Genomic DNA, 57,671 nt, shown 5'->3' with positions numbered 1-57,671 from the left:
CACCGGTGCAGTATCGACACTATCGACCACCTGCACTGCGTGCGGGTTCCCCATGGAAACCACACTGATGTCGCAGCTGTAACCGCCGGTATCCAGCGGGTAGGTGATGGCTTCGCCTTCTGCCACAAAAGGAATCTCCAGCGGACGGAAGCGCGGTACTCCCATGTCAACCACTGCCTGGTTCTGGCCCAGGTATTCCGGAATGATCACGCCTTTGGCCGTTTCAACCCGGATGGCTTTCTTGTTGGTCAGTTTCTGGTCGCAGACAAATTTGGCGAAACAGCGTGCGCCGTTACCGCATTGTTCCACTTCGCTGCCGTCATTATTGAAAATGCGATAGCGGAAATCGTTGTTTTCTTCCTGGGGGGATTCCACCAGCAGCAGCTGGTCAAAGCCAATGCCGAAGTGGCGATTGCCAAGCTGGCGGATTCTGTCGGTATCGAGGGAGACGGTTTGTCTGACACCGTCAATTACCATGAAGTCATTGCCCAGGCCATGCATCTTGCTGAATTTGAGTCGCATCGGAAAAGTCCGGTCTCAGGGTTGGCCAAATACCGTCCATCATAACCGATATGCCATGCCTGTCCAGCGCTGGAGCCATCCGATTGACACCTTACTAACCAGTAAGTAAAGTTTGCTGATGAAAACTGCTGCCGATGCCAAAACCGATACCAGCAAACGCATTCTCGACATTGCCGAGGAGCTGTTGCTGACGCGTGGCTATAACGCCTTCAGCTACCAGCACATCAGCTCGGCACTGGGTGTGCGCAACGCTGCCATTCATTATCACTATCCCAAAAAAACCGATCTTGGCGTAGCACTGATCCAGCGTTACCGTCGCCGCTTTCAGCGTTTTGTCGAAGCGCAACTGGCCCTGACTCCTGCCCAGCAGCTGGAGCAGTACTACACCCTGACCGATGCCTATTTCGAGCACGATCAGCAAATCTGCCCCAGCGGCATCCTGACGACCGAATACCAGACCCTGCCGGAAGAAATGCAACAGGAAGCCAATGCCTTTGTCGATGAAATGCGTGACTGGGCGGTCAGCATTGCCGCACGCGGTCGTGCCGATGGCAGCATGCGTTATGCCGGCACGCCGGAAGCCATGGGCCTGCTGATGCTGGCAGCCTTGCAGGGAGGCTTGCAACTGGCACGTACCGACCAGGCGGTGATCGATGTTTTGAAAATACAGATTCGGGCCTTGCTGGGCCTGGATGTTCCACTTCCATGACATAAAACAGAGGGCTAACACGCATGGATTATCAGAAAAACAGCATGAGTCGTATCGCCGACAAAGTGGGCAGACTGCCAGTCGGCCTGCGCAGCACGGTGCTTTCCTTGTTATTCGGTCGCTTTGTGCCATTCCTGGCCACATCCGGCATTCGTTTTGAGCAAGCAGGGCATACCAGCCTGACTGTTTCCATCCGCAACCGGCGCAAGGTGCAAAACCATATCAAGGGCGTGCATGCCGCCGCCATGGCGCTGCTGGCCGAAACAGCTAGCGGCTTTGTGGTGGGCATGAACGTGCCGGATGACAAGCTGATGCTGCTCAAGTCGATGAAGGTGAATTATGTCAAGCGCGCGCAGGGCGACATGCGGGCGGTGGCCACGCTGACGGACGAGCAGATTCGCAGCATGTACAACACCGACAAAGGTGATGTGCTGGTGGATGTCACGGTGACGGACGAGTCGGGCGAATCGCCGGTGGTCTGCGAAATGGTGTGGGCATGGGTCCCCAAGAAGCGCCCACAATAAAGGAGCCAAGGCATGCAATGGCAGACTTTTGACGTTGAGTTGCAGGGCAAGGTGGCGCTGGTGCGCTTTGATCGCGCGGACAAGGCCAATGCATTGAACCAGACCATGTGGCAAGAGCTGCAATCGGTCATGGAGTGGGCAGATGCTGAGCCTGCGGTACGCGCGGTAGTGCTGGCCGGGCAGGGCAGGCATTTCTGTTCCGGTATCGACCTGTCCATGCTGTTGGGCATTCAGGGTGCCATTGCCGATGAATGCGAAGGACGTCAGCGCGAGAAACTGCGTCGACTGATTTTGCAATTGCAGGACAATGTATCCAGCCTGGAGCGCTGTCGCAAACCGGTGGTGGCCGCCATTCATGGTGCCTGCCTTGGCGGCGGGCTGGATATTGCGCTGGCGGCTGACTTCCGCTTTGCTGCAGCAGATGCGGTATTTGCCGTGCGCGAAGTGGATATCGGCATGGTGGCCGACGTTGGTACCTTGCAGCGCTTGCCTGGCGTGGTCGGGCAGGGGATTGCCAGGGAAATGGCGCTTACCGGCCGGGATGTCACGGCAGAAGAGGCATTGCGCTTTGGCCTGGTCAATCGTGTATTGCCTGATGCCAATAGCGTGCTGACAGCTGCGCTGGAAACGGCGGCGCTGATGGCAAGCAAATCGCCGCTGGCTGTGCGTGGCAGCAAGGAAATGCTGAACTACTCGCGCGATCATAGCGTGGCGGACAGCCTGAATCATGTGGCCACCTGGAATGCGGCCATGCTGCTGTCGGAAGACATCCAGAAGGCAGCCATGGCGTCGATGACGCGGCAGACGGCAAGCTTCCGCGACTGAGCCAGTGGGCCATCAACAAAAACGGCAGCTTGTGGCTGCCGTTTTTGTTTGGATCAGGATCGCGCTTATTGTGCTGCGCTGGCTGCCGTTGCGGCAGGCTTGGCCACCGATTCCCACTTGCCGTTTTTCAGCTGATACAGGGAAACAGTGCCGTTGACGATATTGCCCTTGGGATCAAAAGCGATATCGCCGGTAACGCCTTGCAGCTTGGTCTTGGCAATTTCCGGCAGATACTTGGCCGGGTCGGCCGAGCCTGCGCGCTTCATCGCTTCGATCATCACGCGGGTAGCATCGTAGGTGTACGGTGCGTAGGCCTGGATGTCGGCATTGAAGCGTTTTTTGAACTTGTCGTTGAATGCCGCAAAACCGGGCATGCTTTCCTTGGGGGCGCCGGCGCTGGAGGCATAGCTGCCTTCGGCGTCCTTGCCACCCAGTTTGGCGAATTCGGCGGTATTCACACCGTCAGCACCCATATAGTCGGCGGTGATGCCCAGCTTGCGCATCTGCTTGACCATCGGGCCGGCTTGCGCGTCCATGCCGCCGTAGAACACCAGATCCGGCTTTTCACCCTTGATGGAGGTGAGGATGGACATGAAGTCGGTGGCACTGTTGGTAGTGAATTCGCGCTTGATCACCTTGCCGCCGGCAGCTTCTACCGATTTGGCAAAGTCATCCGCCAGGCCCTGGCCATAGGTGGTGCGGTCATCAATGATGGCAATGCGGCTGCGCTTCAGGTCGCTCACGGCAAATTTGGCCAGCGCCTGTCCCTGCTGCTGGTCATTGGCAATGATGCGGAAGGTGTTCTTGAAACCTTGCTCGGTGAACTTGGGGCTGGTCACCGAACCGGCAATCATCGGAATGCCGGCATCCGAATAGATTTTGGATGCCGGAATGGCTGCGCCGGAGGTCAGGTGGCCGATTACACCGGCAACCTTGCTATCGACAAAGCGTTGCGCTACCTGGGTGGCGGTTTTCGGGTCGGCCTGGTCATCTTCCGAAACCACTTCGAACTTGACCGGCTTGCCGTCCAGTTTCAGGTTCTCAGCAGTGGCTTCTTCGGCGGCCAGCTTGACGCCATTGTCGGCATCACGGCCCCAGTGTGCAAACGGGCCGGTCAGCGGATTGGCAGAACCAATCTTCACGACGACAGCATCGCTTGCGCCAGCAGCGGCAGATGCGTTTTGTTGCGGGGCGGCAGCGTCTTGCTTGTTACAGGCAGTCAGCACCAGTACGGCGGCGGTGATAAGGGTAATACGTGGGAGATACATGGAAATGCCCTGGTCTAATTAGAATTTGATAAGGGTCATTCGCCACGAAAGCTTTTGGCATTTCATGTCAGCACACCCCGGGGGTGGTGGGGTCTGTTGATGGCGCTGACTGGATACAATCGACGCCACTGACCCGCCCATTTTTGTTGTTCTGCAGCATTTCGTCAACCTCTGTGGCTGATCCATATCAGATTGGCTCCGGTTTGTCCGTGCCTGGCAGCAGCAGAAACAAAAAAAGCGCAGCCTGGGCTGCGCTTTTTCGGGGTGATACTGGAATTACTGAGCTGCGCTGGCTGCTGCCGGTGCGCTGCCACCAACGGTGGATACCACTTCCCACTTGCCGTTCTTGACCTGATACACGGTAACGGCACCGTTCTTGATGTCGCCCTTGTCGTCAAAGGCAATCTTGCCGGTCACGCCGGTGTAGTCAGTCTTGCCGACTTCAGGCAGGTATACCTTCGGATCGGTGGACTTGGCACGCTTCATGGCATCAACCAGTACGCGTACGGCATCGTACTCATACGGTGCGTAGATTTGTACTTCGGTGTTGAACTTGGCCTTGAACTTGTCGTTGAAGGCAGCAAAACCCGGCATCTTGTCGCGCGGAACGCCGCAGCTGGAGGAGTATTGACCTTCAGAAGCGGAGCCAGCCAGCTTGATGAATTCCGGAGTCTGCCAGCCATCACCACCCATCAGCTTGGCCTTGATGCCCAGACGGTCCATTTGCTTGGCCAGCGGGCCAGCTTGTGCGTCCATGCCGCCGTAGAAGATGACATCCGGCTTGGTAGCCTTGATGGAGGTCAGAATGGCGTTGAAGTCGGTAGCGGTGTTGGTGGTGAATTCACGCTTGACCACTTCCAGACCCTTGGCCTTGACGGCTTTTTCAAACTCGTCAGCCAGACCCTGACCATAGGCAGTACGGTCGTCAATAATGGCAACCTTCTTGGCTTTCAGGCCATCAGCAGCAAATTGACCCAGCGCAGTACCTTGTTGTACGTCGTTGGCAATCACGCGGAAGGTGGTCTTGAAACCTTGCTTGGTGTAGTCCGGGTTGGTAGCGGACGGGGAGATCTGCGGCAGGCCGGCGTCGGAGTAGATCTTGGAAGCCGGGATGGTGGTACCGGAATTCAGGTGACCTACCACGCCAACGACACCAGCATCTACCAGGCGCTGGGCAACCTGGGTACCGATTTTCGGATCGCCCTGGTCATCCTCGGAAACCAGTTCGAATTTGACTTTCTTGCCACCGATCTCAACGCCTTCGGCGTTCAGGTCTTCAATGGCCAGCTTGGCGCCAAATTCATTGTCTTTGCCCAGATGCGAAATCGGGCCGGACATGGGGGATACTTGACCGATCTTGACGGTAACGTCACCGCCGGTTGCGGCAGCAGCAGGAGCAGAAGCTGCACCGGCAGCCGGTTGCTCTTGTTTGCCACAAGCAGCCAGGGTCATGGCAGCGGCAGCGATGAGGCTCAGACGAGCATACTTATTCATATTTTATTTCCCCTGATCTTATCTATGTAGACTTGGCGATCTCTGCGGGCAGCCTGATTAAAATTCAGACTTTACCCTTTACTGATTCAGGCCATTCTTATGGAATGGCCACCAGCTGCGCTGATTATGAGGAGCAGTTTGCGCGGGTGTCAACGGGGTTTATTCATTGGCGGACAAATTATTTTTTATCCCTTCAACGGGCTGCACCAAGCGCTTGCGCACGCTGCTGGCGCATTGTGGCATCTTGTTCTATAACTTCCTGCCAGCCTTGGAGATTTTTCTCCACAATACCTGCCAACGCTGCAATCCACTGCGGGTCGTCATTGAGGCAATCGATGTAGCGGAAATCCCCTCCGCCGGCTTGCTGGAAGGTGTGTTTGCCTTCCATGGCTATTTCTTCCAGCGTTTCCAGACAGTCTGCGACAAATCCCGGACAAATCACGTCCAGCCGTTTACAGCCTTCCTTACCCAGTTTTTCCAGCGTTGCACTGGTATAAGGCTGGATCCATTCCGCCCGGCCAAAACGGCTTTGGAAACTCACCACATATTGTTCCCGACTCAATCCCAGCTTTTCGGCCAGTAGGCGTCCGGTTTTCAGGCATTCGCAGTGGTAGGGGTCCCCTTTGTCCAGGGTGAAGCGGGGCACGCCGTGAAAACTCATCAACAGCTTTTCCGGGCGACCATGCACTTGCCAGTGCGCTTGCACCTTGTGTGCCAGTGCGTCGATATACGCCGCGTCATCGTGGAAGTGACGTACGGTGCGCAATTCCGGCATGTTGCGCAGCTTCATCAGTACCCGGTAGACATCATCCAGCGCCGTTGCACTGGATGAACCGGCGTATTGCGGGTAGAGCGGAATCACCAGCAGCCGGTCCACACCCTGGGCACGCATTTTCATGATGGCGGACTCGACCGAAGGCTGGCCGTAACGCATGGCGAAATCCACCACCACATTGCGCAGCCCCCGCTCACCCAGCAGGCCTTTGAGCAGGCTGGTTTGTTTGCGGGTGTAGGTGAACAAGGGCGAACCATCCGGCCGCCAGATGCTGGCATATTTTTCTGCCGACTGCTTCGGACGGGTATTGAGGATGATGCCGTTCAGAATCAGCCACCAGATGGCCTTGGGGATTTCAATGACACGGGTGTCGGACAGGAACTGCTTCAGATAAGGGCGTACCGCCTGCTCGGTGGGCGCTTCGGGCGTGCCCAGATTGATCAGCAGAATGCCGATGCGAGCTTGTTGGTCGTGGCTGAATGGTGGTTCTGGAAGGTATCCGGACATGGGGTTCTCGCTACCTGTACAGGTTGTGACTGCCGGCACCGGGCCGGCAGTCTGAAAAGTTGATTACAGCTTAGTCGTCGCGTGCTGGTGCCAGCACCGTGCGGTTGCCATTGGTTTCCATTGCAGAAACCAGGCCTGCCATTTCCATTTGCTCGATCAGGCGGGCCGCGCGGTTGTAACCGATGCGCAAATGGCGTTGCACCGAAGAAATGGACGCCTTGCGGGTTTTGACCACGATGGCCACGGCTTCGTCATACAGTGGATCGGCTTCACCGCTGCCATCCACATCGCCGCCAGCGGGTACGCCTGCTTCATCGGCTTCGGCCTGACCGCTGAGTATGCCTTCGATGTAATCCGGCTCGCCGGTGGTTTTCAGGAATTCCACCACATGATGGACTTCTTCATCAGCCACAAATGCACCATGCACCCGGTTCGGGTAGCCGGAGCCTGGCGGCAGGTACAGCATGTCGCCCTGTCCCAGCAGGGTTTCTGCGCCCATCTGGTCCAGAATGGTACGGCTGTCGATCTTGCTGGAAACCTGAAACGCGATACGGGTGGGGATGTTGGCCTTGATCAGGCCGGTAATCACATCAACCGACGGGCGCTGGGTGGCCAGAATCAGGTGAATGCCTGCGGCGCGGGCTTTTTGTGCCAGCCGGGCAATCAGCTCTTCGATTTTCTTGCCCGCCACCATCATCAGGTCGGCCAGCTCGTCAATCACCACCACGATCAGGGGCAGGGTATCCAGCGGCTCAGGTGCTTCAGGCGTAAGACTGAAAGGATTGGGAATCTTTTCGCCGGTCTTTTCCGCGTCCTTGATCTTCTGGTTGTAACCAGCCAGATTGCGCACGCCCAGCTTGGACATCAGGCGATAGCGCCGTTCCATTTCACCCACGCACCAGTTAAGCGCATTGGCAGCCTGTTTCATGTCGGTCACCACCGGTGCCAGCAGATGCGGAATGCCTTCGTAGACCGACAGCTCCAGCATCTTGGGGTCGACCATGATCAGGCGGACTTCCCGTGCGGTGGATTTGTACAGCAAGGACAGGATCATCGCATTGATGGCGACCGATTTACCCGAGCCCGTGGTACCAGCCACCAGTACATGCGGCATCTTGGCCAGATCAACCGACACCGGCTGACCGGCAATATCCTTGCCGACAGCGATAGCCAGACGGGAACTCATGTTCTGGTAACCATCCGAGCCGATGATTTCCGACAGGCGGACGATCTGCCGTTTGGGGTTGGGTAGCTCCAGGCCCATGTATGTCTTGCCCGGAATGGTTTCCACCACCCGCACCGATACCAGTGACAGCGCGCGAGCCAGGTCTTTCATCAGGTTGACGATTTGCGCGCCCTTGACGCCCACGGCCGGTTCGATTTCGTAACGGGTAATCACCGGGCCGGGGTAGGCGGCAATCACTTTGACGTCCACGCCAAAGTCGGCCAGCTTGCGCTCGATCAGACGGGAGGTGTACTCGACGGTCTCGGCAGAAACCGGCTCGTGCTGGTCTTTGGGGGCTTCCAGCAGGCTCAGGCCGGGCAGCTCGCCGCTATTGGGGTCGGCAAACAGCGACTGCTGTACCGGTTTTTGTGCTTTGGGCGAAACAGGAATCTCCGCCGTAGTGGTTTCAATGCGGACTGGAGGTTTGTCTTCCTGCTTTTTCTTTTCGCTGCTGACTTTGACTTCACGCTGCTGCGCGGTTTCGCGGCCGATTTCCCGGTCCTTGCGGGCCTGCCAGGCATGCCGCACCTTGAGCACGCCATCTTCCAGCGTGCCGCCGATTTTTTCCATGATGTCCAGCCAGGACAGGCCGGTAAACAGTGAGAACCCGATGGCTGCCGTTACCGACAGCAACAGGTAAGCCCCGGATTGACCCAGGCCATGCGCCAGCGCCTTGCCCAGCCAGTGGCCCAGCATGCCGCCAGGGGACAAAGGCAACTTGAGCTGTTTGCCGGCCAGCACTATGCCTTCGACACTGGCACTGGACAGCAGCAACAGGAAAAAGCCACCCATGGCCGCCAGCGTCATCGGATTCAGGCGAAACCCCAGGGTTTCCATGCGACGGTAGCCCCAGGCAATGGCAACCAGGCAGAACACCACCAGCCACCAGGCTGACAAGCCGAAGATATAAAGCAGCATGTCTGACAGCCAGGCGCCAAAGGCACCGCCGTAATTGCGCACCGTGGGGTCGGATGAGCTGTGCGACCAGGAAGGGTCTTGTGGTGAATAGCTGGCCAATACCAGTACCAGGTAGACCGCAGCCACCGCCATCAGCAACCACCATGCTTCACGCAGCAGGCTGGCAAGCTTGGGGGGCAGTGGTGTCTGGCTGTTCTTGACGACGGCCTTTCTTTTGAAAAGTCGCATTTTTCTCGTTTAAGGCTAGGACAGGGGGTGATTATAGCCTGACAAGGCCGTTTGGCGCGCTTGCTGTTGTCAGGCTTTGCTGTTGAGACAAGGCTTTCAGGCTGGGTAGAGCGCACCGAGCACGCGCAAGCCGGCGGCACCGGTCACCTCGGGCAGGTTGGCGGGCAGGCGATGAGAAAAGCGCCAGGCCAGCCAGGCAAATGCAGCCGCTTCTACCTGATGCACCGGCAAACCGAGTTCGGCCGTACTGCAGATACGGAGATCCGGCAGTTGTTGTTGCAGTGCCTGCATCAATGCCGCATTGTGCGCACCGCCACCACAGACATGCATGCTCTGCGTTTGTGGGCAGTGGCGGCGAACTTCGCCGGCAATGCTGTGCGCAGTCAATTGCAGCAGTGTGTGCTGGACATCTGCTGCATCCAGGGCTGGCCAGGCGGCAAGCTGCTGCTCCAGCCAGTTGAGGTCAAACAGGTCACGGCCGGTGCTTTTGGGCGGCGGGAGTTTGAAATAGTCATCGGCCAGCATCTGTTGCAGCAAGGGCAGGTGCAAGCGACCACTGGCGGCCCAGTCGCCATTGGCGTCATAAGCCTTGCCGGTGTGGCGCTGGCACCAGGCATCCAGCAGCATATTGCCTGGCCCGCAGTCAAAGCCGATCACCGGCAGGCTGCGATGCAGCCTTGTCAGATTACTGATGCCGCCGATATTCAGGATGACCCGGTTTTCCGTGTCACTGGCAAACACATCCTGATGAAAGGCCGGAACCAGTGGGGCGCCATGGCCACCGGCAGCCACATCGCGGCTGCGGAAATCACCAATCACGTCAATGCCGGTCAGCTCTGCCAGCAAGGCATGGTTGCCAATCTGCAAGGTGTAAGCGGCATGCGGGGCATGGCGAATGGTCTGGCCGTGGCAGCCGATGGCGCGAATTGCTGCAGCGGGCAGGGCGGCCTTGCCCAGCAATTGCGCTACAACATCCGCATAAATTCGTGCCAGCGCATTCGCCAGGCGCGCGGCAAGGTCCAGTTCGTTGTGTCCGATGGCTTGCAACTGCAAGACCTGTTCACGCAGGCCAGCAGGGAAGGGCAGGAAACTGTCTTCCACTACATGCGGCTTGCCTTGGGCATCCATTTCCAGCAGGACGGCATCCACGCCATCCAGGCTGGTGCCGGACATCAGTCCGATATAGCGTTCAATCATGTCGTGTCGGCTTTTCATCAGGGCATCGTGTAGCGAGGCACAGGCGGTTTTGCGGTAATCCCGGCAGTTTGCGATAATCCCGCACTTTGCTGCCTGCCTTGCAGTTGCACTGCAATATACAGGGTTTGCCATGCATTGCAGACATTTCCAGTCGCAAACCGGAGTGCCTTGCCTGGTCAGCCTACTTGTCACTGCTAGCAGCCGGGCGATTGCCAGCTGCTTTGCCGATTTGAAATAACGGACTCATGAAGCTCACCCTGCTGATGCCAGGACTTGCCTGGCTGGACGTCCATGATGGCGCCGAAGTTTGCCGCGGGCTGTCGCTGCCCGCTTTGTCTTGCCTGCTGGGCCGTGGCCACAGGCATGGCCAGGCCTTGTCGCTGACCGAGCTGTATGGCCGGGTTGGCGGTTTCCCTTTACATGGACTGGCGCGCGAACTGGCAAAGCATGCCGGCCTGACAGGCGATGCCTGGCTGATGGCAGACCCGGTACACGTGCGCATTGATCGCGACCGTGCCTTGCTGGCCGATATCGGGGTGATGCGGCTGTCGCAGGATGAGGCCGATGCCATGGTACAAAGCCTGAACCGGCACTTTGCCGAAGACGGCCTGACCTTCCATGCCATCGAACCGGGGCGCTGGTTGCTGCAATTGCCAGGGCCCAGTCAGGCGCAATTCACTCCGCTGCAGGATGCAGTAGGTGAAAACGTGAATGAACACCTGCCCGCAGGCGAGCGTGGTTTGCACTGGAGCCGTTTGCTCAACGAGATGCAGATGCTGCTTTATACCCATCCGGTGAATGATGCCCGCGAAATGCAGGGCGAGCTGGCGGTCAACAGCGTCTGGCTGTGGGGGGATGGTGCAGCAGCAAGCCAGCTTGCCGATCAGCCGCGGGCAGATCTGTTGCTAAGCGATGACCCCATCTTGCAGCAGCAGGCCGACTGCCCCACGGATGCCATGCCCTATGACTTTTCCGGCCTGATGGCGCGCTGCACAACACTGCCAGCCAATAATCATGTTGTGGTAGTGCAGGATGCTTTGCTGTCGGCAGCGCAATACCGTGATGCCTGGGGCTGGCGCGAGCAATTGCAGCGCGTGGAAACCGACTGGTTCCAGCCGCTGCTGCAAGCACTGAAGCAAGGCAGAATCAGCGAACTGCAGCTGCAATGCCATGGGGCTGCCGGCTTCAAGCTGCGCATTTGCCGCCGTGATTTGTGGAAATTCTGGCAACGCCCGCAATCGCCCGCCACCCTGTATTGAGAGCTTCATGTCACGCATAGTCACCCGCAATATTCCAGACCAACATCATGCCACCCTGGTTGCCCAGGGCCTGAGTCCCTTGATGGCCAGGCTGTATGCCGCCCGCGGCATTGCCGGGTCGGATGAGCTGGACTACAGCCTCAAGGCCCTGCTGCCTTATCACAGCATGAAGAACATCACCGCCATGGCCAGCCGTCTGGCCGACGCCATTGCCGCCGGGCAGCGCATGCTGGTGGTGGCCGACTATGACGCTGATGGCGCAACTGCCTGCTCGGTGGCGGTGAAAGGCCTGTCCATGCTGGGCGGCAAGGTGGATTTCATCGTGCCCAACCGCTTTGAATACGGTTACGGCCTGACGCCGGAAATTGTCGACCTGGCCGCGCAAAGCAAACCCGACATCATCGTCACCGTCGATAACGGCATCGCCAGCGTGGCTGGGGTGGAGCGCGCACGTGCGCTGGGCATCGAAGTGCTGATTACCGACCATCACCTGCCTGGCGACACCTTGCCGCAGGCCTTGATCGTCAACCCCAACCAGCCGGGCTGCGAATTCCCCTCCAAGCACCTGGCCGGGGTAGGAGTGATGTTTTATGTGTTGCTGGCCTTGCGCGCCGAGCAACGCCAGCGCGGCATCTATGCCGGGCGGACAGAACCCAATCTGGGCGAATTGCTGGACTACGTGGCACTGGGTACGGTGGCGGACGTGGTACGACTGGATCAGAACAATCGCATCCTGGTGGAAAACGGCCTGCGCCGCATGCGTAGCGGCCGCATGGTGCCTGGCATTGCCGCACTGTTCCGCATTGCCGGACGTGCACATTACAAGGCCAACACCTTTGATTTGGGATTTACTCTTGGTCCCCGGCTGAATGCGGCCGGGCGGCTGGATGATATGAGCCTGGGCATCGCCTGCCTGCTATCCGGCACGGAAAGCCAGGCCATGACACTGGCGCAAGAGCTGGACCGGCTGAACCGCGAGCGCCGGGTCATCGAGCATGGCATGCAGGACGAAGCGCTGGCGGTACTCTCCAGCATCGACCCGGCAGACCGCTACACCCTTACCCTGTACCGGGATGACTGGCATCAGGGCGTGGTCGGCATTGTTGCCTCGCGCCTGAAAGAGCGTTTTCATCGTCCGGCCATCGTGTTTGCGCCGGGCGATGAAGGCGAGATCAAGGGTTCGGGCCGCTCCATTCCCGGCTTTCATCTGCGCGATGCGCTGGACTTGGTGTACAAGCGCCACCCGGGTTTGATCCTCAAGTTTGGCGGCCATGCCATGGCAGCCGGCATGACGCTGGCAGAAGCACGGTTTGCCGAATTCCAGCAGGCATTCGAACAAGTGGCACGCGAGTTGCTGGACGAAAACCAGCTCACCCGCACCATCGAAACCGACGGCAGCCTGGATGCGCGCGAGCTGCATCTGCCGTTTGCCGAAGAACTGGCCGCAGAAGTGTGGGGGCAGGGCTTTCCGGTGCCGTATTTCCACGACCGCTTTGCCGTGATGAGCCAGCGCGTGGTGGGAGACAAACATCTTAAATTACGGATTGCCAAGCAAGGGCAGGAGTTCGACGCCATGCTGTTCAATCAGGTGGACTGGCTGCCTGACAATATCAATGCGGTGTATCAGCTGGTGGCCAATGAATGGCAAGGACGCAAGGAATTGCAGATTTACCTGCAGCACTGGACGACAGCGGAGTGATGCTGTCCGGATGTGACGATTACTGCGGATAAAGCGGTTGACCGATGGCCAGCTGGTCGTCGTCACGAAACTTGCTGGCCGGGCCAGCAGACCAGGCCCAGCCAGCCAGACTGCCGTCTTCGCGGGTGTAAATGCGTACCAAACCGCGCCCGATACCGGTTTGCTTGCTGCCATCTTCCCTGTAGCGAGTATCGCCCTTCCAGTGCGCACCTGCCGAATCGATGACCTCCACCAACCACTGAGTGGTTCCCGGCTGCAAAGGTGGTTGTGGAGGGTTCAGCACTTGCGGTTTGCTGTTGACGATCATCACGTGGCCGGTGTCCTTGGCATGCAGATAACGCGCTGCAAAAACATCGCCGGCTTCAACATCCTGCATGTGCTCGCGCCGGACAAAGCCCTGACCAGCGGCAATTGCCGTGTAGTAATTCTCGGCCTTGGGGTATTCCTTCCAGTAAGTCCTGCGTACCCCATCCAGCACCAGGCTGTCGGTACGCTGGAAAATGGCATCAAGCAAACCACTGCAATCCGTTTGTACCGCGCTGTATTCGGCGCGGCCCAGCAAGCCCGCATCGCCTTGCCAACGTACCCAGCCATGATGCTGATAACTGTTGTGCTCGGGGCTGACCTCTGCAAGCAGTTGCCGGGCCAGCTGCAAATGGGCAGGCAGAGGAGGGGCATCAGCCCAGGCAGGACTGGTCAGCAGCATGATTATCAAGAAAGGGCGCATCAAGGTGCCTGCCTGAGGGAAAACCGGATTATCGCGCCGGATTCCGGTTTTTGTCAGCCAGCAAGCCAGGGTTATATCAGATCAGCCCTTGCGCCAGCATGGCATCCGCCACTTTGGCGAACCCGGCAATATTCGCGCCGCGGACATAGCTGACACGGCCATCCTCTCCCCGCCCGTGGTTGACACAGGCCTGATGAATACCTTGCATGATGGCATGCAGGCGTGCATCCACTTCGCCATGTGTCCAGCTCAATCGCGCCGCATTCTGGCTCATTTCCAGCCCTGACGTAGCCACACCACCGGCATTGCTGGCCTTGCCGGGCGCATACAGGATGCCAGCCTGCTCGAAGCACTGAACGGCTTGCCAGGTGGACGGCATATTGGCACCTTCGGCTACGCAACACACCCCGTTTTCAATCAGGCAGCGCGCGTCTTCTTCATCCAGTTCGTTCTGCGTGGCGCAGGGTAGCGCAACATCCACTGGTATTTGCCAGGGCCGTTTGCCCAACAAGAACGGCAGGCCGAGTCGTGCTGCATAGTCGCTGATTCGCCCGTAATGACGGTTCTTCACCTCCATCAGCTCGGTCAACTTTGCCGGGGTGAAGCCCTGCTCATCCAGTACCGTGCCACTGGAATCGGAAGCAGACACTACCTTGGCCCCCAGCTCCATGGCCTTGGCAATGGCGTATTGCGCCACGTTGCCGGAACCCGAAACACTCACCCGCATCCCTTCCAGTGACAAGCCACGTGTCTTCAGCATTTCCTGCGCAAAATACACGGTGCCGAATCCGGTGGCTTCCGGTCGCATCAGCGAACCGCCAAAACTCAGTCCCTTGCCGGTAAATACACAGTCTGCGCGGTTGCCCAGCTTTTTCACCATGCCGGCCATATAAGCAACCTCTCGCCCGCCAACGCCGATATCACCCGCCGGGACGTCGGTATCAGCACCAATATGACGGTAAAGCTCGCAGGCAAATGCCTGGCAAAATCGCATGACTTCTGCCGGGCTCTTGCCCTTGGGATCGAAGTCCGACCCGCCTTTGGCACCGCCCATGGGCAGGGTGGTCAGTGCATTTTTCAGTGTTTGTTCAAAGGCCAGAAACTTGAGAACAGACAGATTGACCGAAGGATGAAAACGTATCCCGCCCTTGTACGGACCAATGGCCATGCTGTGTTGCACCCGGTATCCGCGATTGACCTGGACCCTGCCTTGATCATCCGTCCAGCACACGCGGAACATGATGATGCGTTCAGGCTCCGTCAGACGTTCCAGCAAGGCCTGATCGGTGTAGTGCGGATGCTGCCGCAAGAAGGGTTGCAAACTGTCAAATACCTCGTGGACAGCTTGCAGGTATTCCGGCTGATGGGGATTGCGCTGGCGCAGGTGCTCAAGGAAAAGCGTGCTATCGAACATGGCGTATGAGAATGGCGAGTTTTCGAAAGCACGAGTTTAGCCAGCAAAGGGGCAGGGTAAGTCTGCCAAGTCGTTCAACAGCACAAAATCGGAATAAACGAGACATGCCCGGAGAATTTTCCAGGAAGCTGCCATATCGAATCGCAGTGCTGTAGCATGAATATGTACAAAATCAATCTTGTTCGCTATGCTGGGCTGATTGTCATCCTGCAGCAAAGAAAATCATGACAGAACTGATAATGGGTGTGTTGTTGCTAGGCTCGGTAGCCAGCTTGCTGGCCTGTTTCCGGGTGCAGCAGCGCAGCGCAACCGAGCGTCAGCAATGGTTGCAGCAAGAGGCAGGCATGCAAGCCAGGCAGGAAGCGCTGCAGGAATCATTGCAGCAGTTAGGCCGGCAATTTGATGCCCAATCCCGGGAGCTGAACGACTTGCGGGCGCAGTTGGCTGAAGCACAGCAACAAACAGCCGTGCATTGGGCCAGCAAGCAGGAGCAGGCCCGTCAGCTGGAGCAAACCCGCAATGACTGGCAGCGGCAAGGCCAGCAACTTCAACAGCAAGCGCAGGAGCTGGTCCGGTTGAGCAACCGGGAGCAAGAGCTGCAAACCATGCTGCAAATGGAGAGGCAGCAAGCGGCGGAGAAATTGGCCTTGCTGACCGAGGCCAAAGAAACGCTGAGCAATCAGTTCAAGGCGCTGGCCAATGACATTCTGGAAGAAAAGTCCAAACGCTTTGCCGAACAGAATCAGCAAAGCCTTGGGGCCATGCTGGTCCCGTTGCACGAACGCATACAGGGTTTTGGCAAACTGGTGCAGGACACTTACGACAAGGACTCCAAGGAACGCCTGAGCCTGGAGCAGGAATTGCGCCGCCTGCAAGAAATGAATACCCGCCTGAATCAGGACGCCATTGCCCTGACCCAGGCACTGACTGGCAGCAACAACAAGGCCCAGGGCAACTGGGGGGAGATGGTGCTGGAGAAGGTGCTGGAAACGTCGGGCCTGAGCCGGGATCGCGAATACCGGGTTCAGGTGTCTGATGTACTGGAAACAGAAGATGGCCTGAAACGTTACCAGCCCGATGTGGTTATCGACCTGCCGGAAGGCAAGCAACTGGTTGTTGATTCCAAAGTCAGCCTTAACGCCTATGTGCGCTATGTGGCAGCCAGTGATGAAGATACGCGCGAACAGGCCATCAAAGCACACGTGGCGGCCATTCGCCAGCATATCCGCAGCCTGTCGGAAAAGCGTTATCAAGACCTGTACCGGCTCAATACCGTGGATTTTATCTTCATGTTCATCCCGGTGGAGCCCGCGTACCTGCTGGCCGTGCAACACGACATGAGTCTGTTTAATGAGGCTTTTGAACGCCGCATCATGATTGTCGGCCCCAGCACCTTGCTGGCAACGCTGCGCACTGTGGCCAGCATCTGGCGCTATGAGTACCAGAACCAGAACGCTCAGGAAATTGCCCGCCAAAGTGGCGCCATGTACGACAAGTTCGCCGGCTTTGTCGGCAATATGGAAAAACTGGGCAAGCAACTGGACAGCACCCGTGAGGTTTTTGGCGATGCCATGCGTCAGCTGTCGTCCGGACGCGGCAATCTGCTGTCCAGTGCCGAGCGTCTGCGCAAGATGGGAATCAAGCATAACAAGCAACTCCCCGGACACCTGCTGAGTGATACGGCAGAAGAGGGAGGTGATGAATGAATGCGCGCATTTGGAGGTGAACTATTTGCGCCAAATGGTTAAGATAGCGCCGTTAAATCAGCAAGCATGACCGCAGCCTTCTTGCGGCCAGCATGACAAACAGGAGTATCAGTATGGTGTTCTTCAAGGTTCCGATGCGCAATTCCAGCGAATGGGAAAAAATGTATGACTTCATTATTGTTGAGATGAAGTCGGCTGATGAGCTGGACGATGTACTGTCGGCTACGCTGTATGATGTTTTCGGTGAATTTGACGACGAGCAGCCGGAACACTGGCAGCCGCAGCAACTGACCCTGGAACAGGCTCTGGCTTCCGGCTGGCCGATTTTCAGCTACGCCATGTATCAGCGTGAAAAAGAAATCGCCTGAGCGTCTTGCTTGAGCATTTCAATAAAAAGCCCTGCAATGCAGGGCTTTTTTCATGCATGGGTGGCCAGATCAAGGGCAGGGGTTTGGAATCCGTGCATGAATGGCTTCCAGCTGCTGCAGGATTTCATCACTCAGCGTGACATGGATGCTATCCAGATTTTCCTGCAGCTGCGCCAGCGTGGTCGCACCAATGATATTACTGGTGACAAACGGACGACTGTTGACAAAGGCGAGTGCCAGTTGTGCCGGGCTGATTCCATGCTGCTGCGCCAGCTCAACATAGGCCTTGCTTGCCTCTGCAGCTATCGGGCTGCTGTAACGGGTAAAGCGATCAAACAAGGTCAGACGTCCACCTGCAGGGCGTGCGCCATTCAGGTATTTGCCCGTCAGCACACCAAAGGCCAGCGGCGAATAGGCCAGCAAACCGACATTTTCCCGTCGGCTGAACTCTGACAAGCCAATTTCGTACAGCCGGTTCAGCAGGCTGTACGGGTTCTGAATACTCACCACACGTGGCAGGCCAAGGTTTTCGGATGCTTTCAGAAACTGCGCCACGCCCCATGGTGTTTCATTGGACAGACCGATGGCACGGATTTTTCCATCGCGAATGAACTCCTGCAGGACGGACAGCGTTTCTTCGATCGGCGTACTGCCTGCCGGATCATCCTGCCAGGGAAAACCCAATGTACCAAAGGTATTGGCGTTACGATCCGGCCAATGCAATTGGTACAGATCGAGATAATCGGTCTGGAGACGACGCAGACTGTCGTTCAGCGCCTGAGTCAAATTCTTGCGATCAAAGTGGGGGTTGCCATCACGAAAATGGCTGGGTCGCTTGGGATCGGTCGCAGGACCAACTGCCTTGCTGGCCAATACGATACGATCACGTTGACCGGTTTTCTTCAGCCAGCTGCCGATATAGGACTCTGTCAGACCTTGTGTTTCAGGACGAGGCGGCACCGGATACATCTCAGCTGCATCCAGCAGGTTCACCCCATGCTCAAGCGCCAGGTCAATCTGGCTATGTGCCTCAGCTTCGGTATTTTGTTCTCCCCAGGTCATGGTGCCCAGGGCAATCACGCTCACCGAAACATCAGTGTCGCCCAGCTTGCGATATTGCATGATTCGTATCTTTCCGTCAGGTGGATGGGGAAGTACATGGTACTGATGCGAACGATAACTGAGAAGTCATTTGCTTCCATAAGTAATCCTCTGAATATAGATGCACTAGTTCGTATAATCTGCTCATATGTTAAATCCAGACTCGCGCTATTGAGGTGTGGTAGCGCCATCATCGTTGCTATCATCAGACCACCCAGGACTGCCATCACTGGCACGAGTGCGCGTCCCTTCTCCTGCTCTCGTGCCTGCCTGAAATCCCTCCAAATCCCGCGCCGTTCCTCGTTTTTCTCTCTTTCCTCTTGAGCAGCTGCGATGATTCGCATCGGGTCAATACCAAGCGTTTTGGCAACCATGATGCATGCAAAATCGTCCATGGTTCTTTCGCCAGTTTTGTATTGACTGAGTGTGCTTTGGGCAATTTTCATCGTTGCCGCTTTCTCTTTGTCGTTCTTCCCAGCGACCTTTTCTAGTGCTTCCAGTAGGTAGTCCGTTGATTTCTTCATGGCTAATTCCGTTGACAGTTCACGTCTGTGATTTGAATATCACGACCGTGAATTCACATATGTGAAGCACGGCTGAGAATTGTGTTGATTATAGAGGAGGGCGGGACGTGCAAGTAAATCGTTTCTGTTCTGGTCGTTGGCGCTGTCATGGCCACTGCCTCATGTCCACTCTCCCAGGTCGCTTTGTAAGCCTTACCGGTTTTGTCATCAGAGGTGTCCATCTCCAAGTCGGATGCACTGCGCCTCTGAACCATTCTGAGGAAAACGCCATGCTCGTAATCGAAGTTGAACGCGCCGACGTGCAAGAGCGCACCGGCACACGTGACAACGGCCAACCGTGGAAAATCCGCAACCAGGTCGTCTACGCCCACATGTATGACGCTGAAACCGGCCAACTCAAACGCTATCCGACTGAGGTCAAACTGCGCCTGGTCGATGACGCCAAGCCGTATCAGCCCGGTTTCTACATGCTGTCGCCGACTTCCATTTTCAGCGATCGCTACGATGCGCTGGCCGTGGATGCGCACCTGGTCACGGTCGAGGAGTACATGAAGGCCACTGCTGCGGCCATCAGCCAGCGTATTCCGAAAGAGCAAGCTCAAGCTAAGGCGGCTGGCTGATCATGAATACCGTACCCAATCTCCCGGAAATCATGCCGCACAGCCCCATGTTTTGGGACTGGCACCGTGTCCAATTTATGGACCTGACGGCTTCTGAAAAGGTCGAGCTGGAACGGCTGGGTGCGGACTTCTTCGAATATGCCCCTGAACAGCTTGCGATCTATCGCACCCCAAAGGGGCTGACCTTCTTGACTCCTATCGAGCTGATAGAGGTCTGACGTGTCCATTGCCCAATTGCTCGTTCCCAATAAGGCCTATCTCAAGCCGTTTCTGGCTGGCCTGCCGTCTGCACTGTCTGATGACATTGCGGACGAATGGAATTCGCGCTTGGCCAAACCCGCTACGGCTTCCTCTTGGCTCCGTAGCGCGCCGGCTAATAGCTGGCTCAAATTCACCACTGAGGCAATCCGCTCCATCGGCGTGCCTCGTTCTCTCTACCTTGATGAAGCTGATATCGATGCAAAGGCAAAGGCGCTTTCTCGGAATTCGAGTTGGATGCGGCGGACCGGCGCTTCACTTGCTGATGTACAAGCGCTGGCCGGGCTCTACCATCTTCACTTACCGGACTGGGAAAAACAGCCCCACACGCCGGATTCAGTCTGGGCCCGCGCCTGTGACGTGGCATTCTGGAAGCGCCAGATTAGGTCGGTTCATTCTCGTCTTGCGGAGCGAGGAGCCATTATTGCCGGACGTGTGCATAATCGCGCCGGGCTATACGCCTCCGACGACCAGGTAAAGCGCACCATCCAGCGCAAGCGTCGCTCTTCGCAAGTCCTTGCCAACCAGCTCGTGATCAATGAGCTTGGCCAGGAATACAGCCTGGCTGATTTGGCCGCACTCTCACCGGCCAATCCGCTGATTCGTCGTGCTGAATTGATGGTCCGCCTGCGTGGCTTTGAAACCATTGCCAAGCAAGTAGGCCATGCCTGTGACTTCTTCACTCTGACATGCCCTGGTAGCTATCACCCCCGTTTGTCCAAAAGTGGACAGCTCAATCCGAACTATCAGCCAGGCATCGGCCCGCGCGAAGCCCAAGCTCATCTGCAAAAGGTCTGGTCACGTGCCAGGGCAAAGCTCCATCGCAAGGGCATCCGCATGTACGGGTTCCGGGTGGCTGAGCCGCATCACGATGGCACTCCGCATTGGCACATGGTGCTGTTCTTCAATGAGGCTGACCGCCGTGATATCCGTAAAGTGCTGCGCTCTTATGCGCTCCAGGTCAATCCATCCGAGCCAGGTGCATGGCGCCGTCGCTGTACTTTTAAAAAGATTGACCTGCTCAATGGCTCGGCCTGCGGCTACGTCGCCAAGTACATCTGCAAGAACGTGGACGGCCGCAAAGCTGACTCTCTCGCCCTGGGCGAATTCGACCACGAGTCGAATCCCAATAATCCAGCTTTGCTACATGAAACGGCCATCCGTGTGGAGTCCTGGGCCAAGTGGGGCATTCGCCAGTTTCAGCAAATAGGCTGCGTCCCGGTCACGGTCTGGCGCGAGCTGCGCCGACTGGATGCCACCGAGCAGCGTCCAGAGTTGGCCGACATGATTACCGCCACGCAAGCCAGCGACTGGGCCGGTTACGTGATGCTCCAGGGCGGTCCGTTTGCCTCCCGTAAAGAGCTTGCCGCAGCCCTGTATTCCGAGCCTGTCACGAATCGTTATGGCGAGGATTCTGCCGTTGCAAAAGGTGTAGATGCTTTTGGTGTTATCGCCATTTCCAGAATCCACACCTGGACAATTTCCAATCCAGTTTTTGGCGCAGCCGCCGTATCGGGGCGAGGCACGAGCCACGTTACAGGCGGCGAAAGCCGCCCTTGGACTCGTATCACTAACTGTACGCACCAGGAACAATCGGTTTCCAGAATTTCACATCGTGAATTCATTCTTGATGAAATTGATTCACTTCCACCTGATTCATTTTTTATTAATTCGCCTCCACCTGGTTGGATGCATTAACTGTAGGTAACTCGTATGCCTGCATGTCTCGTAACAGATGCATCTGGCGTTGTCACGATAACGACTGATGCACCTCAATCCTGTCAAGGCTATTTGGCGCTCACGCAAGCTGAATATGCCTCTGCCACTTCATCGGTTTTCCCGCCGTTGACGCTGGAGCAGGGTGGGGCTATCTCCGTGGCCATATTAGGCCTTTGGGCAATAGCCTTTGTTTTACGCTCTTTGCGTGTTTCTCTTTTAAACCAATCCGGTGATTCTTAGGAGTTTTGATTATGACCAAAAACATTCAAAAAGGCCTGCTGGCCGCTGGTGCTCTGGTAGCTGTTTCGGGTTCTGCAATGGCTGATACTGTATCGATCGATACCACTTCGATCACTTCCACCATTTCCGGTGGTGCCGCTGCGATTTCCGCCATTGGCGTTGCTGTTCTGAGCATCTTCGCCCTGGCTAAGTGCTACCAGCTCGTCAAAAAAGCGTTCTAAGGGTTCGCCCCTTACCGTAAAAGGGGCCTTCGGGCCTCTTTTTTATTTACGATTTTGGAGAAATGAATGTGGCGGGTTATTGGCTTATTATTGGTTTGCTTGGGGCTGGCTGGATTTTGTTCTGCTGATACTATTCCTGCTACAGTTTCAAATTCCTCTATTGTTCAAATTGTTTACCAGGGCAATTCTGGTTGTACTGGTCAGCCTTTGTCTTGTTTTGATGGAGACATAGCTTCTTTATCTTCTGCGACAGGCAAGCCTGTCAAAATGACATTCGACGGCTCAATGTTTTATATAAGCCATTATTTTGTCGATGGCACATCTCAGGTTGATGAGTATGGCCGTTTTTTCCCGCAATATTCCTGCCCTTCTGGTTATACGCTCTCTGGCACAAACTGCACCAAGCCAGACATCATTGCTTGCACTCAGGCTCAAGTTGATTCCATGTGTGCTTCTTCTAAGGGCACTGGCTTGATGCTGAGTAGCACCAGCACTTCCGTTTGCGGTCCTCCTATTAACAATCCTTCCGGTTGCTCTCTTCCTGCTGGTTCTGCTTGCAAAATGACCGCTCGTTACAATCCGCTTGGTCCTACTATTTGGTGGGATTTTACGGGCCAGTCTTGCGCCACTAATAGTGCCGACCCTGTAACTCCTGATAAGCCTCAACCGTTGCCGCAATCGCCTGCTGACTGCAAACCGGGTGAATATTGGGGCAAAGTAGGTGGACCGAATGGCGAATTAACTGGTTGCTTTGGCGGCGGTCCTATTCCCCCATCTACCAGCAATCCATCTGATAAAACCGGCAAGGATGCAAATGGTAATTGTGCTGCTGGTTATGTCGGCTCTATCGATGAAAACGGTAACCTAGTTTGTAGGCCGACTGTTCAGCCTGATTCAAATGTTAATTGCCCTGCTGGATATAACAAAATTGCTGTTGGCGGTACGACTATTTGTGTTTCAACCACGCCTGGCACTGGCGGTCAAACGGCTGGTCCTGCTGGTTCCCAGTCACCAAATGGTGGTTGGCCTAAGCCAAAAGTTGACGCTTCTGGCGGTTCTGGCACTGGTTCCGGCTCGGGTACTGGCAATGGAAACGGTGACGGTACTTGCACTGGTTCTAAATGCGGTGACGGTGATGGCTGCCCATATTCCGGCATGTTTGCGTTTATGTGTGACAGTACACAAACTTTTTCTCCTGATACATCCGGCCTCGCTGGTGAATCTGGCGGTGATCTTTCTTCAATGCTCAATACAACGAATGATTTCGTATTTGGCAACTCTTCATGCCCGCCTGATTTGACTGTTGATTACAACGTAGCTGGTTATACCGGCACCTTGTCACTCACTTATCAGCCCTGGTGCACTGTTGCGGGCTGGTGCCGTCCAGTTGTGATTGCTGTTGCCCTGGTACTTGCCGCGATGATTGCTTTGGGGAGAACTAAATAATGCCTGCATTAGCTGCCCTGGTATGGGGTGTTATTACCACCATTCTTTCTTCTTTGATTTCCAGAATTGTTACCGCTCTTGGGCTTGGTATGGTTTCGTATTCTGGCGCTTCTACCTTGCTGGCCTTTTTGAAGTCCTCCATTACTTCAAGCGTTCATTCCGCGCCAGCCGCCGTTGTTTCCATTCTTGGCATGTTCGGGTTTGGTCAGGCCATCAGTATTCTTTTCGGCGCTGTTACTATTCGCATGACTTTGGCGGGCATGGATAGTGCAGGTAACTTTGTGCAAGCCAGGTGGAAGGGGTTCGGCAAATGATTACCTTGATCACTGCTGTTCCTGGTAGCGGCAAAACGCTCTATACCTTGAAAACACTTTCGGAGCTGGCCAAGCGTGAAGATCGCCAGGTTTACTATTACGGCATCAAGCTGACTGACCTGGGCAAACAGATTCTCGGCTGGATAGAGCTGGAAGACCCGCTCAAATGGTATGAGCTGCCGCCTCAGGCCATTGTTGTCATTGACGAATTTCAGAAGGTTTTTCCCAAGCGTCCGAACGGCTCGCCGGTGCCTAGGTATATGTCGGAGTTTGAAACGCATCGTCACCTTGGCATTGACGTTTGGCTGATCACTCAGGGCACTAAGCTTTTCGATACGCACTTGAAGGACCTGATCGGCAAACATATCCATCTGCTGCGTATCTTCGGTGCTAAGGCAGCCCAGGTGCTCAAGTGGGACGGCTGCCAGCAGAATCCCAACTCTAAGTCGGTCAAAGCTGATTGCCTTGATAGCTCCAAGTTCATTTATCCGAAGGAAGTTTTTAAGTGGTATGTCTCGGCTGAGGCCCATACGCACAAGCTCCAGATCCCTCGTAAGTTTTGGGCCTTGATGATCTTCCTCGTGCTTTCCATTGCCGCTGTTTACCTGTCCTTTCACTTTGTCGGCAAGCTCGGCAAGACTGACTCCGACAAGATGGCCACTGCCGGCGCTTCTGCGCCTGTTGGCCAGGTGCAAGGCGGTGCACAGCCCAGGCACATCAAAACTGCTGCTGAGTTCGCTGCTGAGCGTGTCCCGCGCATTGATGGCGTTCCTGAGTCTGAGCCTCGCTATGATGATTTGGCAGTGCCCAAAACCTTCCCGCGCATCGTTGCCTGCATTGCCAGCACAAAGAAATGCGGCTGCTATACCCAGCAAGGAACTCCGGTAGACATCCCTGAGTTCAAGTGCCGTCAGCAGGTAGAGCGTCCTCAGTTCGACCCGTATCAAGAGCCTGACCTGCCTCGGCGTGTCCAGGACGATCGCCAGCAGCCTCGCGCCGTTGTTCCTGAGACCGATCAGCCGCGCCAACAACACTCCCAGGGCCTTGCCATGGACGACGCGAACCCTCAGGAAAACCGTTTTGACCAGCTCCGACACAATGGCCTTGCTTTGAAAAGGTCAGCGGGCACGAATTCGTCTGGTGCAAAGTAAGTCAGCAATAAAATCTTGACCAGGTGCGCCGATCGTCAAAAATTTGTTGCTCAGTTTTTCTTCTTTTTGGAGTTAAATTTCATGGACTTGATCTCTATTCCTCTTTCGGTTGTTTTCCAGATTGCCATTCTGTCCGGGTTTGTAGGTGCCTTTGTCGTCTTTATTTCCGGCCCTTTCATGCTTTGGTTTTTCCGCTGTGTCGAGCCTTTGCTTTCATTCATTTCCCGCCCCTTGTTCTGGTGCTTGGCTCGTCGCCTTGTTTCTCGCTATCCCATGTCACAAATACGTCGTCGCCTGGTATTGCGCCAGAAGGCGAGGGCACACCGCATTGCAGACTGATTCTAATTTTCTCACTCTCCTGGTACGTCCAAGCCTCGCCGGGACGGCGCACCCCTAGGGGCCACACCGGGATGATTTGTGTCCCGGTGGGGGTAGGGGGCCTTGACCTGCAACAGCAGGTCTTAGGCGGCGCAGGCTATCCCTTGAACAGATCATTCAGCATCAAGCCGAACCGCGCCTGTCGGTGGCAATTCTCCTTGTAAAAATCCCGCTCCATCATCAGTCTTTCAATCAGTTCTGCCTGCTCCTGGACAAGGCTGTTCGCTTGCCGGTACTCGCGGATTTTTGCCATTTCTTCAAAGCTTATGCTTTCGCCCCAGGGCATTGTTATTCGGTCTTGCTGGATGTTGACCGTCCGCCATTTCCCCAGGGCTTCCATGTCCTTTTTCTGTTTCAGGTATAACCATACGTGTCGCGGCACCGGCTTTGCTCCGGTTATCCATGCGTTCCACTGCCTGGTTGTGACGCCCAGCTCCTCGGCGCTAGCTTTGTGGTCGTGTGTAAAGAGTAGTCGTGCCAGCTCCAGCTCGTCGCACTTGAATGTGGTCGTCGGCGAGAGTCTTTTCTTCATCGGTTTGCCAAAATAAAAAGCCCCACGATGGTCGCGGGGCTGGCAATGTAAATTGTGTAAATCACGCATTTTGCATTGCAAATGTGTTGCAGCGTGACAACATCGTATTTGTACGTAGCCGCCCGACTCGAATCCTTCTGATGGTTCGCATAATATATATTATGTCAAATATTATGATAAATCCCAACCGTGAAATTCCATGCATGGTAGCAAAGCTCACACTTCAGTTGCTTAGCTACGCGTATCAAAAAAGGCCCCGTGGGGCCTTTTCACTACTGCAGCTGACGGGTCAGACGCTATCGACATTACTTTGTACTTCGCTTTCGCTCAGTACTTCTTGCGCCCAGACCACGGCTTCCATATAAACACTATTCACCTGACCGATCTCGACTCCCATGTCGGCAGCCAGCCGGGTGATGCTGGCGCTGTCATCCTGTTCACAGGCTTTCGCCAGTTGCAAGGGTGCGGCAAACAGGCCCTTGTCGTGCAGCAATGCATCAGAAATCATGAACGGCAGGTCCAGCGGCTCCAGCGCTTCGCTCAGAGGCATATGGAGCAGCTCGCCCAGCAAGGAGAACATGCCGGTCAGGAACAGATGCTCCGCCTCCAGCTTGTTGCCACGCACGATGCCGAGTTCTTCCATGAAATGGGCTCGGATCAGCGACTTTTCCAGCAAGGACAGGGTTGCACCGCTATCACTTTCCGAGGTGAATAGCAGCAGGGACAGCCATTTGAACAAGGCATTGCGCCCCAGCAGCATCAACCCGTCTTCAATGGTCTGGATCTTGCGAGACAGGCCGTTGACCGGCGAATTGACAAAGCGCAGCAGCTTGAACAGCAATACCGAATCCAGCTTGAACTGGGCTTCCACTTCTGCGGTAGGTGCATTGGCACGGAGCAGGCGCATGATTTCCAGCACCCTGCCCTGATTTGCGCCCTCCTTCTGGCTTACCCTTTGCTGTGCAACCGATAGATAGGAGCCATGAAACAGGGCAAAGCGCTCATTGTTTTTGGCATGGCGGCACAAGGCCAGCTCTTCAGCTGTGTTGATGTTGCGTGCCAGCCAGCGCAGTTGCGGGTAGCGCTGCGGCAGTTGTTCCAGCAAGGGAAACAAGGCGCGGGTATTGGGCGCGGCAAAATCCAGCACCAGGTAATCCAGTCGCTGGTACAGCGCCAATGCGGTGGGGCTGCTGCCGTAACGTGCCGGTTCAACGGCAAAGCGCAGCCCTGCTCCACGCAAGCCATCAAGCTGGGCAATCAGGTCTTCGGTGAGTTGCTCGCCTTCCAGTAAGTCGAGCATGTAAATGGTGCTGTCAGATGGCAGTTCCAGCGACGGCAAATCATCAAGTGAGGCGAGCGAGACATGAATGAAGGCGCGGCGAAAGGTCAGCAGGCGGAAGATGTTCATGTTCTTCAGTGTGCTGAACAACACCCGGTCAAACGTGCGCCGGCCTGCGGGTGTGTGGCTGCCACTCAGCCCGTCCTTGACGGAAAACTCATAGGCAACAATGCGCTGGGACTTGTCCTGGATGGGCTGATGGGAAACAAAGCCCAGGGTCTGTGGCAGGTTGAGCGGTGCACTGTGGCCGGCAGCTTCTTCCACCCTGGCAGGTGGCTGGGCTACAGGGGGGGCTTCCGGTGTGACCTGCTCTCCCCGATTGAGCAAGCCGCCGAATATCTTTTTAAACATTGTTTACTCGCTGACATCAACAGTTAGCCATGCGGGCCAGTCAGCCTGAACTACAGGCCATAGCCGCGCATGACAGTGTAGTCAGAATTGGCATGCATGGACAGTCTGTTGTGAACAAATCAGTTGTGCACAGGAGACTTGCGCAGCCAGCACTCATTCTGAAACACTCCGGCAAAAAATGGAGTCAGCAGTTTGTCGGCATCCTGCACCAGGTCAACCACCTGATTGAGCAACCAGCTGTCGATCAGGCCGCAGATGGTGGAGTGCAGGCAGCCCGCAGCGCAGCGCAGGTCTATTCCCGGGCGCACCAGCCCGGCTTCGGCAGCCTGACTGAGGATGGTATGCAGATTGCCTATCTTTTCCATCAGCCAGTTGCGGTCCATCAAATGGGAATTCTGCATTTCACCCACGTATTCACAGCGCAGGTTGATGATGCCGATAACCCGTGCAATGCGTGGCGTGGTGGTTACCAGCCGCAGCACCCCGCAGCTGTGCAGCCACAAGCGTTGTGCCGGGTTGAGCTCCGGGCAATGTCCAGCCTGCAACAAGACATCCATCATCTCGGCAAATGGTGGAAATGCGCGATCACACATGGCGTTGAACAAGTCGGCCTTGTTGTCGAAATGCCAGTAGATGGCACCACGCGTCAGGCCGGCGTGCTCGGCAATGCTGGCCAGCGTGGTTTTGCTGACGCCCTGTTCCCAGAACAGATGTTCTGCTGCATCCAGCAACAGATGCCTTGTCTTGTCAGCTTCTTCTTTAGTCTTGCGTGCCATTGCGTCATCAATCCGGAAAAGATGACCGGGTACATTGCCCGGTCATTCTGTTTTTTGGGGGAGCACCACCAGAAACTCCCCTGCCAGCAGAAAGCCCGGAATTCTACCCGCCTTTGCTGCCCTGCTCCACTGGCTGCCACCCCCCGCCCAGCACCTTGTACAACGTCACCAGATTGGAAGCTTGCGACAGTTGTGTGCTGATCAGGTCCTGCTGCGCGGTGTAGAGCGTGCGCTGTGCCACCAGCAAGGTCAGGTAGCTGTCGATACCGGCCTTGAAGCGCGCCTCGGACAATTGCAAGCTGCGCTGGCTGGACTGCACCAGTGCCTGCTGTGCCTTCAGCTGGGTGCCCACCGTGCCACGGATTGCCAGCGCGTCGGACACTTCACGGAATGCAGTCTGCACAGCCTTGTCGTACTTGGCGACCGCGATTTCCCGTGCCACTTTTGCCGATTCAAGATTGGCGCTCAGACTGCCGGCATTGAAAATGGGCAGGTTGATGGACGGGCTGAACGACCAGGCCCCGCTACCAGCCTTGAACAGATCGGACAAATTGCTGGAGCTGGCTCCGGCACTTGCCGTCAGGCTGATACTGGGGAAGAACTTGGCCCGTGCTGCACCGATATTGGCATCCGCGGCTTTCAGGTCGTGCTCGGCCGCCAGAATGTCCGGACGGCGTTGCAGCAAGGAAGACGGCAGACCGGCCGGCAGGTCTGCCAACTGCCCCGGCAGCAACTGGACATTGCTGCTGCGCAGATCTTCCGGCAGCGCCGTGCCAAGTAGCAGCGTCAGCGCGTTTTCGTCCTGCGCTACCTGGCTCTGGTAACTGGCCTGGGCCGACTGGGCGGATTGCACCGTGGTTTCGGCACTGCTGAGGTCCAGATCGGTAGCGGCACCCAGCTCCAGCTTGCGCCGTGTCAGCTCAAGCGAAGCAAGCTGTGACTGCAGTGTGTTTTCAGCCACTTTCAGATGCTGGCGATCCGCCAGCAAGGTCAGGTAGGCATTGGCCACTTCTGCAACCAGCGAAATCTGCGTACTGCGCCGGGTTTCTTCCAGCGAGAAGAAATTTTCCAGTGCTTGCTGCTTCAGGCTGGACAAGCGGCCGAACACATCCAGTTCGTAAGAACTGAAACCGATTCCAGCACTGTAGCTGTGGCTGATATACGCGCTGCCGGTGCTGCTGCTATTGGCGGAAATACGCTGATTGGTACCACTACCACTGGCACTGATGGCCGGGAACAGGCTTGCCTTCTGGATCTGGTAACTTGCGCGCGCCGTTTCGATATTCAGGGCAGCCACGCGCAGGTCGCGGTTGTTTTCCAGAGCCAGGCGTATCAGCCGCTGCATGGCAGGGTCGGTAAAGAATTGCTGCCATGCCAGTTGAGCGGCATCAGTACTGCCGGCCTTATCAGCCGGAACACCCTGATACGCCGGGCCGGTGGGCCACTGCGCCGGCAATACATTGGCCGGTTGCTGGTAAACCGGAATCAGCGAGCAGCCTGCCAGCGCACTGGCCAGCATGCCCAGACTGAAAACCTTGATGAAGCGGGACATTACAGGCCCTCCTTGCTGATGCCGTGCATGTCATCCGCCAGTTTCTTGGGCGGGAAGCGACGGCGGACGACCACGAAGAATACCGGAACCAGGAAAATCGCCAGTACGGTGGCGGAGATCATGCCACCCATCACGCCGGTACCAATGGCGTTCTGACTGCCGGAACCTGCGCCATGGCTGATCACCAGCGGCAAGATACCCAGAATGAAGGCCAGAGAGGTCATCAGGATGGGGCGCAGACGCATGCGTACTGCTTCCATGGTGGCGGCAATCAATTCCTTGCCGTGTTCTTGCTGCTCTTTGGCAAACTCCACGATCAGGATGGCGTTTTTCGCCGCCAGACCAATGGTGGTAAGCAAGCCCACCTGGAAATACACGTCATTGGTAAGGCCGCGCAGGCTGGCAGCCAGCAAGGCACCAATCACGCCCAGCGGCACCACCATCATCACCGAGAACGGAATCGACCAGCTTTCATACAGTGCAGCCAGGCACAGGAACACGATCAGCAGCGAAATGGCATACAGTGCCGGTGCCTGCGAGCCGGACAAACGCTCTTCATACGACAGGCCGGTCCATTCAAAACCGATGCCGGCAGGCAGCTGCTTGATCAGGTTTTCCATTTCCGCCATGGCGGTACCGGTACTCACTCCAGCAGCCGGGGAGCCCTGGATTTCCACCGACGACTGGCCGTTATAGCGCTCCAGCCGCGGCGAACCGAAACCCCAGTGCGAACTGGCAAAGGCAGAGAATGGCACCATGGCACCGCTGCTGTTACGCACATACCAGTTGGCCAGGTCTTCTGGCGACATGCGGTATGGCGCGTCACCTTGCAGATATACCTTCTTGATGCGGCCACGATCAATGAAGTCGTTGACGTAGCTGGAACCAATGGCGGTACTCAGCGTGGTATTGATGTCGGAGACGGAAACACCCAGCGCATTGGCTTTTTCGTGGTCCACATCCAGCAGGTATTGCGGGTTGTCACTCAGGCCGTTGGGGCGCACGGCCATCAGCTTGGGGTTCTTCGCTGCCATGCCCAGCAACTGGTTACGCGCCGCCATCAGCTTGTCATGCCCAAGACCGGCACGGTCTTGCAATTGCAGGTCGAAGCCGGAGGCATTGCCCAGTTCCATCACCGCCGGAGGCGCAAAGGCGAAGATCATCGCGTCGCGAATCTGGCTGAATGCACCCATGGCGCGGCCAGCAACCGCCTTCACGGTCAGGTCCGGACGATTGCGCTCATCCCAGGGCTTGAGCTGGACAAAGCCCAGACCCATGTTCTGGCCACTACCGGCAAAACCAAAGCCAGACACGGTAAACAGCGAGCTGACAGCCGGGTCGTTCAGGAAGTGCTTTTGCACTTGCAGCAATGCTGCATCAGTACGTTCCTGCGTAGCACCCGGTGGCAATTGCACCTGGGTAAACAGGATGCCTTGGTCTTCTTCCGGCAGGAAGGAAGTAGGCAGGCGCATGAACAATACCGCCATGGCGATGATGATGCCGGCGTAAATCACCATATAGCGCAGGGACTTCTGCAACATGCGCGAGACGATGCCTTGGTAGCGCTCGTTATTACGGTCAAACGTGCGGTTGAACCAGCCAAACACGCCGGTGTATTCGTGGCCGACGCCATGGCCTTTTTCAACCGGCTTGAGCAAGGTGGCACACAAGGCCGGGGTCAGTACCAGCGCCACCAGCACCGACAGCGCCATGGAGGACACCACGGTAATGGAGAATTGACGATAAATCACACCGGTAGAACCACCGAAGAAGGCCATCGGCACGAATACCGCAGCCAGCACCAGTGCAATGCCGATCAGCGCGCCGGTAATCTGCCCCATGGATTTGCGCGTGGCTTCACGCGGTGGCAAGCCCTCCTCGCTCATCACCCGTTCCACGTTTTCCACCACCACGATAGCATCGTCCACCAGCAGGCCGATGGCCAGCACCAGGCCGAACATGGTCAGCGTGTTGATGGAAAAGCCGGTGGCCGCCATCACGCCAAAGGTACCCAGCAGCACCACAGGTACGGCAATGGTGGGAATCAGCGTGGCACGGAAGTTTTGCAGGAATACATACATCACCACAAACACCAGGCCAATGGCTTCCACCAGCGTCTTGACCACTTCTTCGATGGAAATCTTCACAAAAGGCGTGGTGTCGTAGGGGTAAACCGCTTTCACGCCCTTGGGGAAGTAGGCCGACAGTTCGGTCACCTTGTTGCGCACGGCCTGGGCGGTATCCAGCGCATTGGCCCCGCTGGCCAGCTTGATGGCCACACCGGTTGCCGGCTTGCCGTTAAACAAGGCCTTGGTGCGGTAGGTTTCGGCACCCAGCTCGATACGCGCCACGTCTTTCAGCAGCACGCGCGAGCCATCTGCACTCACCTTCAGCAAGATCTTGCCAAACTGCTCGGCGCTGGACAGACGGGTTTGCGCCACGATGGTGGCATTCAGCTGCTGACCGGGCTTGGCTGGCAGGCCGCCTAGCTGACCGGCGGAAACCTGGGCATTTTGTGCGGTAATGGCCGTAGTGACATCAGCAGTAGTCAGCTGGTAGCTGTTGAGCTTGTTCGGGTCCAGCCAGATACGCATTGCGTATTGCGAACCAAACAAGGTGACTTCACCCACCCCGTTTACCCGGCTGAGCGAATCCTGCAGGTTGCTGGCCACGTAATCGCCCAGGTCAGTGCCGCTCATGCTGCCGTCTTCGGAAACAAAACCCACCACCATCAGGAAGTTACGTGCCGATTTGGTGACAGTAATACCCTGCTGCTGCACTACGGTAGGCAAGGTAGCCATGGCTGATTGCAGCTTGTTCTGCACCTGTACCTGCGCGGTATCCGGGTTGGTGCCGGCATCAAAGGTCATGGTGATGGTGACCGCACCAGTGTCGTCACTGGTGGAGTTCATGTAACGCAGGTGGTCGATACCCTGCATTTTCTGCTCGATCACCTGAGTGACACTGTCTTCAACGGTTTTGGCCGATGCACCCGGATAGGTGGCATTGATGGCGATCTGCGGCGGCGCAATGGCCGGATATTGCGATATCGGCAGGCTGCGGATCGACAACAAACCCGCCAGCATGATCACGATGGCAATCACCCAGGCAAAGATTGGCCGGTCGATAAAAAATTTGGACATGAATCTTTCCCTGATTTACTTGGCGGCAGAGGCATTGGTTTTCAGCGGCTCGGCTTTGACAGCGGCGCCATCCTGCACCTTCATCAAGCCTTCCACCACGATGCGCTCGCCACCTTGCAAGCCGCCATCCACCAGCCATTTGTCGCCGATGGTCTGACTGGTCTTGATGATGCGGGCATGCGCCTTGTTATCCTGACCCACCACCATGACCACGGCCTCGCCTTTCTGGTTGCGGCTGACAGCCGGTTGCGGAACCAGCAAGGCGTTATGACGCACGCCCTGCTCCAGACGGGCACGTACAAACATGCCCGGCAGCAGCTCGCCATTCGGGTTATCAAAGGTAGCGCGCAAGGTCACCATGCCGGTGCCGGAATCCACAGTGATGTCGGAGAACTCCAGTTCACCGCTCTGCGCATATTCGCTGCCGTCTTCCAGAATCAGCTTCACCTTGGCCTTGCCGGCCTGGTTCTGCAAAGCGCCCTTGGCAAAATCACGACGCAGGCGTAGCAACTCGGTGCTGGACTGGGTCATGTCGACATAGGCGGTGGACAGTTGCTGAACGGTAGCCAGCGCCGTGGTCTGATTGGCGGTTACCAGTGCACCGGCGGTCACGCTGGATTTGCCGATACGACCGCTGACCGGAGCGGTAATGCGGGTATATGCCAGATTGATGCGGGCGGTTTCCAGCGCGGCCTTGGCGGTAGCCACATCGGCACGCGCCTGCAGCAAGGCGGCATGTGCATCGTCATTGTCCTGGCTGCTGATTGCCTTGATTTCCACCAGCTGCGCATAACGCTTGGCCTTGAGCTCGGCCGATGTCAGGGTCGCCTCAGCCTTGGCCAGGCTGGCTTGAGCGGTTTGGTATGCGGCCTGATAGGTATCGGGGTTAATCTGGTACAAAACCTGGCCTGCCTTGACGTTGCTGCCTTCAGCAAACAGGCGCTTCTGGATGATGCCGCCAACCTGGGGGCGGATTTCGGCGACGGTAAACGCTGAAATGCGCGCCGGCAGTTCGCGGGCGATCACGGTATCCTGCGGCTGCAGCGTAATTACGCCGACGCTGACCGGGCCGGCTGCAGGCATGGCGGCATTTTGCGACTGACCGCAGCTGCTCAGGGCTGCTGTCAGGAGCAAAGCGGCAACAGCCTTGAGTGCGGGTGTGGCTTGCTTGATGTGCATAGACATTCCAGTTCTTGATTTTATGAAAGCTGCGCTGAGCCAGTGCATGGCTGCCCAGTTCATGATGCAGTACAGGCATTTTAAATACATACGCGTTTGTATGCATTAATTTTGCGGAGAAAAAATGTAAAGGACAGCTTCTGACTAAGTAGCAAGCGTGAAAACTAGCCAGTTTTCATGTGATTTATTAGGTTTTAGTCGAATGTTTTGTTAACGATGATTAATAAAAATGACTTTTTTGCTACACCACGTATTTTTACTTAGTATATTTTCGTGTTTTTTGTCATGTGGATGATGCGGCAGGCATGCAGCAGGGTTATGATCAAAGCGTCAGACAGCCAAGCAAAGCCAAACGAAGAGAACAAGCCTTGAATACTGGATGAACAAGCAGAACGGCCCTGGGGAGGGCCACTGCAGCGGGAGAACAGCATCGGGGAAGATGCGAAGTAGCCGGAAGTACGCACAAGCCGTGAGCGCAGTCAGCATCGGGTGGGGACCTCGCTGACACGCACCAGAAACGGCATGAAAAATGAAGGGCAAAACTTGAAAGGCCGCGCAAGCGGCCTTTTCTTATTGTGCCGGCAGCTGATGCAAAACCGCCTAGCGCAGCCGGACATCCTCAAAGCCGAAGGATCCGTTCGGGTTCATCACAAAACCCTCCACCTCCTTGCGCAGCGGAATATAAATGCGTGAGTGCGCCATGGTGATCCAGGGACGTTCGCGCTTGAAGATTTCCTGTGCTTTCAGGTAATAAGCTGTCCGCTCCTTTTTATCCGATGCCTGCCTTCCCTTGCTGAGCAGCTCATCAAACTGCGCATTGCAAAAGCGCTGCCCGCCCTTGCTTACCGCGCAAGACAGCGAGGTTGACAGAAAATCGTCCGGATCTCCGGAGTCACTGGTTACGCCACTCATGTACACATCGTGCTCCCCCTGCGCGGCACGGCGCAGATACTCGCCCCACTCGTAACTCTGGATGGTGGTCTTGACGCCGATTCTGGCCCAGTCCTGCTGAATCATCTGCGCCATCAGCTTGCCATTGGGGTTGGTGGGGCGCTGAACCGGCAAGGCCCACAGATTGATGGTAAAGCCGTCCGGATAACCTGCCCTGGCCAACAGTTGGCGCGCCCGTGCCGGGTTGTATTCATTGCGGGTACGTGGATTCCAGCTCCACACGGTGGGCGGATAGGGGTTGATGGCCTGGATGGCCCCGCCTTTGGGAAACAGCGCCTTGAACAAGGCATTGCGGTCAATCGCAATATCCAGCGCTTCCCTCACCTCGCGCCTGGCCAGTTGCGGACGATGCAAGTTGAACGCCAGGTAGGAAATGTTCATCGCGCCTGTGCTGACCAGCTTGATGGCCGGGTCAGACTGCAAAGCATCCAGATCATCCTCCCTCACGGCAGCGGCTATCTGGCATTCATTGTTTTTCAGCTTCTGGATACGCACCTGCGGGTCAGTGACAATGGCAAAAATCAGGTTGCCGGTTTGCTGGGGGCGGCCCCAGTACGAGGGGTTGGCAGCAAAGCGCACGGCCGAGTCCTTGGCATAGCTCTTGAATTGATAAGGACCGGTGCCAATCGGGAAGCGGTTGATATCAGCTGCCCGATGTTGCTGCAATAGCTGACTGGCGTACTCGGCCGATTGCATGCCGGCAAAACCCATGGCCAGGAAGCTCAGGAAGGCAGCATTGCGCTGCTTCAGTACCAGGCGGACAGTGTAGGGATCCACCTTTTCTATGCGCAGGATGGACTGCGCAAGCCCGGAGTTGGCCGGCCCCAGCAACTGGGTCTTGAATGCCTGATTGAATGGCTGGGTCGGGTCGATCCAGCGCTGCACGGTAAAAACCACATCATCGGCAGAAAACGTATTCTTTGGCTTGAAATAATCGGTCGTCTGAAAACGCACACCCTTGCGCAGATGGAATGTGTAAGTCAGCCCGTCCGCAGATAGCTCCCATTTGCTGGCCAGCGCGGGAATGATGTCAGTCCCTCCCCGCTTGAATGCGACCAGTCCCTGAAAAATCTGCCGTGTCACATTATAAGTAGAGGCGCTATCCCACAGCGCCGGATCAAAACCTTCCGGTGCGGTTTCGGCGCAAAACACCAGGGAACGCCCCGCCTGGGCCAGCGGTGAAAGACCTGACATGAGCACAAGCAGCGCCAGCAAGTGGAATCTCATTGATTGTTCTCCGTTGCTCACCGGCACTCGCCGGACAAGCTTGCCAGTGACTGGCAATGATAAGGCAGGATGCAGTCGTCAACAGCATCGTGAGCGAAGTGCAAGAGTTCAACTTCCCCGGGGCTGACTGTCAATAGTCAACATGACGTGGCGTAACACACTTTGGCAAAAAAATGGCAATCTTGTCAGGGGATTGTCAGTGTTACAGCTGAACGTATATAAAAAAAATCCCGGCGGGGACCGGGATTAAACGTTTAGCGGGGATAGATACGAGGCGGGAAACCTCGCACTTGTATTTATAACTATCAAATAACCCCTAGTCAAATAAATATTTGCTTACATATGAAGGCAAATAACAAAAAAGGCAGCTTTCGCTGCCTTTGTCATTGCGCCTTTTGATCAGGAGCCTTGCTTGTTCATCTTGCGACGCTCGTGCTCTTGCAGGTAGCGTTTGCGAATGCGGATGGACTTGGGCGTGATTTCAACCAGTTCGTCGTCATCGATGAATTCAACGGCAGACTCCAGGGTCATCTTCACCGGGGTGGTCAGGCGTACGGCTTCGTCAGTACCGGAGGCACGAACGTTAGTCAGCTGCTTGCCCTTCACCGGGTTTACCACCAGGTCGTTGTCACGGCTGTGAATGCCGATGATCATGCCTTCGTACAGCTTGTCGCCCGGGGAAACAAACATGCGACCGCGGTCTTCCAGCTTCCACAGTGCATAGGCAACGGCTTCGCCGTTTTCCTGGGAGATCAGCACGCCGTTATGGCGACCCGGCATGTCCGGCTTCACCGGTGCGTAGTCGTCAAATACGTGGCTCATCAGGCCGGTACCACGGGTCATGGTCATGAAGTCGGACTGGAAGCCGATCAGGCCACGCGCCGGAATATGGTATTCCAGGCGAGTACGACCCATGCCGTCGGATTCCATATTGGTCAGTTCGCCACGGCGACGACCGATTTCTTCCATGATGGCGCCCTGATGATCATCTTCCAGGTCGATGGTCAGGTTTTCATACGGCTCGCACTTCTCGCCGTTGATTTCCTTGAACACCACGCGCGGCTTGGCCACGGCCATTTCAAAGCCTTCACGACGCATGTTTTCCAGCAGAATGGTCAGGTGCAATTCACCACGACCGGACACGCGGAACACGTCGGAGTCTTCGGTTTCTTCAACGCGCAGGGCAACGTTGGTCAGCAATTCCTTGGTCAGTCGGTCACGGATCTGACGCGAGGTCACGAACTTGCCTTCGGTACCGGCCAGCGGCGAGGAGTTCACCATGAAGTCCATGGTCAGGGTCGGTTCGTCTACCGACAGTACCGGCAAGCCAGCCGGTTGGTCCTTGTCACAGATGGTCACGCCGATACCGATGTCTTCGATACCGGAAATGATCACGATGTCACCGGCTTCGGCTTCGGCCACTTCCACGCGCTCAAGGCCCTTGAAGCCCAGCAGCTGGTTGATACGGCCGGAAGCAACCTGATCTTCGTGATTCATCACCACCACTTGCTGACCCGGCTTGATGCGACCGTTCAGGATGCGGCCCAGACCCAGGCGGCCGGTGTAAGTGGAGTAGTCCAGAGCGGAGATTTGCAGTTGCAGCGGTGCGTCTGCGCTACCGTTCGGCAGCGGAACATGCTTCAGCACGGTGTCGAACAGCGGACGCATGTTGTCGGATTCCTGATCCAGTTCCAGCTTGGCAAAGCCGTTCAGGCCGGAAGCGTAGATGATGGGGAAATCCAGTTGTTCGTCGGTGGCACCCAGTTTGTCGAACAGGTCGAAGGTTTGGTCCACAACCCAGTCCGGACGGGCGCCCGGACGGTCAACCTTGTTGATCACCACGATGGGGCGCAGGCCAAGGGCCAGGGCTTTCTTGGTCACGAAACGGGTTTGCGGCATCGGGCCTTCAACGGCATCCACCAGCAGCAGCACGCCGTCCACCATGCCCAGTACACGTTCCACTTCACCGCCGAAGTCGGCGTGTCCCGGAGTGTCCACGATGTTGATATGCACGCCTTCGTAATCGATGGCGGTGTTCTTGGCCAGAATGGTAATGCCACGCTCTTTTTCAAGATCGTTGCTGTCCATTACGCGTTCATCTACCTGCTGGTTCTCGCGGAAGGTGCCGGACTGGCGCAGCAACTGGTCAACGAGGGTGGTTTTGCCATGGTCCACGTGGGCAATAATGGCAATATTACGAATCTGTCGTGTCATGTTTCGGAATTCGGTCGGTTGAAGCGGAAAAATCGTAAGATTCTATCACGTACAGCGCCAACAACCCAAAGCATTATCGCGACAAGCCATGATGATTTGGTTACACTGCGCGCCAAAATCCACGCAAACACAGATTATCAAGGAGTCGACCATGTATGACTGGGACGCCCTGTGGCATGAACATGAAGGTTATCGCACCGGTTTTGCCGTGCATCACAACGACGCCAACCTGCTGGCAGACGAGCTGTCGGCCAAGCTGATGAAGCCGGCCCAGCATCCCACTGACGTGGCAGTTTACGAGACCCCGGACAAATTCATCCTGGCCGGTCACGACGATGGCCTGCAGCTGCTGGAAGTGTTCAAGCACGGCATGTTCGACATCACGCTGCGCCTGGTCACCGAAGATGAAGGACTGGACGAACCTGCCCTGCCCTATGTCGAAATCCATGTCGACAACCTGGCCACCGAAGAGCAGTCGGTGTGGCGCGGCGCAGTGAGCCGTGACGAAGAAGGCCGTATCTGGGTGGGCAATCGCACGCTGGAAGAGCAAGTCATGCCGGCCATGCCGTTTGACGAACTGTCCTTTACCGATAACGCCCATTTCCGCGATGAGCTGCATCGCGTGTGGCAGGAGGACTTGCCGCAGCTGAAGCCCTTGATTGATGCCTGGTTTGATCACACCGACCTGAGCGGCACCGCCGAGCCGCATCATTATGGTGACGAAGCGCGGGTACAGCAGATTTGCGACCGCTACGCGGAAATCGTGCGTCGTGAACAAGCCGTACTGTCGCGCCAGTTTGGCGACGCCGAGCTGCAACTGATTGCCCACGTGCTGAAGAATGTCCGCTTTGAAGAAGCAGCATCCTGCCGCGGCGTATGGCTGGCGGTGGAAACCTGCATGATTGACGAGGAGCTGGACCAGCACTTCAAAGTGGATGGCGAAGCCCTGCTGCTCAAGATGAAAAACCTGTCTTATTCGCAGGAAGTGGCGCTGATCGAAGCGCTGTCGCCCCTGCCGGCCGGCCCCACCGCCGCCTGATTCATCCAGAAATACCAGAGCCTGCCGAAACATGACGGCAGGCTTTTTTCATGGCGTACGCGGCAGGCAAAAAAAGGGGGCGATAGCCGCATCGCCCCGAATCCCATCCATACCAGTCAGAGGTGAAACACCTCCCACGGCGCACACAGTACGTGTTGCAGATTACGCTGTCATGACAGGAAAGAAGGTCAGTACCACCTTGCCCAGATTGGCATTGGCTTCCATATGGGCATGCGCCTCTGCCACTTGCTGCCAGGGATAGGAGCTATCCACCGTGGTGTTCAGCCTGCCTGCCGTGATGGCGGGCAGAATGGTATCGGCCAGTGCCTGCGCCAGCGGGACCTTTTTCGCCAGTGGCTGGGAACGCAGGGTGGAGCCAATCACTGACAGCCGCTTCATCAGCACCAGGCCCAGATTGAGTTCGGCCTTGCCACCACCCATGATGCCGATATTCACCAGTCGTCCATCCTGCTTCAGGCTGGCGAGGTTTTCAGCCAGATAAGCAGCGCCTACCGGGTCCAGAATCATGTCCACCCCGCCCCACTCCTTCACCAGACGGGAAAAGGCTGGCGTTTCCTTGTAGTTGAATACTTGCTTCGCACCCATTTCGCGGCAGAATTGCAGCTTGTCTGCGCTACCAGCACTGGCAAACGGGTGCGCACCCAGCAAGCAGGCCAGCTGAATGGCGCAAGCCCCCACGCCACTGGCTCCGGCATGGATCAGCACATTATCCCCGGCCTTTACCTGCCCCACCTGCACCAGGTTCAGCCATGCCGTCATCCATGCCTCCGGCAGGCTGGCGGCTTCCACCCAGGACATTTCATCCGGCTTGGCAATGGCCAGCACTTCATCCAGTACGGCATATTCGGCATAGGCACCACCCGCCACCAGACCAAACACAGCATCGCCGGGCTGATGGCGGCTGTTGTCGTCTGCCTCCACCACGACACCGGCAATTTCCAGCCCCAGAATGCTGCTGGCACCGGGCGGCGGCGGGTAATGGCCCTCTCGCTGCACAATGTCAGCGCGGTTGATGCCGGCCGCCATCACCTGCACCAGCAATTGGCCAGCCTGTCGCTGCGGACGCGGGGCTTCGCCGATATAAAGTGTTTCCACACCACCCGGTGCATCTTGCAAAACTGCCTGCATCATCTTGCTTGCCTTTCCTTTTGCCGCCTGTACTCAGGCAAAATCCGCACTGCATGAAACTGAGCCAGATCAAGCAATGCATTCGAGTATTGTTTACAATGGCGCGCCATGACTGATCACTGCTTCCATTGCGGCCTGCCCGTTCCCGACGCTGTCGATTTTCCGGTGCGTTACCGGGAAAAGACCGAAGCCACCTGCTGCGCAGGTTGCCAGGCTGTCGCCCAGACCATCATCGACTCCGGCCTGTCCGACTATTACGCCCACCGCACGCAAGGCGCACGCCAGGCCGAGGCCTTGCCGGCAGATATTTTGCAGCAGATCAGGCTGTATGACTCGGAAGAGTTGCAAAAAAGCTTTGTGCACCAGCGCGACGAAAACAGCCGCGAGGCCGCGCTGATTCTGGAAGGCATTACCTGTGCCGCCTGTGTCTGGCTGAATGAGCAGCACATCCGCCAGTTGCCCGGCGTGCTGTCGGTGGACATCAACTATACCAGCCACCGGGCTCGGGTTTGCTGGGACAACACCCGCATCAGACTGTCGCAGATCCTGGAAGCCATTTCGGCCATTGGTTACCGCGCCCATCCTTATGATGCAGAGCGGCAAGAGGCACTGGCGCAAAAACAGCGCAAGCAGGCCATCAGCCGCCTGTGGGCAGCCGGGCTGTCCATGATGCAGGTGATGATGTATGCAGTGCCGGTTTACCTGGCACCGGATGGCGACATCGACCCGGACTTCCTCTGGCTGCTGCACTGGGCCAGCCTGATCCTGACCCTGCCGGTCATGCTCTACTCGGCCGTTCCTTTCTATCAGAATACCTGGCGCGACCTGAAATCAGGCCGCGTCGGCATGGACACGCCGGTCACCATCGGCATTTTCACTTCTTTCTTTGCCAGCCTGTGGGCGCTGATCAACAAGATTCCGCACGGTGTGTATTTCGATTCGGTATCGATGTTCGTCTTCCTGCTGCTGGGCGGGCGTTACCTGGAAGGGATTGCCCGGCGCAAGGCGGGCGAGGCTACCGAAAGCCTGGTCAAGCTGATTCCGGCTTTTGCCCATCGCGCAGCCAACTGGCCGGCCAGCCGGGATACCGAAGAAGCCACCGTCACCATGCTCAATGCTGGTGATGTGATTCTGGTGAAACCGGGTGAAACCATTCCCGGCGACGGCGTGGTGCTGGATGGCAGCAGTGCCGCCAATGAATCCCTGATCAGCGGCGAGAGCAAACCGATTGCCAAACGGGTTGGCGACAGTGTGATTGCCGGCAGCGTTAATACCAGCAGCCCGCTGTATGTACAGATCAGCCAGACCGGCCAGCAGACCCGGCTAGCCGGTATTGTGCGCCTGCTGGATCAGGCGCTGGCGGAAAAACCACGCCTTGCCGTGGCAGCCGACCGCTTTGCCAGCTGGTTTGTCGCCCTGCTGCTGCTGGCAGCTGCTGGCAGCTATATTGCCTGGCACTTCATCGAACCGGCACGCGCCTTGTGGATCATGGTGGCGGTACTTGTGGTGTCCTGCCCTTGCGCCCTGTCGCTGGCCACTCCGGCGGCACTGACCGCCGCCACCGGCCATCTGGCCGCACTGGGCTTGCTGACTACCCGCGGCCACGCACTGGAAACAATGGCGCGGGTTACTGATGTGGTATTCGACAAAACCGGCACGCTGACGCATGGCGACATGCGCCTGCGCGAGCAAATGCAACTGGGCACACTGCCTGCGGAACAGGCACTGGCCATTGCCGCCGCACTGGAACAGGCATCGGAACATCCGCTGGCGCAAGCACTGCGCCAGGCCGCCAGCACAATGCCCTGCCCGGCCACAAGCCGGTTGGACAACATTCCCGGCAAGGGGGTGGAAGGCGTGATTGATGGCACGACATGGCGGTTGGGTTCGGTCGAGTTTATCAACCAGTGGCTGGCCAGTCCGTTGACACTGCCCGCCGACTGGCAGGCCGACTGCAGCCTGGTGATACTGGCCAGCCAGGCTGGCGCGCAAGCAGTGTTTGCCATTGGCGATATAGTGAGAAGCGACGCCGCCGACATGGTAGCCCTGCTGCAACAGCGCGGCATTTGCGTACACCTGCTCAGCGGCGATGGTGCCAACGCCGTGCAATACCTGGCGGGCAAGCTGAACATTACCGACTGGCATGCCCGTGCCACACCAGAGGACAAGCTGGCTTTTGTCGGTCAGTTGCAACAGGCCGGCAAGCGCGTGCTGATGGTGGGCGACGGCATCAACGATGCGCCGGTGCTGGCGCGGGCTGATGTCTCACTGGCCATGGGCGGCGGCACCGACGTAGCCCGCGCCAGTGGTGACATGGTACTGATGGGCGACCAGCTGGCCCTCATTCCGCAAGCACTGGCCCTGTCCCGCAAGACCCTGGGTGTAATCAGACAGAACCTGTGGTGGGCAGCCGGGTATAATCTGCTGGCCCTGCCGCTGGCCATGAGTGGTCACCTGACCCCCTGGCTGGCCAGCCTTGGCATGGCTGCCAGTTCGCTCATCGTGGTGAGCAACGCCCTGCGACTCGTCAAACGGAAATCCTGATGGAAAGTCTTTACCTGCTTATCCCGCTTAGCATCGTGCTGGCTTTTGTCATTGCCGTGGTGTTCTGGTGGGCCACCCGTTCCGGCCAGTTCGATGATATGGAAGGCCCGGCACATCGTATCTTGATGGATGACGACCGCGCCCCCACTGACAAAACCCCTGCCAGCAAGACCGGCACGCCGGACGAGCACTAAACACAGCCAACTTGACGCGGGCATGGCTGACAGCACGGGGTGAATAGGCTAGCATGCCTTTCCCCCTATCCGTGCTGACTCACCGTGAAAACAGACTTCAGTTTCTTTGGCTCGCGCCGTTTTCTTCCCCTGTTCGGCACCCAGTTCCTGGGCGCTTTCAATGACAATCTGCTGAAAACAGCCATTGTGGTGCTGATCAGCTACCACGGCCTCACCTTGAGTGGCATGTCACCGGAATTGCTGGTCAATATGGCGGCCGGCGTGTTCATCCTGCCCTTCTTCCTGTTTTCCGCCACCGCTGGCAAGTTATCGGAGCGCTTTGACAAGGCGATGATCGCTCGCGGCGTGAAGCTGGCGGAAATCGCCATCATGCTGCTGGCCGGTGTCGGTTTCTTTTTGCACGCAGCAGGCCCGCTGATGGCCGCACTGTTCCTGATGGGCTGCCATTCCGCCTTCTTCGGCCCGCTGAAATATTCCGTCCTGCCGCAATACCTGAAGGAGCACGAGCTGGTAGGCGGCAATGGCATGATTGAAATGGGTACTTTTCTGGCCATCCTGATCGGCCAGATCATCGGCAGCCTGATGACCGAAGGCGGCCCGCTGCTGATTGTCTCCCTGCTATTGCTTACTGCGGTGTGTGGCTGGCTGTTCAGCCGCCGCATGCCGGCAGCGCCGCCCGGCGCGCCGGATCTGCAGCTGTCTTTCAACTTCATTGGCGATTCGGTACGACTGGTAGGCCAGGCCTGGCGCATTGCAGACGTGCGTAGCGCAATCCTCGGCATTTCCTGGTTCTGGCTGATGGGTGCCGTCTACACCACTCAACTGCCCACCTTTACCCGCCTGCACCTGGGTGGTGATGCACAGGTTTATACCGTCATGCTGGCGCTGTTCTCCATCGGCATCGGTCTGGGTTCGGTGATTTGCGCCAAACTGTCGCATGGCCGTTTGCAACTGGGGCTGGTATTGCTGGGCAGCGCAGGCATGACGGTATTTGGTGCCGACCTGGCCTTGGGAGCCATGCAGCGCTACCAAGGCAGCCTGATGCCGCTGGGCACGTTCCTCATGCAACTGGGCAGCTGGCGCCATATGCTGGACGTAGCACTGCTGGGCTTTTTTGGCGGCTTCTTTACCGTACCGCTGTATACCTGGCTGCAAATCTCCAGCCCGGACAGCTTCCGTTCGCAAGCCATCGCAGCAAACAACATCATCAACGGCTTTTACATGGTGGCAGCGGCACTGGCCAGCGTGGTGGTGCTGCAAAAATTCGGCAATATTGCCTATTTGCTGCTGGGCACGGCCGTGCTGAACATTCTGGCTACCTTGCACCTGCTGTGGCAGGCACCGGTCATCTGGCAGCAACGTAGCAGCTGGCTGAAAGCAACAATCGAGCAATAAGCAATAAAAAAAGGCTGGCGCCAGCAAGTGGCACCAGCCCCAAGAGCATTCGGCGGCGTCAAGGCCCGAAACCGCCGAAAGCGGGAGGTTCGCCAGCAACACGGCTGTTGCCGGCGATTGAAACCAGTCCTGATCAGACCGGTTTCCGCGGGTACTGAGTGTCAGTCAGTGCTGGCTATTTTCTTTTGCTGCGGCTGTTTCGTCCAATTGATTACCATTTCGGTATTGATATAAATTTTCTATCACCATGCACGCATACAACGCTTTGGCAGCCGGGATTCATCATGTGGCCATCATCACGGCTGACTACCCGCAAGCCCGGGATTTTTACCATCGCATTCTGGGGCTGCCGATTGTCAGCGAAGTCTGGCGGGCAGAACGCAGCTCATGGAAATTGAATCTGGCCTTGCCGGATGGTTGCCAACTGGAGCTGTTCAGCTTTCCGGCGCCGCCGGCGCGCGTCAGTCGGCCGGAGGCTTGCGGATTGCGCCATTTGGCCTTGCGCGCAAGCAATCTCGTACAGGTGCGCCAGGCGCTGATTCAACAAGGTGTGCCGTGTGAGGATATCCGGCTGGATGAAATCACCGACCGGCAGTTTTTCTTCTGCCAGGGGCCGGATGAGCTACCGATTGAATTCTATGCGGACTGATGCTGGCGGATGTAGTCGATGAAAGCTGCCGGTGGCATGGGCCGGGCAAACAGATAGCCCTGCGCATAATCACAACCGGCCTGTCGCAGCAGTTCCAGTTGTTCCGGGGTTTCCACCCCTTCGGCGATGATCTTCATTCCCAACTTGTGGCCCATGGCAATCACCGCCTCGGTAATGGCGCGGTCGGTATTGTCATTGGCCAAGCCCTGTATGAAGCTGCGATCTATCTTCAGATAGTCGATATTGAATTTTTTCAGATAGGACATGGCGGAGTAGCCGGTGCCAAAGTCGTCGATGCTGACTTCCATTCCCGCCTGATGAAAGCCAAGCAAGGTATTCACCACAATCGGCCTCTCATCCAGCAGCAGGCTTTCGGTGATTTCCACCGAAATACAGGAGGCGGGCAAGCTGCGCGCCTCCAGCTCCTGCGGCCACAGGCCACAGTCGCCGCTGATCAGTTGCCGTGGCGAGATGTTGACGCTGACCTGCCCTTGCGGCCATTGCTGCAGCAAGTCCATGGTTTGCTGGAACACCAGGTTGCCGATATCGCCGATCATGCCGATTTCTTCTGCCACGGCAATGAATTCGCCGGGCAGGCGGATGCCATCCGTGGGGTGATGCCAGCGTAGCAGCGCTTCAGCCTTCACAGGCAAGCCGTCCTGCAAGGCAATAATGGGCTGGAACCAGGCTTCGAAATGGTTTTCCGCCAATGCACGACGCAACTGCTTGCCAATGGCCTGACGCCGCAGCGCTTCCTCCTGCAACGACGGGGTGAAGTAACTGAAGCAATTGCGACCGCTGGCCTTGGCGGCATACATCGCCTGGTCGGCATAACTGACCAGCGTTTCCTGCTGCTGGCTGTCGTCGGGATAAAGCGCAATACCGATGCTGGCAGACACATAGACTTCGTTGCTGCCCAGCAGGAATGGCATATGCAGCAAGCGGATGATTTTGCTGGCCACCATGCCGGCCGCCTGCGCATTATTGATGTCCGAGAGAATGACCACGAATTCGTCACCCCCCTGGCGCGATACGGTGTCGCTACTGCGTACCACAGCCTGGATGCGCTCTGCGGCCTGAATCAGCAACTGGTCGCCCACGTGGTGACCCAGCGTGTCATTCACTTCCTTGAACCGGTCCAGATCGATAAACAGCAAGGCCAGCGTACTGCCCTGGCGACGTGCCCGCTCCAGCTCTTCAGACAGACGGTCGCGCAGCAGGCGCAAATTGGGCAGGCCGGTGAGCGCATCGTAATTGGCCTCGCGCCAGATGGCCTGCTCCATCCGTTTGCGCTCGCTGATATCCAGTATCAGGCCAACCAGCCCGCCAAGGCTGCCATCGGCCTTGTCAAACGTGGCTTTGTAGAACACCACGTCGTGCCGGCTGCCGTCAGCATATTGCACCTGTGCCTCGTACACCTGCGTGCCACGACTGTTGAACAGGCTTTGGTCTGCCGCGTGATAGCGTGCGGCAAGGTCCGGCGGCGACAGGTCGAAAACCGAATAGCCAATCAATTGCTCGCGCGGGCTGCCGATGAATTGCTCGAATGCGACATTACACCCGATGTACCGTCCCGCTTCATCCTTGTAGAAAACCGGGTTCGGAATGGTATCCACCAAGCGGGTGATGAACTGCAGCTGGTCTTTCACTGCACGTTCGGCGTCGTTACGCTCGGTCACATCCATCAGCATGCCGATGATAGCGGGCCGACCAGCAAAGCGGGTACTGACACCGAACACCTCGACATCCAGCCCCTCCCCATCCTTGCGCACGCCACGAAAGCTGTAATGACTGCTTTGCACCTGGCCGCTCAGGCGGCGGGTCAACTGCTCGCGCACCAAGGGCCTGTCACCCTCTGCCGTGAGGTGTTGCGGCCCCATGCCCGCGCATAATTCCTGAGCCGAATAGCCGAACAGGCTGGCGAGGCGCTCGTTCACGAAGACAAAACGGTCATCCTGAATGACATACACGCCGATCAGCGCATTGCTGCACAAGCCGCGCAATAATGGCACGGCCTCATGCAGCAAGCCTTGCAGGATGGAATCGAATGGGGTCATGGTGTCGACTGGGAAGCTGGCAGCTTATGCAGTATAGGAGGCTGCACACTGTCATGGATTGATTACAGCGTGCAGGATACCCCAGTCGACAATATATGGGTGGAAGATGGACCGGTTTTAAAGCTTGAAGCGGCTGATGCTGGTGCGCAGCGTGCCAGCCAGACCTGCCAGCGCACTGGCAGACTGGGCAGCAGCGCGCGCCTTGCCATGATTGCCATCAGCCTGCTGGGCAATCTTTTCCACGTTAAGTGCGATATCGCGGCTGGCGGCATTCTGCTCGCCAAGCGCTTCGGAAATGCCGCTGACAGCATTGCCCACCTGCCGTGCACCTTCCTGAATGGCCTGCAGGCTGTCGCTGGCACTGGCGGCACTGCTGACGCCTTGCTCTACCTGTGCCACGCCCTGCTCCATGTGTTCAACCGCAAGGCGCGCGCCAGTCTGGATCTTGCTGACCGTATCGCTGATCTGCAAGGTCGATTGCGTGGTGCGCTCTGCCAGTTTGCGCACTTCATCCGCCACCACGGCAAAGCCGCGCCCTGCTTCACCGGCCCGCGCCGCCTCGATGGCTGCGTTAAGGGCCAGCAAATTGGTTTGGTCAGCGATGTCACGGATTACGGTCACCACTTCGGCAATGCGCTCTGACAAGCCATCCAGTTGTTTTACGGTTTGGCCGGCCTGCTGCACTGCCGTGGCAATCTCGCTCATGGTGTGGGTGGCTTGTCCGACAACATGCGCGCCGCTATGCGACTTTTCATTGGCATCCACTGCCATTTCACGGGCCAGTTCGGCATGCCGCGCCACCTGATTGATGCTGCTGCTCATTTCCTCCACGCAGGCAGCCATGGTGCTGGCGGATGAATTCTGTTCGCCAGACGCAGCCGAGACATCTTCCGCAATGCTGACCAGTTGCTGGGCCTGAACCGACAGCGCAATCAGGCTGCTTTCCACCTCACCGATCATGCTGCGCAGATGACTGCTCATCTCGTCGGCCGCGTGCAACAAATCGCCTACTTCGTCCTGGCTTGTCACTTCAAAATGCACGGTCAGATCACCATCCGCCACCTTGCGGATAACCTCGACTGCACCTGCCAGCGGGCGGGCTACCCAGCGCTTGCTGGCCCAGTAGGTGGCACCCGACAACAGCGCAATGATGATGATCGTACCCAGGGCCAGCCGGATACGCATGGCATTCAATTGCGTGGCAAATTCATCCTCATAGCTGCTGGCGGCCACAATCCAGCCCCAGCGCTGAAAGGTGTCAAACACGGCAATCTTGGGGCGGGCGGCTTCATCACTACCCGGCTTGGCCCAGTGGTAATGCAGGACGCCTTGCTTTTGCTCCAGCATCACCCGGTTGATGGCGATGCCGTCCTTGTCCTTGAAGTCCAGCAGATTCTTGCCCTGCGAATGCGGGTGAATCATCATGCGGCCCGGTTCGCGGCGGCTGTCAAAGGCATAGATGTAGCCGGATTCGCCAAAACGCACCGACATGATTTTCTGCCGCAAGGCAGCCAGGCTGGCAGTGAATTCCTCACCGACAAACAGTGCTGCCACCACTTGTCCGGCCTCGTTGGTCAGCGGGGTGTACAAGGTCATGTAATCCCGGCCGAACAACTGGGCCGGGCCGGTATAAGACTGACCGGCATTCAGGCTGGCATAGGCTGGCGAATCGTGACTGAGTGGTGTGCCAACAGCACGACTGCCATCTTCTTTCTTGACAGAGGTAGCAATGCGCACCCACTCGCTGCCATCCTTGACAAACACCGTTGCCAGCGAACCGCTCATGCGGGTGTAGCGGTCCATCTCATTGTTGGCGTTGTTGATGACGTGTTCGCCAATCCGCAACTGGAGCAGCTGTTTGCCGGCACTTTCCACCCGCTCACCACCTACGGCCACCGGGCCGGCAAGCACGCTGCGCAAGGCTACCTCTGCCAGGGCGGCAGAGCGCTCCAGCTGTGCTGCATAAGCATCCATCATGTCGATGACCTGACGGTTGGCCTGCTGCATTTCCTGCTGCATCTGGCTTTCCATGCGTAAACCTTGCCAATGCGTCAGCCAGGTTCCGGCAATGCCAAGAACAATAATCAGCAATATGCAAAGCACCAGATTGAGCTTGGCGGCAATGCTAAGGGAAGAAGGTAAAAGGTGGCGGGATTCGGACATGATAAAAGCTGGATAGTGGGCTGGGAGTGAGATGCAGCACTTTGCTGCCTGTTATTACATTGGTCTAATTCTTGTGACGGATAATAATATGGAAATGAATTAGCCAATTCACTAGAACAGCCACCATTGATCAAAATCAAACTCACTACATGCCCAAACGCAGTGGACATTCTGTCCAAGCCCTAGCCTCTTGCTGCAACCGCACAACAAGATTCCATTACTCATGCCTGTTTGGGTAGAAATTATCAAGGTAATGACTCTCAGCATCATTTGATTGTTGTCACCACCACCCGCATGCAACTGGTGTTTCAACAACAAGTGCTTGCCCTTGGCCAACTGACTTTGTCATGAACTTGCCGGTTCACAAGCAGTCAGACGTCCGAAAATGCATGATTGTGACTGCACATCATGATCATTCCGGGCTATATAAAGAAGGCAGTACAAATTTCCATTTTCGCCAAGGAGCATATGTCCATGTCCTTGCCCTCAACATTGTTATGCACCTGCCTGCTGCTTGGCGCAGGCAGCGCATGGGCCGAGCCTGGCAAACAGACACTGGACCTGGAATGTGACTATCTGCCCAATGTCTGCAACCTGCCGGACGATGCCAACCCCGGCCTGATGATTGAAATCGGCAGCGAGGCCATCCGTCGTGCCGGTTTTGTGCCGAACGTGAAAATCCGCCCCTGGGTCCGGGCCATGCGCGAAGTACTGGCCAGCCCCACCGCCCTGATCATTTATTTCGCCCGCACGCCGGAACGCGAACCTTTGTTCAACTGGATTGTGGTGACCAACACCACGGATTTCCGTTTTTTTACCCGCAACGGTGCCGAGCCATGCAATAGTCTGCAACAAGCCATCAGCCGGGGGCTGATTGGTGTACGGGCAGGTTCAAGCGTGCGTAGCTGGCTGATACAGCAAGGCGTCAGCGCAGCATCGCTTGCAGAAGGCCAACTGCCAGAAATGGCCAAGATGCTTAACGCAGGGCGGGTTGGCAGCTTTCTGGGGGCATCCATCACGTTTAACCAGACCTACCAGGCACAGCACGGCAAGCTGCCAACGGAAGGTGCCGTGGTGTACAGCAGCCAAAGCTGGCTGGCTTCCGGCCCCGCTTTTTCACCGGCCACAGCAGCCAGACTGGCCAAGGCCATCAACGAAATGAAACAGGATGGTTTCTATGAGCAGGCCATGCGCAAATACATGCACTGATGCAGGTCATGCCTGACGCAGGACTTTGCGCACGCTGAAGCAGGCCAGCACTCCCCACAACACGGCCAGCCCATTCCCCAGGGTAAACAACACATGAAAAGGTCTGGCCTCGGTCAGCCAACCCTCCAGATGATTTTCCCCCAGCAGCAACGACAGGACACACAGCAATATGGTGGCTGCATGCTTGATACGGATATCTGATTGCCGGGCAGACCAGCCAAAGACAAAAGCGATAAACAAGTCGAAATAGGCAATTTCCCGCTGCCAGTGTTCGGACATCACCCAGGTGGTACCCGCCGCCGTCCAGCCCGGCATCAGCAAATGCGAAACGGCCGCGCAAACTGCGACAGCCGCCCATAGCCGCAGCAAGATATCAAAACGCGCATGCAGCCAGCCATGTGATTCTTTGCACAATGCCATGATCAGGCTCCACTCTTCATGAACAAGACGCTGGCAATCACAGCGCCGGGGGTGGTTTTGCGGCACATCCCACCGACCCATGGCCAATGAAAAATGCAGACAGTGGCGGAGCATCACGATGCAGGCGCATGGAGATCAACATGGTGTGCCTTGGCTGTGCTCGGTTCACTGCCGACGGGAATGAGCAAAATTGGCACATGATAATACTTGTATGTCATGATTGGCCATCGCCCTGAAAATACCATCATGAACCGCGCCATTCTGTTGTTGCTCGCCGCCCTCGCCTGCCCAACTCTTTACGCCAAAGCCCCCCAGCCTGCCGGCAATCAGCCGGATGAAGCCCAGCTGATCGAGCATGGCAGCTATACCAACAAGGACGGCGACACGGTACACCGCCCTGCCCACAGCAAGTCTGACAAGGTACCGCAGGGAGCCACCGCCAAATGCCGGGATGGCAGTTACAGCTTCAGCCAGAACCATCGCGGTACCTGCTCCCGCCACGGCGGGGTAAGCGCCTGGCTGGGATAAGGCACAATCCACAGGATGCAAGCCCAGCCCGCACCGCACTCAGGCAAATACCGCAACCACCTGACGTGACAGTGCGACGAGCTCGCCATCCGGCCCGTACAGATGTGCATCCTGATTGGCATAGCCATCACGCGCTGCCACCAGGCTTGCATCCATGCGCCACCAGCCCTCATTGCCAAGCGGTTCGCCGTGGTGCACAAATTCCAGCTCCCAGCTGATGGTGCTGGCCGGGGCATGACCCTGCACCAGCGACAGTGCCACTGGCGGAATGGCATCGGCCATGGCGACGATCTGCTCCTCGCCCATCAGCCCCGGGTCACGCTGTCGCAGCAGGATACGGTTTGTCGTCGCATGATGGCCGCTGAAAGGCAGCCCACCTTCCACCCAGCGGTAGGCATAGTGACGAGTGAATTCGGGTGACATGCCTGCAATGAACGGCAATTCCGGCCCGGCGCTGCTGTCGGTGGCCAACGGTTTGACCTCTGGCTTGAACGACAAGGCAGAATCCCTGGAAGCGCCAAAGACTGCAACAAACATGGCTGCCACCTGCTCCCCCGCCATCAAGCGTGCCGCCACCTGCACGGCGGCACGCCCCTGGCGTAGCAGTTCCACCCGCAACCCAAGCTTGCCTGCAGCCGCCGGTGCAACAAAGGTCGTGTGCAGCGACCACAAGGGCGGAAGATCCGGTATGGCCGCCCGCATGGCGCGCACTGCCAGCAAGGCCTGTATGCCGCCAAACAGGGTTCGCCCCTGCGCCCAGCCATCATCTACCTCGGCTTGAAACAGGCCAGGGTGGCCGATGACGGGGGCGATGCTGCGGCAAACATCATCAATATGCATGCTGATTTCCCTGAGTGTGAAGACTGGAACAAACATTGACCGGCAGTCTAGCAGTGGCATCTTGCGCTTTGCAGTGGCAATATCGACAACATCAATGTCAATACTGCCAAAACATGCATCAACTTCGCATACTGCTGCTGGAAGGCTGTTATGCCGGTAGCGTGACCGGCCTGGTCGATTTGCTGCATTTCGCCAATCAGATTGCAGCCTACAAAGGCAGGTCCAAACCATTCGACTGGCGCTTGATCAGCCTGGATGGCAAAGCCGTGCCCACCGCGTCCGGCATTGTGCTGACACCGGATGGAGGGCCGGAATTGGCCGACGCTGCGGATACGCTGGTACTACCGCCAATCAGCTATCGACACCTGAGCGATTTTGAAACCCGGCTGATGGCAGAACAGACCGCCGGCGCATTGGCAACACGCCTGCATGCTGCGGGCCGCCGTGTCATGTCGTTCTGCACAGGCGTTCCTCTGCTTGCCGAGCACGGCTTGCTGGATGGCCGACAGGCGACTGTCAGCTGGTGGCTGCATCACTGGTTTCGTCAGCGCTACCCGAAGGTTCTGCTCCAGGATTACGCCACCTGCAGCGAGTCCGATGGCATCTGGTGCGGCGGTGCCACCACCTCTTATATCGACCTGGCCTTGCGCCTGATCCGGCATGAAGGAGGTGCTGAACTGGCCATGTCGTGCTCGCGCCTGATGCTGACCGACCTCAACCGGGTCAGTCAGGCACCTTATATCACCATGCAGAGTTTTGCAGGACACGACGACGAGCTGGTCCTGCGCTGTCAGAACTGGCTTCAGCGCCAGCTTGATCAGCCATACCGGCTGGAGGCACTGGCAGCCAGCGTCGGCGCCAGCGAGCGCACGGTAATGCGACGATTCCAGCAGGTACTGGGCCAACCACCGCTGCGCTACCTGCAGCAGCTGCGCTTGCAAGCGGCACGCCATCTGCTGGAAACCAGCACTCTGCCGCTGGATGAAATTGTCAGCCGGGTGGGCTATGCCGATATCGCCAGTTTTCGCCGCCTGTTTCAGCGCGAACTGCATTGCACCCCGGCAGAATACCGGCGCCGATTTGCCAGCTGAGCGGGCAAGCCTACGCGCGGAATGTTCAAGCGCCGTCGGCAACAAAATCACAAAGCCAAATATGATGCCCGCCTCGGTGCCCCTCTCGCCAAGCACCCCGCCATTCATCACCTGCGCCGCGCCGTCGGGTTAATGGCCTGCCTGTGGCAGGCAGGCCTCGGCCTGATTGCTGCCTTTGCGGATATGAATAAGTATCCACGCCGGGACGGCAGACTTGGCGCAAGCACAGGCAAATCAATTGGCATATGATGATATGGGATTGCCGCCTGGATGGGTGGCTGCTGTCGGCCTGACCACCTCCAAAGGATATGCCATGATCAAGATCCGCCGATACTTTCAGTACCAGATGGGCGGACTTGTCCTCCTCATTGGCCTGGCATTTACTCTGGGTGGCTATGCCTTGATGAGCAAGGTCGCGGAGGACGAGGCAGAAGCGACGCTAAGGTTGATCACCAACGAGTCCGGTGCAGCCATGAATCATTTGTTGCTCCCGGCTACCACCTTGCTGAAACTGCTTTCCAACGTACCCGACCTGAAAACGGGCCAGGAAAAAGACTGGATGGACCGCCTTTCCGCGCAAACTTCGATATTGCGCGATCAACCCATGCTCAATAGTGTCTATGTCGGCGGCCCGCAAGGACAGCTTCTATTGCTGCGAGCACTCAGGGATGAGTGGGACCACGCCAAATTCAAGGCAAGTCCCGAGGCGCGCTGGCTTGTCCAGCTGCAAAGGGTTGGCAACAGTCGGGGCAAAGCCCAGGACTGGGTTTATCTGGATGACAAGCTCCGCATACTGGGGCGCAAACGTATGCCGGGCACTGAGGACTATGACCCGCGCAGCAGACCCTGGTACCAGGCCAGTCGTCAAAACAATGGGGTATTTCGTACCGAAACCTACAAGTTTTATTCCTCAGGAAAAGTCGGCATCACGCTTGCCAACGACATGCACAATGGCTGGGTTATCGCGATGGATATCAGCCTCGACTCCCTGCAAGAAGAGCTGGCCAGAATGGCAACGGCCTATGCCGGCTATATTGGCCTGTTCGAACAAACCGGCGCCATCATTTCCGCCAACCTCAAAGAAAACAGCGCCAACGATTTCTTCAAGGGCCTGGTCGAAAAAGGTGGCATTGCTGATGGCAAAGACCTGAAATGGATGGTCGATCCGCACGGTCAGTCCTGGTGGATGGGCACGGCAAATGTCAAGCTGCAGAAATATGATGACATATTCCTCCACGTTGCCGTTCCACGTGACCGCCTGCTGGCGAAGGCCCAGAAGCTGCGTAATTTTTTGCTGGCCCTCACCTTGCTGATCACGCTTCTTACCCTGCTGCTTGCACAACGCAATTCAGACCGGATCGCATTCGTATTCCAGACACTGGCAGACCGGGCCAACGCGCTGGTCAATTTTGATTTCCGGCAGTTTGATCAATCCAAAACCCGTATTGCCGAAATTGCCCAACTGGAAACCGGGCTTGAGCGCGCCCGGACAAGTAGCGCAAACTTTTTGCACTTGCTGGAAAAGGTATCGCGGGAAGCGGACCTCGACAAATTGCTGCCAATGGTCGTCGAAGAAACAAGCGAAGCAGCACAAGGAAAGTTTGCCTGGCTCTACATTCAGGACGGCACAAACTGGACTTTGCGTGCACAGCGCGGTGATCGCAACGGAAGTGATTGGTTGGCAAAATACCAGAGGCAGCTTGAGGAAAATGGCGGTGCCCACTTTCATCCGGATGAGCCGATGGATGGCCGCTATGCACTGATGCTGCCCCTGTCCGGCCGGCGGGGCCAATTGCTGGGACTGCTCATCATCGAACGCCAGCAAGCATTCAGCGAACATCACCGCAGTTTTGTGGAAGCGCTTTCCGGCTTTGCCGCCTTGACGCTGGAATCACGAGAATTGGTTGTTCAGCAAAAGCGGCTGTTTGAATCTTTCATCCAGTTGCTGGCAGAAGCGGTGGATGCCAAAAGCCCGCATACGGGCGGCCACTGCCACCGCGTTCCCGTCCTGACCGAATGGTTGGTCGAACTGGCCGCCAACAGCGATGCACCCTGCGTCGCCAGTTTTGAAGTCGACGACGAGATGCGCGAAGCAGTGCACATCGCAGCATGGCTGCACGACTGTGGCAAGGTGGTCACCCCCGAGTATGTTGTCGACAAGGCAACCAAACTGGAGACGCTGTACGACCGGATTCATGAAATCCGGACGCGCTTCGAGGTATGCAAACGCGAGGCGGAACTGACTCGCTGGAAAGCAGCTTACCCGCAAGGACTGCCGGCCATTGAGGCCGCACAACTCGCCGGCGAATTGAAAGCCCTGGATGAGGATTTCGCCTTTGTCGCCGAGTGCAATCTGGGTAGTGAATATATGTCAGAGGATGCAATCGCACGCATCAGGCAGATTGCAGCAAGAACCTGGACACGAACCATCGACGACCGGCTCGGCTTGTCTCAGGATGAAATGCGCCGCCGTTGCAGCAGGGACAGCGAATCATTGCCCACCCAGGAATATCTGCTCAGCGACAAACCCGAGCATCGAATTGCACGTCCGCAGGGGCAATCTTTTGCCGATGACAACCCGTGGGGATTCCGGATGCAAGTGCCAGAATTGCTCTACGACCGTGGCGAAGTCAAGAATCTAGCCATCCAGCGGGGTACATTGACCGACGAAGAACGTTACAAGATCAACGAGCACATCGTACTGACCATCAAAATGCTGGAAGCCATGCCCTTCCCCCGGCACCTGAAGACCGTGCCGGAAATAGCCGGCGGTCACCACGAGCGGATCGATGGCAAGGGCTACCCCAGAGCCGCTCCGGCCGCGGCCATGAGCATCCCGGCGCGCATGATGGCCATTGCTGACGTATTTGAAGCACTGACTGCAACCGACCGCCCCTATAAACAGGGGAAAAGCGTAGATGAATCGCTGGACATCATGCGTCATATGGCACGAGGAGGACACCTTGACGTTGAGCTGTTTGAGCTGTTCGCCCAGTCGGATATTCCAGCCCGCTATGCGTCGCGATTCCTGGCCGGGAGGCAGGCTGGTTCAGCCTAGCGATAACGTGTATCTACGATGAGCCCCAATAACAGGGCGCAGCCCAAGCTGCGCCTCCTCATCCCCGCCGCCCAACCTGCACCAGGCCCGACTGTTCCACCACATTCCCACTACAGCGCTGCGAGCTGCTGCCAGATAAGATCGAACACAGGTACGAACTGGCACCGTCCGGGGATGTAGCAGATCTGCTTCCATGACACGACCGGCCTGATGCTGACGGGTTTGTCCGTGCTGTGTAGCTGCGCCTCTTCCGGTATAGTATTGGTCATTCTTGACGGGCTTTATTGCTGCTCATAAGACCCAACATTTTATATCCCGGGCAAGCAACCGGATAAAATTCGAAGGTCACCACGGCATGCCCATACAAATCAAAGGTTTAGATTAATTATGCTGCTGATGATCGACAACTACGACTCTTTTACTTACAACCTGGTGCAGTATTTCAGTGAGCTCAAGCAGGATGTGCGCGTTTATCGCAACGATGAAATTACCATTAAAGAGATCGAAGCGCTGGCACCGCAATATCTGGTTGTCTCGCCTGGCCCCTGCACGCCGAACGAAGCAGGTATTTCTGTCGCAGCCATCCAGCACTTTGCCGGCAAGTTGCCCATCATGGGTGTCTGTCTGTCTCTTATACACATCTGACGCTGCCGACGAACAGTAAGATGTGAGGAAGATGGGGGGGGGGGGGGGGGGGGGAAGGGGGGGGGGGGGGGGGGGGGGGGGGGGGGGGG

48 protein-coding genes and 1 pseudogene (1 of these 49 running past the window's edge) are annotated in these 57,671 nt (G+C 57.1%); 26 read left to right on the top strand and 23 right to left on the bottom strand.

The window, feature by feature from the left end; translation table 11 throughout:
- Positions 1-522, bottom strand: partial view of a diaminopimelate epimerase gene (dapF, locus tag JHD62_RS02700; RefSeq protein ID WP_045846925.1) — the 5' portion only. It extends 309 nt beyond the left edge of the window; only the first 522 of its 831 coding nucleotides appear in the window; its start codon is at positions 520-522; the stop codon falls past the left edge of the window.
- A gap of 118 nt (positions 523-640) precedes the next feature.
- Here dapF and JHD62_RS02695 point away from each other — a divergent pair, with 118 nt between their 5' ends.
- Genes JHD62_RS02695 through JHD62_RS02685 form a run of 3 tightly spaced genes read left to right on the top strand, consistent with a single transcriptional unit; the run spans position 641 to position 2,580 of the window.
- Positions 641-1,231 carry a TetR/AcrR family transcriptional regulator gene (locus JHD62_RS02695; RefSeq protein ID WP_199101663.1) on the top strand — a complete coding sequence of 197 codons (591 nt, stop codon included), beginning with the start codon at positions 641-643 and terminating at the stop codon, positions 1,229-1,231.
- Between the two features lie 44 nt (positions 1,232-1,275).
- On the top strand, positions 1,276-1,755 hold the full coding sequence (locus tag JHD62_RS02690; protein WP_233160557.1) for a DUF4442 domain-containing protein: 480 nt from the start codon (positions 1,276-1,278) through the stop codon (positions 1,753-1,755).
- Between the two features lie 12 nt (positions 1,756-1,767).
- Positions 1,768-2,580 (top strand): crotonase/enoyl-CoA hydratase family protein, encoded by an 813-nt coding sequence (locus tag JHD62_RS02685; protein WP_199101661.1) that lies wholly within the window; start codon positions 1,768-1,770, stop codon positions 2,578-2,580.
- A 65-nt stretch (positions 2,581-2,645) separates the two neighbouring features.
- Here JHD62_RS02685 and JHD62_RS02680 read toward each other — a convergent pair whose 3' ends face one another.
- From JHD62_RS02680 to JHD62_RS02660, 5 genes are all read right to left on the bottom strand, one after another.
- Positions 2,646-3,848 (bottom strand): branched-chain amino acid ABC transporter substrate-binding protein, encoded by a 1,203-nt coding sequence (locus JHD62_RS02680; protein WP_199101660.1) that lies wholly within the window; start codon positions 3,846-3,848, stop codon positions 2,646-2,648.
- 276 nt (positions 3,849-4,124) lie between these two features.
- Positions 4,125-5,342, bottom strand: a complete 1,218-nt coding sequence (locus tag JHD62_RS02675) for a branched-chain amino acid ABC transporter substrate-binding protein (RefSeq protein ID WP_045846930.1) — start codon at positions 5,340-5,342, stop codon at positions 4,125-4,127.
- A 193-nt stretch (positions 5,343-5,535) separates the two neighbouring features.
- Positions 5,536-6,624, bottom strand: coding sequence for a ferrochelatase (hemH, locus tag JHD62_RS02670; RefSeq protein WP_199101659.1), 1,089 nt, complete (start codon positions 6,622-6,624; stop codon positions 5,536-5,538).
- 70 nt (positions 6,625-6,694) lie between these two features.
- The gene (locus tag JHD62_RS02665) at positions 6,695-8,995 is read right to left on the bottom strand and encodes a DNA translocase FtsK (RefSeq protein WP_199101658.1); all 2,301 of its coding nucleotides are present in this window, start codon (positions 8,993-8,995) and stop codon (positions 6,695-6,697) included.
- A gap of 96 nt (positions 8,996-9,091) precedes the next feature.
- Positions 9,092-10,210, bottom strand: a complete 1,119-nt coding sequence (locus tag JHD62_RS02660; RefSeq protein WP_233160556.1) for an anhydro-N-acetylmuramic acid kinase — start codon at positions 10,208-10,210, stop codon at positions 9,092-9,094.
- 227 nt (positions 10,211-10,437) lie between these two features.
- Here JHD62_RS02660 and JHD62_RS02655 point away from each other — a divergent pair, with 227 nt between their 5' ends.
- Positions 10,438-11,451, top strand: coding sequence for a hypothetical protein (locus JHD62_RS02655; RefSeq protein WP_199101657.1), 1,014 nt, complete (start codon positions 10,438-10,440; stop codon positions 11,449-11,451).
- Positions 11,452-11,458: 7 nt separating this feature from the next.
- Positions 11,459-13,150 carry a single-stranded-DNA-specific exonuclease RecJ gene (recJ, locus tag JHD62_RS02650; protein ID WP_199101656.1) on the top strand — a complete coding sequence of 564 codons (1,692 nt, stop codon included), beginning with the start codon at positions 11,459-11,461 and terminating at the stop codon, positions 13,148-13,150.
- Between the two features lie 19 nt (positions 13,151-13,169).
- Here recJ and JHD62_RS02645 read toward each other — a convergent pair whose 3' ends face one another.
- Together JHD62_RS02645 and gdhA are read right to left on the bottom strand one after the other, a co-directional pair.
- Positions 13,170-13,856, bottom strand: a complete 687-nt coding sequence (locus tag JHD62_RS02645; protein ID WP_199101655.1) for a hypothetical protein — start codon at positions 13,854-13,856, stop codon at positions 13,170-13,172.
- Between the two features lie 97 nt (positions 13,857-13,953).
- Positions 13,954-15,291, bottom strand: coding sequence for an NADP-specific glutamate dehydrogenase (gene gdhA, locus JHD62_RS02640; protein ID WP_199101654.1), 1,338 nt, complete (start codon positions 15,289-15,291; stop codon positions 13,954-13,956).
- 224 nt (positions 15,292-15,515) lie between these two features.
- Here gdhA and rmuC point away from each other — a divergent pair, with 224 nt between their 5' ends.
- Both rmuC and JHD62_RS02630 read left to right on the top strand, forming a co-directional pair.
- Positions 15,516-16,997 carry a DNA recombination protein RmuC gene (rmuC, locus tag JHD62_RS02635; protein ID WP_233160554.1) on the top strand — a complete coding sequence of 494 codons (1,482 nt, stop codon included), beginning with the start codon at positions 15,516-15,518 and terminating at the stop codon, positions 16,995-16,997.
- 113 nt (positions 16,998-17,110) lie between these two features.
- Positions 17,111-17,365, top strand: a complete 255-nt coding sequence (locus JHD62_RS02630; protein ID WP_045846938.1) for a hypothetical protein — start codon at positions 17,111-17,113, stop codon at positions 17,363-17,365.
- A 69-nt stretch (positions 17,366-17,434) separates the two neighbouring features.
- On the opposite strand, the gene JHD62_RS02625 is transcribed toward JHD62_RS02630, so the two are convergent.
- Positions 17,435-18,487, bottom strand: a complete 1,053-nt coding sequence (locus JHD62_RS02625) for an NADP(H)-dependent aldo-keto reductase (RefSeq protein WP_199101653.1) — start codon at positions 18,485-18,487, stop codon at positions 17,435-17,437.
- Positions 18,448-18,990, bottom strand: coding sequence for a hypothetical protein (locus JHD62_RS02620; RefSeq protein ID WP_199101652.1), 543 nt, complete (start codon positions 18,988-18,990; stop codon positions 18,448-18,450). The genes JHD62_RS02625 and JHD62_RS02620 overlap by 40 nt, the downstream gene beginning before the upstream one ends.
- Positions 18,991-19,259: 269 nt before the next feature.
- On the opposite strand from JHD62_RS02620, the gene JHD62_RS02615 reads away from it, so the two are divergent.
- From JHD62_RS02615 to JHD62_RS02580, 8 genes are all read left to right on the top strand, one after another.
- Positions 19,260-19,610 carry a single-stranded DNA-binding protein gene (locus tag JHD62_RS02615; RefSeq protein WP_199101651.1) on the top strand — a complete coding sequence of 117 codons (351 nt, stop codon included), beginning with the start codon at positions 19,260-19,262 and terminating at the stop codon, positions 19,608-19,610.
- Positions 19,611-19,612: 2 nt separating this feature from the next.
- Positions 19,613-19,828, top strand: coding sequence for a hypothetical protein (locus JHD62_RS02610; RefSeq protein WP_199101650.1), 216 nt, complete (start codon positions 19,613-19,615; stop codon positions 19,826-19,828).
- A gap of 1 nt (position 19,829) precedes the next feature.
- Entirely contained in the window at positions 19,830-21,566 is a 1,737-nt protein-coding gene (locus JHD62_RS02605) for a replication endonuclease (protein ID WP_199101649.1), read from the top strand.
- 272 nt (positions 21,567-21,838) lie between these two features.
- On the top strand, positions 21,839-22,048 hold the full coding sequence (locus JHD62_RS02600; protein WP_199101648.1) for a major capsid protein: 210 nt from the start codon (positions 21,839-21,841) through the stop codon (positions 22,046-22,048).
- Between the two features lie 66 nt (positions 22,049-22,114).
- On the top strand, positions 22,115-23,494 hold the full coding sequence (locus JHD62_RS02595) for a virulence factor TspB C-terminal domain-related protein (protein ID WP_199101647.1): 1,380 nt from the start codon (positions 22,115-22,117) through the stop codon (positions 23,492-23,494).
- Complete coding sequence (locus JHD62_RS02590) at positions 23,494-23,808, top strand: DUF2523 domain-containing protein (protein ID WP_199101646.1); 315 nt, start codon at positions 23,494-23,496, stop codon at positions 23,806-23,808. Before JHD62_RS02595 ends, JHD62_RS02590 begins: the two co-directional genes overlap by 1 nt.
- The gene (locus tag JHD62_RS02585; RefSeq protein ID WP_199101645.1) at positions 23,805-24,959 is read left to right on the top strand and encodes a zonular occludens toxin domain-containing protein; all 1,155 of its coding nucleotides are present in this window, start codon (positions 23,805-23,807) and stop codon (positions 24,957-24,959) included. The genes JHD62_RS02590 and JHD62_RS02585 overlap by 4 nt, the downstream gene beginning before the upstream one ends.
- Before the next feature lie 81 nt (positions 24,960-25,040).
- Complete coding sequence (locus JHD62_RS02580) at positions 25,041-25,298, top strand: hypothetical protein (protein WP_199101644.1); 258 nt, start codon at positions 25,041-25,043, stop codon at positions 25,296-25,298.
- A 136-nt stretch (positions 25,299-25,434) separates the two neighbouring features.
- Here JHD62_RS02580 and JHD62_RS02575 read toward each other — a convergent pair whose 3' ends face one another.
- The 8 genes from JHD62_RS02575 to typA all read right to left on the bottom strand — a co-directional run bounded on the left by JHD62_RS02575 (position 25,435) and on the right by typA (position 38,601).
- The gene (locus JHD62_RS02575) at positions 25,435-25,938 is read right to left on the bottom strand and encodes a hypothetical protein (protein ID WP_199101643.1); all 504 of its coding nucleotides are present in this window, start codon (positions 25,936-25,938) and stop codon (positions 25,435-25,437) included.
- A gap of 220 nt (positions 25,939-26,158) precedes the next feature.
- Positions 26,159-27,559 carry an EAL and HDOD domain-containing protein gene (locus tag JHD62_RS02570; RefSeq protein ID WP_199101642.1) on the bottom strand — a complete coding sequence of 467 codons (1,401 nt, stop codon included), beginning with the start codon at positions 27,557-27,559 and terminating at the stop codon, positions 26,159-26,161.
- 119 nt (positions 27,560-27,678) lie between these two features.
- Positions 27,679-28,335, bottom strand: a complete 657-nt coding sequence (locus tag JHD62_RS02565; protein ID WP_199101641.1) for a TetR family transcriptional regulator — start codon at positions 28,333-28,335, stop codon at positions 27,679-27,681.
- Between the two features lie 103 nt (positions 28,336-28,438).
- Positions 28,439-29,887: an efflux transporter outer membrane subunit gene (locus JHD62_RS02560; RefSeq protein WP_199101640.1), complete on the bottom strand. Its 1,449-nt coding sequence runs from the start codon at positions 29,885-29,887 to the stop codon at positions 28,439-28,441.
- A complete protein-coding gene (locus tag JHD62_RS02555) occupies positions 29,887-33,030 on the bottom strand; it encodes an efflux RND transporter permease subunit (protein ID WP_199101639.1) in 3,144 nt (1,047 codons plus the stop codon). Before JHD62_RS02555 ends, JHD62_RS02560 begins: the two co-directional genes overlap by 1 nt.
- A gap of 15 nt (positions 33,031-33,045) precedes the next feature.
- Entirely contained in the window at positions 33,046-34,209 is a 1,164-nt protein-coding gene (locus JHD62_RS02550) for an efflux RND transporter periplasmic adaptor subunit (RefSeq protein WP_199101638.1), read from the bottom strand.
- A gap of 600 nt (positions 34,210-34,809) precedes the next feature.
- Positions 34,810-36,354: an ABC transporter substrate-binding protein gene (locus tag JHD62_RS02545; RefSeq protein WP_233160549.1), complete on the bottom strand. Its 1,545-nt coding sequence runs from the start codon at positions 36,352-36,354 to the stop codon at positions 34,810-34,812.
- 432 nt (positions 36,355-36,786) lie between these two features.
- Positions 36,787-38,601 (bottom strand): translational GTPase TypA, encoded by a 1,815-nt coding sequence (gene typA / locus JHD62_RS02540; protein WP_045846971.1) that lies wholly within the window; start codon positions 38,599-38,601, stop codon positions 36,787-36,789.
- 151 nt (positions 38,602-38,752) lie between these two features.
- Between typA and JHD62_RS02535 the strand changes: the two genes are divergently transcribed.
- On the top strand, positions 38,753-39,640 hold the full coding sequence (locus JHD62_RS02535; RefSeq protein WP_199101636.1) for a hypothetical protein: 888 nt from the start codon (positions 38,753-38,755) through the stop codon (positions 39,638-39,640).
- Positions 39,641-39,802: 162 nt separating this feature from the next.
- Here JHD62_RS02535 and JHD62_RS02530 read toward each other — a convergent pair whose 3' ends face one another.
- On the bottom strand, positions 39,803-40,792 hold the full coding sequence (locus JHD62_RS02530) for an NAD(P)H-quinone oxidoreductase (protein ID WP_233160547.1): 990 nt from the start codon (positions 40,790-40,792) through the stop codon (positions 39,803-39,805).
- Positions 40,793-40,897: 105 nt separating this feature from the next.
- On the opposite strand from JHD62_RS02530, the gene JHD62_RS02525 reads away from it, so the two are divergent.
- The 4 genes from JHD62_RS02525 to JHD62_RS02510 all read left to right on the top strand — a co-directional run bounded on the left by JHD62_RS02525 (position 40,898) and on the right by JHD62_RS02510 (position 45,571).
- Complete coding sequence (locus tag JHD62_RS02525; RefSeq protein WP_199101635.1) at positions 40,898-43,333, top strand: heavy metal translocating P-type ATPase; 2,436 nt, start codon at positions 40,898-40,900, stop codon at positions 43,331-43,333.
- Complete coding sequence (ccoS, locus tag JHD62_RS02520; protein ID WP_045846974.1) at positions 43,333-43,527, top strand: cbb3-type cytochrome oxidase assembly protein CcoS; 195 nt, start codon at positions 43,333-43,335, stop codon at positions 43,525-43,527. The genes JHD62_RS02525 and ccoS overlap by 1 nt, the downstream gene beginning before the upstream one ends.
- Positions 43,528-43,611: 84 nt before the next feature.
- Entirely contained in the window at positions 43,612-44,922 is a 1,311-nt protein-coding gene (locus JHD62_RS02515) for an MFS transporter (protein WP_199101634.1), read from the top strand.
- Positions 44,923-45,208: 286 nt separating this feature from the next.
- Positions 45,209-45,571, top strand: coding sequence for a VOC family protein (locus tag JHD62_RS02510; protein ID WP_370541018.1), 363 nt, complete (start codon positions 45,209-45,211; stop codon positions 45,569-45,571).
- On the opposite strand, the gene JHD62_RS02505 is transcribed toward JHD62_RS02510, so the two are convergent.
- A complete protein-coding gene (locus tag JHD62_RS02505; RefSeq protein WP_199101632.1) occupies positions 45,559-47,628 on the bottom strand; it encodes a bifunctional diguanylate cyclase/phosphodiesterase in 2,070 nt (689 codons plus the stop codon). The genes JHD62_RS02510 and JHD62_RS02505 overlap by 13 nt on opposite strands.
- A 117-nt stretch (positions 47,629-47,745) precedes the next feature.
- Positions 47,746-49,791, bottom strand: coding sequence for a methyl-accepting chemotaxis protein (locus JHD62_RS02500; protein WP_199101631.1), 2,046 nt, complete (start codon positions 49,789-49,791; stop codon positions 47,746-47,748).
- A gap of 474 nt (positions 49,792-50,265) precedes the next feature.
- Here JHD62_RS02500 and JHD62_RS02495 point away from each other — a divergent pair, with 474 nt between their 5' ends.
- The gene (locus JHD62_RS02495; RefSeq protein WP_199101630.1) at positions 50,266-51,000 is read left to right on the top strand and encodes an ABC transporter substrate-binding protein; all 735 of its coding nucleotides are present in this window, start codon (positions 50,266-50,268) and stop codon (positions 50,998-51,000) included.
- Between the two features lie 6 nt (positions 51,001-51,006).
- On the opposite strand, the gene JHD62_RS02490 is transcribed toward JHD62_RS02495, so the two are convergent.
- Entirely contained in the window at positions 51,007-51,420 is a 414-nt protein-coding gene (locus JHD62_RS02490) for a hypothetical protein (protein WP_199101629.1), read from the bottom strand.
- A 246-nt stretch (positions 51,421-51,666) separates the two neighbouring features.
- On the opposite strand from JHD62_RS02490, the gene JHD62_RS02485 reads away from it, so the two are divergent.
- A complete protein-coding gene (locus JHD62_RS02485; protein WP_199101628.1) occupies positions 51,667-51,948 on the top strand; it encodes a DUF3761 domain-containing protein in 282 nt (93 codons plus the stop codon).
- Positions 51,949-51,987: 39 nt separating this feature from the next.
- Here the strand turns inward: JHD62_RS02485 and JHD62_RS02480 are convergent, their stop codons facing one another.
- Positions 51,988-52,788: an acyl-CoA thioesterase II gene (locus tag JHD62_RS02480; RefSeq protein ID WP_199101627.1), complete on the bottom strand. Its 801-nt coding sequence runs from the start codon at positions 52,786-52,788 to the stop codon at positions 51,988-51,990.
- 113 nt (positions 52,789-52,901) lie between these two features.
- Here JHD62_RS02480 and JHD62_RS02475 point away from each other — a divergent pair, with 113 nt between their 5' ends.
- From JHD62_RS02475 to JHD62_RS02460, 4 genes and pseudogenes are all read left to right on the top strand, one after another.
- Complete coding sequence (locus JHD62_RS02475; protein WP_199101626.1) at positions 52,902-53,879, top strand: GlxA family transcriptional regulator; 978 nt, start codon at positions 52,902-52,904, stop codon at positions 53,877-53,879.
- 21 nt (positions 53,880-53,900) lie between these two features.
- Positions 53,901-54,128, top strand: coding sequence for a hypothetical protein (locus JHD62_RS02470; protein WP_199101625.1), 228 nt, complete (start codon positions 53,901-53,903; stop codon positions 54,126-54,128).
- 64 nt (positions 54,129-54,192) lie between these two features.
- Positions 54,193-56,937: an HD domain-containing phosphohydrolase gene (locus JHD62_RS02465; protein WP_199101624.1), complete on the top strand. Its 2,745-nt coding sequence runs from the start codon at positions 54,193-54,195 to the stop codon at positions 56,935-56,937.
- 387 nt (positions 56,938-57,324) lie between these two features.
- A pseudogene (locus JHD62_RS02460) lies at positions 57,325-57,564 on the top strand (anthranilate/aminodeoxychorismate synthase component II); the annotation flags it as partial.
- Positions 57,565-57,671 lie beyond the last annotated feature (107 nt).

Origin of the sequence: Aquitalea sp. ASV11, from assembly GCF_016429185.1 — a bacterium.
GTDB classification, from domain to species: domain Bacteria; phylum Pseudomonadota; class Gammaproteobacteria; order Burkholderiales; family Chromobacteriaceae; genus Aquitalea; species Aquitalea pelogenes.
Note: the sequence above shows the minus strand (reverse complement) of the source record. Positions and strands in the feature narration are given on the sequence as shown.

Excerpts from the sequence above, each read along its gene's own strand:
- JHD62_RS02695 (WP_199101663.1), top strand. The coding sequence starts at position 641 with ATGAAAACTGCTGCCGATGCCAAAACCGATACCAGCAAACGCATTCTC.
- JHD62_RS02690 (WP_233160557.1), top strand. The coding sequence starts at position 1,276 with ATGAGTCGTATCGCCGACAAAGTGGGCAGACTGCCAGTCGGCCTGCGC.
- JHD62_RS02685 (WP_199101661.1), top strand. The coding sequence starts at position 1,768 with ATGCAATGGCAGACTTTTGACGTTGAGTTGCAGGGCAAGGTGGCGCTG.
- JHD62_RS02680 (WP_199101660.1), bottom strand. The coding sequence starts at position 3,848 with ATGTATCTCCCACGTATTACCCTTATCACCGCCGCCGTACTGGTGCTG.
- JHD62_RS02675 (WP_045846930.1), bottom strand. The coding sequence starts at position 5,342 with ATGAATAAGTATGCTCGTCTGAGCCTCATCGCTGCCGCTGCCATGACC.
- hemH (WP_199101659.1), bottom strand. The coding sequence starts at position 6,624 with ATGTCCGGATACCTTCCAGAACCACCATTCAGCCACGACCAACAAGCT.
- JHD62_RS02665 (WP_199101658.1), bottom strand. The coding sequence starts at position 8,995 with ATGCGACTTTTCAAAAGAAAGGCCGTCGTCAAGAACAGCCAGACACCA.
- JHD62_RS02660 (WP_233160556.1), bottom strand. The coding sequence starts at position 10,210 with ATGAAAAGCCGACACGACATGATTGAACGCTATATCGGACTGATGTCC.
- JHD62_RS02655 (WP_199101657.1), top strand. The coding sequence starts at position 10,438 with ATGAAGCTCACCCTGCTGATGCCAGGACTTGCCTGGCTGGACGTCCAT.
- recJ (WP_199101656.1), top strand. The coding sequence starts at position 11,459 with ATGTCACGCATAGTCACCCGCAATATTCCAGACCAACATCATGCCACC.
- JHD62_RS02645 (WP_199101655.1), bottom strand. The coding sequence starts at position 13,856 with ATGCTGCTGACCAGTCCTGCCTGGGCTGATGCCCCTCCTCTGCCTGCC.
- gdhA (WP_199101654.1), bottom strand. The coding sequence starts at position 15,291 with ATGTTCGATAGCACGCTTTTCCTTGAGCACCTGCGCCAGCGCAATCCC.
- rmuC (WP_233160554.1), top strand. The coding sequence starts at position 15,516 with ATGACAGAACTGATAATGGGTGTGTTGTTGCTAGGCTCGGTAGCCAGC.
- JHD62_RS02630 (WP_045846938.1), top strand. The coding sequence starts at position 17,111 with ATGGTGTTCTTCAAGGTTCCGATGCGCAATTCCAGCGAATGGGAAAAA.
- JHD62_RS02625 (WP_199101653.1), bottom strand. The coding sequence starts at position 18,487 with ATGCAATATCGCAAGCTGGGCGACACTGATGTTTCGGTGAGCGTGATT.
- JHD62_RS02620 (WP_199101652.1), bottom strand. The coding sequence starts at position 18,990 with ATGAAGAAATCAACGGACTACCTACTGGAAGCACTAGAAAAGGTCGCT.
- JHD62_RS02615 (WP_199101651.1), top strand. The coding sequence starts at position 19,260 with ATGCTCGTAATCGAAGTTGAACGCGCCGACGTGCAAGAGCGCACCGGC.
- JHD62_RS02610 (WP_199101650.1), top strand. The coding sequence starts at position 19,613 with ATGAATACCGTACCCAATCTCCCGGAAATCATGCCGCACAGCCCCATG.
- JHD62_RS02600 (WP_199101648.1), top strand. The coding sequence starts at position 21,839 with ATGACCAAAAACATTCAAAAAGGCCTGCTGGCCGCTGGTGCTCTGGTA.
- JHD62_RS02595 (WP_199101647.1), top strand. The coding sequence starts at position 22,115 with ATGTGGCGGGTTATTGGCTTATTATTGGTTTGCTTGGGGCTGGCTGGA.
- JHD62_RS02590 (WP_199101646.1), top strand. The coding sequence starts at position 23,494 with ATGCCTGCATTAGCTGCCCTGGTATGGGGTGTTATTACCACCATTCTT.
- JHD62_RS02585 (WP_199101645.1), top strand. The coding sequence starts at position 23,805 with ATGATTACCTTGATCACTGCTGTTCCTGGTAGCGGCAAAACGCTCTAT.
- JHD62_RS02580 (WP_199101644.1), top strand. The coding sequence starts at position 25,041 with ATGGACTTGATCTCTATTCCTCTTTCGGTTGTTTTCCAGATTGCCATT.
- JHD62_RS02575 (WP_199101643.1), bottom strand. The coding sequence starts at position 25,938 with ATGCGTGATTTACACAATTTACATTGCCAGCCCCGCGACCATCGTGGG.
- JHD62_RS02570 (WP_199101642.1), bottom strand. The coding sequence starts at position 27,559 with ATGTTTAAAAAGATATTCGGCGGCTTGCTCAATCGGGGAGAGCAGGTC.
- JHD62_RS02565 (WP_199101641.1), bottom strand. The coding sequence starts at position 28,335 with ATGGCACGCAAGACTAAAGAAGAAGCTGACAAGACAAGGCATCTGTTG.
- JHD62_RS02560 (WP_199101640.1), bottom strand. The coding sequence starts at position 29,887 with ATGTCCCGCTTCATCAAGGTTTTCAGTCTGGGCATGCTGGCCAGTGCG.
- JHD62_RS02555 (WP_199101639.1), bottom strand. The coding sequence starts at position 33,030 with ATGTCCAAATTTTTTATCGACCGGCCAATCTTTGCCTGGGTGATTGCC.
- JHD62_RS02550 (WP_199101638.1), bottom strand. The coding sequence starts at position 34,209 with ATGCACATCAAGCAAGCCACACCCGCACTCAAGGCTGTTGCCGCTTTG.
- JHD62_RS02545 (WP_233160549.1), bottom strand. The coding sequence starts at position 36,354 with ATGTCAGGTCTTTCACCGCTGGCCCAGGCGGGGCGTTCCCTGGTGTTT.
- typA (WP_045846971.1), bottom strand. The coding sequence starts at position 38,601 with ATGACACGACAGATTCGTAATATTGCCATTATTGCCCACGTGGACCAT.
- JHD62_RS02535 (WP_199101636.1), top strand. The coding sequence starts at position 38,753 with ATGTATGACTGGGACGCCCTGTGGCATGAACATGAAGGTTATCGCACC.
- JHD62_RS02530 (WP_233160547.1), bottom strand. The coding sequence starts at position 40,792 with ATGATGCAGGCAGTTTTGCAAGATGCACCGGGTGGTGTGGAAACACTT.
- JHD62_RS02525 (WP_199101635.1), top strand. The coding sequence starts at position 40,898 with ATGACTGATCACTGCTTCCATTGCGGCCTGCCCGTTCCCGACGCTGTC.
- ccoS (WP_045846974.1), top strand. The coding sequence starts at position 43,333 with ATGGAAAGTCTTTACCTGCTTATCCCGCTTAGCATCGTGCTGGCTTTT.
- JHD62_RS02505 (WP_199101632.1), bottom strand. The coding sequence starts at position 47,628 with ATGACCCCATTCGATTCCATCCTGCAAGGCTTGCTGCATGAGGCCGTG.
- JHD62_RS02500 (WP_199101631.1), bottom strand. The coding sequence starts at position 49,791 with ATGTCCGAATCCCGCCACCTTTTACCTTCTTCCCTTAGCATTGCCGCC.
- JHD62_RS02495 (WP_199101630.1), top strand. The coding sequence starts at position 50,266 with ATGTCCTTGCCCTCAACATTGTTATGCACCTGCCTGCTGCTTGGCGCA.
- JHD62_RS02490 (WP_199101629.1), bottom strand. The coding sequence starts at position 51,420 with ATGGCATTGTGCAAAGAATCACATGGCTGGCTGCATGCGCGTTTTGAT.
- JHD62_RS02485 (WP_199101628.1), top strand. The coding sequence starts at position 51,667 with ATGAACCGCGCCATTCTGTTGTTGCTCGCCGCCCTCGCCTGCCCAACT.
- JHD62_RS02480 (WP_199101627.1), bottom strand. The coding sequence starts at position 52,788 with ATGCATATTGATGATGTTTGCCGCAGCATCGCCCCCGTCATCGGCCAC.
- JHD62_RS02475 (WP_199101626.1), top strand. The coding sequence starts at position 52,902 with ATGCATCAACTTCGCATACTGCTGCTGGAAGGCTGTTATGCCGGTAGC.
- JHD62_RS02470 (WP_199101625.1), top strand. The coding sequence starts at position 53,901 with ATGTTCAAGCGCCGTCGGCAACAAAATCACAAAGCCAAATATGATGCC.
- JHD62_RS02465 (WP_199101624.1), top strand. The coding sequence starts at position 54,193 with ATGATCAAGATCCGCCGATACTTTCAGTACCAGATGGGCGGACTTGTC.